Below are 54,366 nucleotides of genomic sequence, written 5' to 3'. Positions count from 1 at the left end.
GTGGCTCTGACACAGTAGAAAATGCTATCGCTTTATGCCCAAATTGCCACCGAGAAATGCACTACGGAATTAATAAATCTACATTGGTTAGTTCAATGTATAACAAGCTAACCAGACTTGTGGTTGAGTAAAATTATAACGAGTCAATCAACTTCGCGCCTACTGCGTCGGACGCAGCGGAGCAGCGCTAGTTATTGATGCGTTAAATAGAAGGAGGTAACCATGGATGACAAGTGGAAGCGCGGTTAAGTAATTTTTTTAAATTGATTTTATTCTGTCGCGCATCCGGCGTGCTCATACTGGCGAACATATAATTTGAGTTCTTCCCGGTTGAAGGAATTCTAACCGGGGAACTCTGCCGACACTGGCTGTCCGTAATATTCCATGCTCTTTAATTCGACTGGCATTTGACTCCTGTCATCAGGCCTGCGAGATCTTTGCGCAGGGCAGTCCGCCTCAGTAATGACCGAACGAACACAGCCTTTTCGACGCCCAAGCAGCCAGCTTGCCCGCAGCATCACCCGTCAGCTTGGTGATGTCGTAGCCTTTGACGTTCTCGGGCGTGTCACTTAGGCCGTAGCCGAGCAAATCGCAGACACGATGACGCGATAGTGGTGGTAAAACACGATAAAGTTACTTCTGACGCTGACCCAGGTGCTACTGAAGATAGGCTGATGTCGTAACTTCAGAGCTAGTGGCTAAACTTCCACGTTAATACTGCCGCTGGCGACACTGACGCTATTCGCGGTAGCGGGCAACATCTGGCCGAGCGCAGAGTAAAGCGCTTTGGATGTTGATTGGGCAAGCGAGCGGTCTAGCTTGGTCATATCCTCCTCGGCTTTTTTGAGTTCGCGACGCGGTTCTTTGTCTTCTTCACGTAGACGAATCTTCAACTCATTGATGGTTTCCTGAAGCTCTTTTCTTGCATCGGTCAGAATACTACGCAAAGCATGTTCGCTGGCGCTGATGGGCTGTGAGTGGCTGTCATCACGCTGTGAAGAGGTCGAGAGCGCCAAGGTCTCATCTGCCGTTTTCTCAATAGTGTCACCTGATTCCAGGGTCTGCTCTTTCTTCAGCTCATCACCCCTCTCAACGGAGATCGAGGCTTCAGCGCTGGCAAGTGCCGTTTCAGCGACTTGGGTGTCTGCGCTTGCGCCTTCATTTTGCGCGCTATCTGGAGAAGACGCCTCGGAAACGGTACTTGCAGGCTGGGCGGCGTTAACTGTGGCAGAAACAAGGGGACCAGCACCTGTATTACTGCCTGAGCCGCTTAATTGCCGAGCCGCCACACCTAGCTCGCGCGCGATACTCTTAAGCTCACTGGCCATGGATTTAAGCTGTTCTGGCGAAGCAAAGCGCATCATTGCTTTAAGCGTTTCCAACCGCTGTTTTAAAAAACCGACCTTTTGCGAAGCATTCTGCATCGCAGGCTCTTTGGGGCTTGGCAATGATGCCAGCGCTTCAAACGCTTCTTTCTGTTTTTTGAGCTGTTTTGTCTCCTGGTCGTCAGCACGGGTTGCTGCTGCCGACAAAGGCTGGCCCGCTACACGCACTGCTGTCGGCCCTGACGCAGGGGCGCGGCGAGTATTTAGCATGGTAAAATTGGAAAATCCGATCTTCATGGGCGGTTCCTGCTTATTGTTAATTTTAATTATCGGCCTTGTTGCGGTTATCTTTAGTTAATGTGCATGCCCGTTTTATCCATATAGCAAGGGGGAATGCAAATGCTTAGGCGCAAGGCTCGGAAAGACGATGGTGCCGTTGTCTGGCACATTTATCGCAGTGCCTATCGGGAAGTTGTCGAGCGTCAGTTTGGTGTCTGGGAAGATAAGCTTCAAAAGTCAGCTTTTGATGAAAAATGGTGCCAGGGTGGTTTTGAAGTGCTTACGCTGAATGGTGAGACTATCGGTGCTGTATGGATAACGTGGGAAGAAAATTTGATTCAACTGCGGGAAGTGTTTCTGGCCCCCGATCATCAGGGGCAGCGGGTGGGTTTCCAGGTTTTGAGCGAGATATTGGCTAAGGCGCGATATGAGGGGCTTATGCTGCGGCTTAGAGTTCTCAAGCAGAGCCGGGCCGTTAGGTTTTACGAACGACTGGGTTTTAAGCACTGCGGCGAAACAGTAACGCAGTACTGGATGGAAGCCGTTTGAAGGGGGCTGAATGAAGCTGAATGAAGCGCCAGATTGTTGTGTGCAAGACAATATTGCTTCATCTAAAGGGAGGCGCTAAGTTAAATTATTTTTTAATAAAGCGAGGTTCGTATGGCCAGACCGGATAAATCGAGAAAAATGACCGTGCTGAATAGCGTGGGTAGCCTGTCTTTACTGAGTGCCGTGATATACATGCTTTTCGCAGGGTTTAATTTATTGGGTCTGGTGGTTTGCGGTATCGCGCTTTCAGTCGTTGCTACGCCAGTTGTAATGCATGGCGATGGTATTTTCGAGATGCTAGTGGGGCTTTTCGAAGCTCTTTTCGAGGGGGTAATGGCCGTTTTAGAGGGCATATTCAGTATTATATCTGCATTATTCAGCTGGTGAATATTTATGAACAAGTATCCGTCGCGGTGTGCAGCTGGTTCTACGTGAAGATACTGAAAAGAATATAAGAGTTCGATGCCCTGAGGCTGGATTAACGCTGCAGTTGGCTCAGGCCAATGATACTGATTGAGAAAAACGCCCTGAAATTAGTCAAGGCGTTTCAGTAGTGGACCCAGCGATGTCAGCTCAGCTTATCCCCCTTTCTTGGCCGGTTTCTCGGCGCTTTTGCACTGACCACTCTTTACCGTGTCGCCACCCGGAAAATGCGCCCGCACCAACTCCAACAACCCTTGCGTAGAAGCATCAAAATCCGCCGCATTGGTATCAATACGTTCACTGATTTCACCGGCGATGCGCTTGCCGAGCTGTACGCCCCATTGATCGAACGAGTTGATGTTCCAGATCACGCCCTGTACGAATACCTTGTGCTCATAAAGCGCAATAAGCGCGCCGAGGTTTCGGGGGGTGAGTTCGTCCAGTAGCAAGGTGCTTGACGGGCGGTTGCCGGGGCAGCTGTAGGGGTCGTGCTGGCTGAGTTCATTGCTCTTGCCCTGGCTGCCTTCCATAAAGGCGTTGGCCTGGGCGAGCATATTGGTCAGTAGCGCGAAGTGATGGTCTTCCACGCCCGGCTCGGGTTTGAGCGAGGCAATAAAGTCGATGGGCACGTAGCGCGTGCCCTGGTGCAGCAGCTGGAAAAACGCGTGCTGACCGTTGGAGCCGGTTTGGCCCCATACAATCGGGCCGGTCTTGTAATTGACCGGGTGGCCGAAGATATCTACCGATTTGCCGTTGGACTCCATATCCAGCTGCTGCAGGAAGGAGGGGAGCTGATTCAGTGCCTGGTCGTAAGGCACGATGGCCTGGGTTTCGGCGCCGATAAAGTTGATATACCAGATACCGATCAGTGCCATCAGTACTGGCATGTTCTGGGAGAAGGGCGCCTCGATAAAGTGGCGGTCCATCTCGTGGGCGCCTTCCAGCAGCTCGATAAAGCCCTCAAAGCCGATAGAGAGTGCAATCGGCAGGCCGATGGACGACCACATGGAGTAGCGACCGCCCACCCAGGCCCAGAACTCGAACACGTTCTCTTCGCGAATACCGAATTCCATCGCCGCTTTGCGGTTGGTGGAAGCCGCCACGAAGTGGGCGCCTACATCGGCATCCTCACCGGCGTTCTCCAGAAACCAGCGCCGTGCCGTTTTGGCATTGAGCAGCGTTTCCTGGGTAGAAAATGTCTTGGTCGAGACGATAAACAGTGTGGTGGCCGGGTCCAGGCGCGAAAGCACCTTCTGGATATGCGTGCCGTCCACGTTGGAGACAAAGTGGAAATGCATCTCCGGGTGGCGATATTTAAGCAGCGCGCGCACCGCCATGTTTGGGCCTAGGTCCGAGCCGCCAATCCCGATATTGACCACGTCCTTGATCGCTTTGCCGCTGTAACCTTTCCATTCACCGCTGCGCACCGTTTCCGAGAACTGCTTGATCTGCTCGCGGGTGCGTGTGATCTCCGGCATGACGTCTTCGCCATCCACATACACCGGTTCATCACTTAGGTTACGCAGTGCGGTATGCAGTACCGGGCGATTTTCGGTGACGTTGATAATATCGCCAGAGAACATCTGTGCCCGGCGCTGTACCAAGGCGGAATGGTTAGCTAGTTCAATCAGCTTATCCAGCACGTCTTCTGAAATATGGTGCTTGGAGTAGTCCAGAAACAGGCCGCCTACCCGCAGGCTCATTTTGTCAAAGCGCTGTGGGTCTTGACGAAAATAGTCACGAATACGGTCGTTGGCGGTTTTATCGCGCAGGCGTTCAAGCGCCTGCCAAGTGACACTGCGGGTAAGTTGGAACATAGGGCGGTCCGTGGTTGTGTATCAGCCAATGGCCGTGATGTTATTTGTGTAAAAATACTACATAAAAAGCGCAATGGGGCAAATAGATGCCCATAATTCATGTTTAGGAAGTAATAAAACAAGTAGGGAAGATAAGTAGATATTGAGAAAGGCAGGAACATCCTGCCTTTCTACGGCTAAACGATGTTTAGCTTGCCACCGCAACCTGCGCCGCGCCACGCTTGAGCATTGCGTAGCTTAAACCGGTCACCAGCGAGCCCGCCACAATCGCGCCCAGGTACAGCAGGGCGGGGGTAATGGCGTTGGGAATTAGCAGCACGAAGATACCGCCATGAGGCGCCATGAGTTTGGCACCCACCAGCATGGAAAGCGCACCGGTGATGGCTCCACCCGCGATGCAGCAGGGAATGACCCGCAGCGGATCCTTGGCGGCAAACGGAATGGCGCCTTCACTGATAAAGCACAGGCCTAATACAAACGATGCTTTGCCCGCTTCACGCTCCGGTACAGAGTACTTGTAGCGCGCCACAAAGCTTGCGATACCCATTCCAATAGCCGGTACCATGCCCGCTGCCATAATCGCCGCCATCGGGCCGTAGGTTTCTGACGCCAGCAGGCCCACGCCAAAGGTATAGGCCGCTTTGTTGATCGGGCCGCCCAGGTCAAAGCACATCATGGCGCCCAGCAGAATGCCCAAGAGCACAGCGTTGGTGGAATCCAGCGATGCAAGGAAGCTGGTTAAAGCGTTCAATAACGCCGCGACCGGCTCGCCGACTACGTAAATCATCACCAGACCGGTCACCAGGCTCGCGACCAGCGGGATAATCAAAATAGGCTTGAGCGACTCAACGCTTGAAGGCAGTTTCACATAGCGAGTGATCGCCAGGGCGACGTAACCGGCCAGAAAGCCTGCCAGAATACCGCCGATAAACCCCGACCCAATGTTGGCCGCCAGCATGCCGCCAATCATGCCCGGTGCAATACCCGGGCGGTCGGCAATCGAGTAGGCAATATAGCCCGCCAGTACCGGGATCATCAGCGCGAACGCGGTACCGCCACCAATCTGCATAAGCGCCGCGGCCAGCGTGCCTTCCTGCTCAAAGGCCTCGATACCGAACATGAACGACAGGGCGATCAGCAGGCCACCCGCGACGACCATGGGCAACATGAACGATACGCCGGTAAGCAGGTGCTTATACACGCCTTTCTCTTTCAGGCTTTTGCCTTCAGTTGAGGACGCATTAGATGCGCCTGCACTTTCCAGCGTGGCCTGGGCCAGGGCGTTTTCAATCGTTGCCTGGGATTTTTTCAGCGCCGTGCCGGTAGACGTACGGTAAACGCGCTTGCCCGCAAAGCGGGTAGGATCCACTTCAATATCGCAGGCCAGAATCACCACGTCAGCGGCGGCAATTTCGTCATCGGTGAGTTTATCCTGAGCACCCACCGAGCCTTGAGTTTCTACACGAATAGCGTGTCCCATGGCTTTGCCCGCTTCAGCCAGCGCTTCAGCCGCCATAAAGGTGTGGGCAACGCCAGTCGGGCAGGCAGTGACGGCCACGATGCGCTTTTCACCTGGTGTGGTAATGGCTTCGCTAACCGGAGCAACTTCTGGCGGCGTGTAAAGCGGCGCCTCGCGCTTGGCGGTGGCTAGAAAGGCTTCCGGGTTGGGCAGTGCCTGGGCTATAGGCGCCTGGTATAAACGCTTACCTGCAAAGCGTTCGGGGGCCGGTACGTGATCCGCCGCGACCACGATTAAATCAGCGTGGGCAATTTGGTCGGCGTTAGCTGCGTCTACCGGGGCCAGCTCACCATGCATTTCTACATGGACTTTCCAACCTTGGCGTTGGGCGGCCTGTTCCAGGCGCCGAGCTGCCAAAAAGGTCGTGGCCATGCCGCTGGGGCAGGCGGTAATTAGGATGATATTCATGAAGTTCCCTCGGTGCTGCAGGCAGGCAGGCGCTGGACCTGAGTACGTTGTAGAAGTAAGGCAAAGTCGTTGGCATGGGCATTACCCACGCCTACATGGCGAACCGATTCGGCAGAAAGCGCGGTGGCAAACCGTAAGGTTTCTTCACTACTGTGCTGGCTAAACAGGCCATGCAGCATGCCAGCCACAAAGGTGTCGCCTGCGCCCACGGTATTGGCCGCCTGAACGTGGGGCGGCGTTGATTGCCAGGCACCGCTCGCATTCACCCAGATAACCCCTTCAGCCCCGGCAGAAAGCAGCGCCTGGCCGACGCCTGCTTGATGAAGGTGCGTTGTAGCGCTTACCCGCTTGGCGTGATTATCCAATGCTTCACCGGCCCAATCGGCAAGCTCAACCTCGTTGGGTTTAACGGCCTCCGGGGCTATCTCAATGGCATGCAATAGGGCTTCGCCGCTGGTATCGACCCATAGCGGCACGCCGGTGGCTTTCAGGTGAGTGAGAAACTCACTAAACGCCGCGAGGCTTAATCCCGGCGGCAGGCTGCCGGCTACCAGAATGGCATCAACCGAGGCATTGTTTAGCTGCTGTTCAATGGTGCTCAGTAGGGCGGTAATTTGAGCCGCGTCTACGCCAATGCCTGGGCCGTTGATGTCCGTTACTCGCCCGCTTTTTTCGGCCAGCTTGGCGTTAATGCGGGTTTCTCCCGGCACGCGGACAAATGCATCCGTCACGCCCATGTGCTGAAACGCCAGCTGGAAAGGGCCATCGTTATCGCGGCCTAAAAAGCCGCTGACCACTACGTCATGGCCCAGTGAAGCCAGCACGCGTGCGACGTTAACGCCTTTGCCTGCGGCTTCCAGCTGTGCGTGTCTGGAGCGGTTAACCGCGCCTAGTGCTAGCTCTTCAAGATCAAATGCCAAATCCAGCGCCGGATTAAGCGTGATGGTCATTACCCGCGCCATTAGCGTGCCTCCAGCGCATCGCGCACGGCAATGCTGGTGGCCTGGCTAAGCGCTAGCTGGGCGCAGGCCTGGGCATCGGCCAGATCAAACTCGCGCAGGCGGGCTTTCACCAGCGGGATTTGTCGGGCGCTAACCGAAAGCTCATCCACCCCAAGCCCGACCAGAACCGGGATAGCCGCGGTATCAGAGGCCAGTTCACCACACACGCCGACCCATTTGCCTTGAGCGTGGGCGGCTTCAACGGTCATCTGGATCAAGCGCAGTACCGCCGGATGCAGTCCATCGGCCTGAGCGGAAAGCTCCGGGTGGCCGCGATCGATCGCCAGGGTGTACTGGGTGAGATCGTTGGTACCAACTGAGAAGAAGTCCACCTCGGCGGCAAGCGTGGGTGCGAGCAGGGCGCTGGAAGGAATCTCGATCATCACGCCCAGCTGCACGTCGCTTGCCCGCTCGGCTGCAGGGATCTCGGCTAGCAGGCGATCAAAAATCGCCTTGGCGGCGCGGAACTCGGCGATGTCCTTGACCATCGGCAACATGATGCGCAAGCGTCGCGGTGCATCTTCAGAACCCGCTACCGGCGCTGCCGCCATCAGCAGGGCGCGCAGCTGGGTTTCGAGTACGTCGGGCTCGGTCAGGGCCAGACGAATACCGCGCAGACCCAAGAACGGGTTGTCCTCCTGGGGTACTGGCCAGTAGGGCAGAGGCTTGTCGCCGCCGACATCCAAGGTACGTGCCACCAACGGGCGGCCGTTTAATGCATCGATAGCCTGGCGGTACTCGGCGGTTTGCGTGGCAAGGTCCGGCGCGCTTGAGTGGGCCATAAACAGGAACTCGGTACGCAGCAGGCCAACGCCTTCTGCACCGCGCGCCACAGCGTCTTCCGCGTGGGCGGTGTTGCCCAGGTTAGCGGCAACCTCAATAAGGTGGCCGTCGCGGGTCTGGGCAGTTTCAAAACGCCGCTCCCAGGCGTCGGCTTCACGCGCCTGTAAATCAAGCAGGTGCTGCTCGGCGCGGCTTAAACGCTGCTCAGAAGGTGAGGGGATAACCCGGCCTCGTTCGCCATCCAGAATCATCATGCTGGCGTTGGTTAGGGCCATCACCGCTTTGCCTGCGCCAACCACTGCCGGTATGCCCAGCGCACGGGCCAGAATAGCGCTGTGGGCTGTGGCGCCACCGCGCTCGGTTAAAAGACCCCGCACGCGCGAGGTATCCAGGCGGGCAACATCTGAGGGGCCGATATCGTCCATTACCAAAATGTAGGGATGGTCAGGCGGCTCGGGCAGTTGAACGTCGCACAGAATACTCAGCACCCGCCGACCCACATCGCGAAGGTCAGTGGCCCGCTCGGCAAGCAGGCGGTCCGCGAGCATTTCCTGGGCGTGGGCGGCGGTTTCAATGGCATCCCACCAAGCGGCTTCTGCCGAGCGGCCTTCGCGAATAGCGTCTTCGGCGGCGCGGTGAAGCTCGGGGTCGTCCAGCATCTCTTCGTGCATGGATAAAATATCGGCGACTTCGCCGCCAGCGGCGTTACGCACCAGGGCTTCCAGCTGGGCAATGCCTTCCTGAATAGCATTATGCAGCCGGGTCAACTCGCGGTCAGGGTGGTCGGCCTGCTCGGCGTAATCAAAGTGCTGAGGACGAATAACAAATACCGGTGCAATCGCAAGCCCGGGTGACGCGGCAATCGCCGTATGTGGCGTATCGGCTGCCAAGGGCTCGACGATGGCTTCCTGGCTGGTGGGGCGGGGCGCCAGGCGCTCACGGCCGCTGTCAAAGGGCGTTACTTTTTCACCCAGACCGCCTTCGATGGCTTCCGCCACGTTGGTCAGCGCCTGCTGGGCGTCGGCGCCTTCGGCTGACAGTACCAGCCACTGACCGCGGCGTGCGCCCAAGCCAATCACTTTGGTCAGGCTTGCCGCCGAAACGCTCGCAGGGCTGCCTTCCTCCAGACGGACGTTAATCGCCACCGCCTGTGCACGGGCCGTTTGCACCAACTGTTTGGCTGGGCGGGCATGCAGCCCGTGAGGATTTAAAACACGCACCCGCTGGGTATGCGTATTGGCCGTTTCACCCGCTAGCAGGGCCAGCACTTGGGATGCATCGGCCTTCAGCAGCGCCTTGCTATCAGCGTTTTCAAGTACGGCCTGGAGTTGCTCCAGTAGGGGGCGGTGGGCGTTGCCCTGCGCGGCCAGACAAAACAGCCCGTGCACAGCATGGCTGTTTTCTTCCAGGTTCGTTTCAACCGGGGTTGCCACGCCTAGCGCGGGGTTTTGCACGCCGCTGGCGCTGCTGGCAAGCCAGAAACCTTCACCCAGCCAAATCGGTGGTTTCGCGGCGATATCAGCAATAAAACGGTTATCCACGCAGCCGCTTTGGCGCAAACGGGCGGCGGCTGCCAGGGCCAGTTCCTGAACGCTTTGTGCCGGAAACTGTAGGCACAGGGTGTCGCTATCAAGCTTCGGTGCGGGCACTGATTTAGACAGCAGGCGGGCGACGTCCTCGGCGGAGCTGGCAGCGGCAAGCTCTTCAGCAACGCCGTCACGGTCCAGCACATGGGTCAGGGCGCGCAAGATATCCAGGTGTTCGTCATTTTGTGCCGCAATGGTTACCAGCACATACACCCGATGCCCATCGTGCCATTTTATACCTTCAGGAAACTGCAGCACCCGAACGCCGGTACGCTTAACGTGCTGACGGCTTTCGGGCGTGCCGTGGGGAATGGCAATCGCGCTACCCAAGTAAGTAGACGACTGCGCTTCACGGGCATGCAGGCCGTCACGGTAAGCTGAGCCAACCAGCCCTGCGTCGGCCAGCACCCGGGCGGCCTCATCCAGTGCCGCTTGCCAGCTATCGGCATGGCGATTCAGCAAGATGTCATTAGGGCCGAGTGTAAGCATGCATTTCTCCTGTAAAGACGAGTCCGGTAGCGACTCGACCGCGACGCAAGCGTGCGTTGGCGCATCGAGTTTTCGGATTGAACGATGCCTGTGGTTTATGATGATATGCTGAAACGATTCAGCAAAAGGTACAAGGGGTGTGTTTTTAGACTTTGGTGGGGGTGTAGTCAAGGCGCTGTTACACTTCACAGGCTTATAAGGAGAAAAAACATGACATTAGCCGATATTGCCCGGCTTGCCGGTGTTTCGCGCACCACGGCCAGCTATGTCATCAACGGGCAGGCGGAACAGCGTCGTATCAGTGCGGCCACGATTGAAAAGGTGATGGCCGTTGTCCGTCAGCATCAATACCAGATCGACCCCCAGGCAGCGGCGCTGCGCCGTGGGGCGAGTCGCTTGTTGGGGTTGATTGTTCCTGATCTGGAAAATATCAGCTACGCCCGCTTGGCTAAACGCCTGGAGCGTGGCGCGCGCGAGCAGGGCTATCGGCTGCTGATTGTAAGCTCTGATGACTGCGCACAAAGCGAGCGCGCCCTGGCGCTGGCCCTACGTGCCCAGCGCTGCGAGGTGCTGATTACCGCCAGCTGTCTGGCCGATGACGACCCGTTTTACATGGATTTAGCCAACGACGGCTGGGCCGTGGTAGGCGTGGACCGGGGGCTTGATCGCCAGCATTTTGTCAGTGTGGTCAGCGATGATTATGACGCCGCCGAAAAGCTAACCCGCTCGGTGCTTAACGAAAATACCCGGCGAGTCGCCTGGCTGGATGCCATGCCGGGGCTTTCAATTAGTCGTGAACGCCGGGCCGGTTTTAAGGCCGCCTTAAAAGAGCAGGGCATAGAAGCAGTCTGTTTGAGCGCAGAGCGTTACGAGCGCAGTGAGGCAATGGTGCTTGCGCAGCAGTTGCTTAATCAACCCGAGGGTGTGGATGCGCTGGTAACGGCTTCGTATACCTTGATGGAAGGTGTCTTCGATGCGTTTTTAGAGCGCGGCGGGCTTTCCAAGCACATCCGGCTAGCCACCTTTGGCGATCATCGCCTGCTGGATTTTTTGCCCGAGCCGGTCAATTCGGTGCTTCAGGATTATGACCGCATTGCGACGTTAACGCTGAATAGCGCTTTAGAGGCTGCCCAAGGCGGTCGTCGCGTTGGGCAGCAGGTTGTCAAACGGCATCTTTTCAAGCGGGCTTAAAGCTCGCTGAAGCAAGAAACGTTAAGCGCGGGCACTGGCCCAAGCGTTGGCGTCGGGTATCGACATATCGTAGCTTTCGCTTAAATAGGGCGAAGACAGCATAAAATCGGCGCTTGCGGCGTTGCAGGCCACCGGTACGTTCCATAGTGCTGCAAGGCGCAACAGCGCTTTGACATCGGGGTCGTGAGGCTGCGGGGCGAACGGGTCCCAGAAGAATACCAGCACGTCGAGCCTCTGCTCGGCGATGCGCGCACCAATCTGCTGGTCGCCGCCGAGTGGCCCGCTCATCAATCCTTCAACCGTTAGGCCTAATTGATCGGTTAAGCGTGCAGCCGTAGTGCCCGTACCCATCAGCTGATGCTGACGCAGCGTATCCTGCCAGCGTGTGGCCCACTCCAGAAGCTCCCCTTTTTTACCGTCATGGGCAATCAGTGCAATACGCTTTTGAGCGGGTAGGGTACGCAGCGCCTGGCGAGGCGGTCGGGCATCGTTCATTGATTACTCTCCTGTTTCAGGCTCGATGGCGATAATCTTCATGGTATTGGTGCCGCCATGGGCATTCATATGATCGCCGCGAGTAAGAATGATATGTCCACCGGGGCGCGCCAATCCATAAGCTTTAAGCAATTTTAGCGCTTCCTGGTTAACCTCGGTGGGTTCCATCTGCGTGGTATCGAAGGGAAGCGAAACCACGCCGCGATAAAGTGCCATGCGCCGCTGGGCAATAGGGCTATGGGCCAGGCCGACGATGGGCAAACCCGAACGAATGCGCGAGGCGATCAGCGGCGTGTAACCGGTTGAGGTCATGCAGGCAATCGCGCTGACGCCGGTTAAATGGTTGGCGGCGTACATGGCCGAAAGGGCGATGGTTTCATCCATGCGCTCAAAGCCTTCATGCATGCGGTGACCGGAAGACTGCGCCAGCCGCTCGCGCTCGGCGCCCAGGCAAACTCGGTCCATGGCTTCAACGGTTTCTACCGGAAATTCACCAGCGGCGGTTTCGGCGGAAAGCATGACCGCGTCGGTGGCATCCAGCACGGCGTTGGCCACATCGAACACCTCGGCCCGGGTTGGCAGCGGCGATTCAATCATCGACTCCATCATTTGGGTCGCGGTAATCACCGCTCGATTAAGCGTACGGGCATGCTTGATGATGCGCTTTTGGGTACCAATCAGCGCTTCATCGCCAATCTCCACGCCCAGGTCGCCGCGGGCCACCATGACGGCTTCTGAGGCGATGATGATGCCATCCAGCGTTTCGTCATCCGCAACCGCTTCGGCGCGCTCCAGCTTGGCGACCAGGCCGATCTCTTTGCCTTCTTCGCCCAGCAGTGCGCGGGCTTCCTGCATGTCGGCTGCCGAGCGCGGAAAGGAAACCGCCAGATAATCCACACCGATTTCCATGGCGGTTTTTAAATCGGCTCGGTCTTTATCGGTCAAGGCCGGGGCGGAAAGGCCGCCACCCTGTTTGTTGATGCCTTTGTTATTGGAGAGCTTACCGCCCACATGCACGTTGGTGTGTATTTCCTGGCCAACAATGGAGGCTACGTCCAGCACCACGCGGCCATCATCCAGCAGCAAACGGTCGCCGGGGGAAACATCATCAATCAGCGCCGGGTAATCACAGCCCACACGCTCACCGTTACCGGCATGGGTATCGAGCGCCATGTCTATAATAAACGATTGCCCTGCTTCCAAATGAATAGGCCCTTCAGCAAAGCGGGCGATACGGATCTTCGGGCCCTGTAAATCGCCCAGCGCGGCAACGCATTTACCTAAGCGCTGCGCGATATCGCGAACGTCCTGCAGCCGGCGGCGATGATCGTCAGGTGAGCCGTGAGAAAAGTTAAGGCGAACCACGTCGACCCCTGCCTTGATCATCGCTTCGAGCACGCCTGGGCGGTCGCTGGCAGGGCCTAAGGTGGCAACAATCTTGGTACGACGAAGCGGCAGAGGTGAGTTCGATGAATTCATGGCGGGTTCTCCTTAAGTATTGCTAATAAATCGTAAAAACCAGCGTAGCCAGGGATCAGAATATTGATGCAATTGTCATCATGAAGGTATAGACGGCCCTGGTGATATTATAGTAATTTTACTACATATAAATTGAAGATTAGCTAAAAAATAACTGGTTTCAGCCATTTTAAGCTTTTTAGGCGCTATTAAAGTGTCTTTTTGGTAATTTTTTTACCGAAATGAAGCCGTTCACCACTAAGCGTGAGGTGTCAGTATGACTATCAGAGTTGCTATTAACGGGTTTGGCCGGATCGGTCGTAACGTACTTCGAGCGCTTTATGAAAACCGCTACCGCGAGCAAATTCAGGTGGTAGCGATTAATGATTTGGGCGACCCGTCGCTAAATTCACATTTACTGCGCCACGACACTGTGCATGGGCATTTCCCTTTCACTGTAGAGCACGATGCGGAAAGTATCAGTGTCGATGGGGATCGCATTGCTATCTCGTCAGAGCGCGACCCTGCCAAGCTTCCCTGGGCCTCCCTGAATATCGATTTGGTCATGGAGTGCACGGGGCTATTTACCAAGCGTGACGCGGCTGCCAAACACTTGGAGGCGGGCGCCAAGCGGGTGCTGATCTCAGCGCCCAGCCCCGATGCTGACGCGACAATTGTTTACGGTGTGAATGACACTATTTTGACTGCTGAACACAAGGTGGTGTCTAACGCGTCCTGCACAACCAACTGTCTGGCGCCAGTGGCCAAGGCGTTAAACGATGCGGTGGGTATCGAGAACGGTCTAATGACCACGGTTCATGCCTACACCAATGACCAGAATCTGTCAGACGTCTATCACTCTGACCCATACCGCGCACGTAGCGCGACGCACTCCATGATTCCGACTAAAACTGGGGCCGCCGCCGCGGTTGGATTGGTGCTGCCCGAGCTTGAAGGCAAGCTGGATGGGTTGGCGGTACGTGTGCCGGTAATTAACGTGTCGTTGGTGGATCTGACCTTTACCGCAGGCCGTGACACCAGTAAGGAAGAGATCAACCAAATTGTTGAAAAAGCCGCCGCCAATTCGAGTGTGCTGGCGGTGAACGCTCAGCCACTGGTGTCTATCGATTTCAACCATGACGCGCATTCATCGACATTTGATGCTAACCACACGCGTGTGAACGGACGTTTGGTTAAGGTGATGGCGTGGTACGACAACGAGTGGGGTTTCTCCAACCGCATGCTGGATACGGCGATCGCCATGCAGGCAACCGCTGTGTAAGCGTTTAGCGTTCGATTAGCTGTATTCTCAGCGCTGTTAGAAGGGCCGTTTTACCAAACGGCCCTTTTGTTTTTTTAGCGTATTTAAAAAAGTATTAAAAAAATTTAAAAAGACTGCATCCAAAACGTCTCCTCGCGTGTATTCCCTATACAGCCGCTATTTACGGTGGTTGATAATAATCCTTTAGGAGACTGAATATGACCATTAATCATCTAACGCGTACTGCTCTGGCCGCCGCTGTGATCGCATCCTTCAGTCATGCCGCTCTGGCCGAAACGCCAGCGGATGTCCAGGTACCGGACGGCAACACCGTTGCGCTTGAAACCGTAGGTGTTGGCGCAATTACCTATATGTGTGAAACCAATGATTCTGGCGAGATGGCGTGGGTTTTTAAAAGCCCTCATGCCGCGCTAAACGATAACGATGGCAGCCAGGTAGGCAGCTACTACGGTCCCCCGGCTACTTGGGAAGCGCTGGACGGTTCTAAAATTACCGGCACCCAGTTAGCCACCGCACCTAACGGTGACGGCAACATTCCTCTTCAACTGGTAGAAGCCAATCCTGCTGAAGGTGAAGGCGCAATGACCGGCGTTAGCTACATTCAACGCTTGAATACCGAAGGCGGTGTAGCGCCAGACGTTGCTTGCGATAGCGACCATGACGGTGCTACTGCGGTAGTTACCTATCAAGCTGACTATATTTTCTGGGCAGCTGAATAAGCAGTAAAAGTTAATTTAAGTTACGCTAGGGGCTCGTGCGTCGTGCCCCTAGCGGCTATGCTAACTGGATGTGCGGCAAGCGATATTGGCGCGCCACCAGGGAGCTAGGTTGTGACAAACATAGGTATTAAAAAAGTCGATGTGAAAAACGTCGATGTGACTGACGTAACCAGCGAATTTGACTATGTTGCCGTGCTTGCACGCTGTGCACGCGGTGATCATGACGCCCTTCACCAACTCTATGCAAAAGAGGGCGCTGCACTGTTAGGTGTTGTGCTTCGAATCGTTAAAGACCGAGGTATGGCGGAAGATATCGTGCATGATGCCTGCCTGAATATCTGGCAGCGTGCCGATAGCTTTGATCCTGCAAAGGGATCAGCGCGAACCTGGATTTTTAGTATCGCGCGCCATCTTGCGCTTAATGCGATTCGCTACCGGGACCGTGAAGTCAATGTCGACCACAACGATCCTTCCGAATTTGATCATGATGAAACATTCCAGCATGCCTCGCGCGTTGAGGAAGCCTATGATTGGCAAACCGGCCAACGTATTGATGAGTGCTTGGAACAACTTGAAACAGAACGGCGTAACTGCGTGCTTCACGCCTATGTAGACGGCTTGAGCCATGCGGAAATTGCCGCTCATACGGGCGCACCGCTAGGCACCGTTAAAGCCTGGATTAAGCGTAGTTTGCTGCGCCTACGGGAGTGTATGGCATGACCCGTCTCAGTCAGCACGAACATGAATACGATGATGACCATACCTTGGCGGGCGAATACGTACTCGGCACCTTGCCGCTTAATAAGCGCCAGGAAGTGGAAGCGCGTCTGATACACGATGAGGCATTACAAAAAGCCGTTGCCGCCTGGGAAGACCGTTTCCAACCTTACACGGCCCTTACTCAACCGGTGACACCTTCGGACTACCTGTGGCCGCGCATCAAGCGTAGCTTGAACAGCTCGTCAGTTCAAACGCCTGTGCCGGACGTTGTGCCCGTAAGGTTACCGCGTCGGCGTTTCATCAACAGTCTGCCGGTATGGCGTGGCGCTGCAGGTCTTGGCATTGCTGCCGCTCTGGTTATGGGAATTATGCTCGCTAATAACTCGCCGATGCCCGCCACGCCTGAATATGTGGTAGTGCTTTTAGCGCCGCAAACGCAGTCGGCAGGTTGGGTGGTGCAGGCCTCAACGCGCCAGAGCGTTCAGTTGATACCGCTGGGCACCTTTGAAGTGCCGGAAGGCAAGGCGCTTGAGTTCTGGACAAAAGCAGACGACTGGCAGGCGCCCGTATCCCTGGGGTTGGTAGAGCCGGGTGAGCCTATCAATGTCAACCTTAACGAGCTGCCGCCGCTGCAAGATAACCAGCTGTTTGAGCTGACGCTTGAAGAGGAAACCGGCTCGGCAACCGGCTTGCCCACCGGCCCCATTGAGTTTATCGGCAGGGCGGTGGAGATCTAAGCGGTTAGGGGGCTTGGTTTAAAGAACCTGTTTACAAGAACCTGGTTAAAAGAACGTCAAGCCCACCTGAAACAAGCGCTCGACATCACGGATGCGGCGCTTGTCGATCACAAACAGAATCACGTGGTCACCGCTTTCCACCAGCACATCGCCGTGGGCGATAATGACTTCCTTGCCGCGCACAATCGCGCCGATAGTGGTGCCGTCCGGCAGATTAATCTCGCGGATGGTACGGCCCACCACCTTGGAGGACTGCTTGTCGCCGTGGGCGATAGCCTCAATGGCTTCCGCCGCCCCACGGCGCAGCGAGTGCACGTTGACGATATCGCCGCGGCGCACGTGGGTTAAGAGGCTGCCGATAGTCGCCTGCTGGGGAGAAATCGCGATATCGATATCGCCGCCCTGCACCAGGTCCACATAGGCAGCGTTATTGATCAGCGTCAGAACCTTTTTGGCCCCCAGGCGCTTGGCGAGCAGCGACGACATGATGTTGACCTCGTCGTCGTTGGTCAGCGCGCAGAAGATATCGCAGTCTTCAATGTTCTCTTCTTCAAGCAGCCGCTTGCTGGTGGCGCTGCCGTGGAGCACCACGGTGCGGTTCAGCCGCTCGGACAGCGTGGTGCAGCGCTCAAGGCTGTGTTCAATGATCTTGACCTGGTGGCTATGCTCCAGGTGTTCGGCCAAGCGCTCGCCGATATTCCCGCCCCCGGCAATCACTACCCGGCGAAAGCCACGTTCGATACGCCTAAGCTCGCTCATCACCGCGCGAATATCGCGCCGGGCGGCGAGGAAGAACACCTCGTCATCGGCTTCAATGACCGTATCGCCGCGCGGGATAATCGGCCGGTTGCGCCGATAAATCGCCGCCACGCGGGTATCCACGTTGGGCATATGATGGCGCAAAAACGCGAGATCCTGGCCCACCAGCGGGCCACCAAACACCGCTTTTACTGCTACCAGCTGTACCAGCCCCCCGGCAAAATCCAGCACCTGCAGGGCACCCGGATGCTCGATCAAACGGCGTACGTGATCCGTGACCACCTGCTCGGGGCTGATCAACACATCAATCGGGATCGCTTCGTGGGCGAATAGCCCCTTGCGGGTGAGATACGGCGTGGCGCGTACCCGAGCAATCTTGGTGGGCGTACGAAACAAAGTATGCGCAACCTGGCAGGCGATCATATTGACTTCATCGGAGTTGGTGACCGCAATCAACATATCGGCATCTTCACAGCCGGCTTGGCGCAGAACGTTGGGGTAGGAAGCCGCGCCGGTCACGGTGCGAATATCGAGCTTGGTATGCAGCTCGCGCAGTTTATTGGTGTCGGTATCGACCACGGTGATGTCGTTTTCCTCGCGGGCGAGGTGCTCCGCCAGGGTACCGCCGACCTGGCCGGCGCCGAGAATGATGATTTTCATAGAGTTGTATCCTCATGGCCAGGCTCGATGTAGAGCCGATAACCAATGCCGGGTTCGGTTTGAATAAGCGTAGGGAATTGCGAGTCATCGCTTAGCTTTTGGCGCAGTTTGCTGACCACAATCCGCAGGTAATGAGTGTCTTCCCTGTGGCTGGGGCCCCAAATATCGCGTAATAGCTGGGTTTGGGTGACAATTCTTCCAGCATTGGCCATCAACTGAGCAAGCACGGCAAACTCTTTAGGCGTCAGGTGAATGTCACGGCCGTTGAGCGTGATTTGATAAGCCGCCGTATCAAGGATTAGGCCAGCCTGCTGATAGCGCTGCGGATGACGTTGTGGCACCTGGCGGCGCAACAGCGCGCGGATGCGTGCCAGGAGCTCCTGGATACCAAAGGGCTTGGTAACATAGTCATTGGCGCCGTTATCCAGGGCATGGACTTTCTCTGCCTCGTGACCGCGTACCGACACGACAATAACCGGAATAGCGCTGCGCTTTCGAAGAGTCGCCAGCACTTGTTGACCATCCATATCGGGCAGCCCCAAGTCCAGCAGAACAAGCGCAAAAGCCGTCGGCTGGGCGTTGAGTAACGCCAGTCCCTGTTGGCCGGTGCTGGCCTCGGCTACCTCAAAACCTTGCGAACTCAGGCTGATGCGCAGGAAGTGACGAATTTGTGGCTCATCATCAATAACCAGAACTTTTCCATGATCACTCATCCACAGCTTCCTCGTCAGTAGCAGCCTTGTGCGGCGCCGTAAGGGGAAGCGACATGACAATGCGGGTGCCAAGGCCATTAGATCCTTCATCAACGTAAACGCTCCCACCATGAGCGCCCAGCATGCCCCGGCATATGGCTAACCCCAGGCCGCTACCGTGTAGGCTGCGATCACCGCTGCTGCCGATAAAGAACATTTCAAACACCTGCTGACGCATTTCAAACGGAATACCTGGCCCCTGGTCGGTTACGGAAAACTGCAGCGTCTGAGCATCCACGTTGTGCTGGGCCGCAATCACAATAAGGCCGTTAGGTGGTGAAAAACGCGCCGCGTTTTCCAATACATTGATGAGTGCTTGTTCGATCAGCGCGGGATGGGCATACAGCAGCGGAAGTTCCGGGCTCCACGCTTGCTCGACCCGGCAGTGATCAAGTGCTGTGCCCAGGCGTTTGCACGCCGAGGCCACAATATCGTCAAACGCAATCCAGTCACGCTCGATTTTTAACTCGCCATGGCCCAGGCGCGTCATATCCAGCAGATTCTGGATATAGCGGTTAAGGCGTTCGCTTTCACTGAGCACGCCGTCTAAAAGCTCGATCCGGTCCTGCGGGGTCAGCTGGGCATCCAGGGTGCGCAGTGAGCTGGCGGCACCAATGATTGACGCAAGTGGCGTACGCAGATCATGCGAAACGGACGCCAGCAGTGCCGAGCGCAGCCGCTCTTGCTCTTCAGCCAGACGGGAGGCATTGAGTGCCAGCATACGTTGGCGGCTATCGCCTGCCACCTTGCCCACCACAACGGCAATCAGCAGGAAAAAAAGCAGGGTCAAAAGCTGTTCACGGTCGGCAACGGCCAGGGAAAAGTGGGGCGCCGTAAAACAGAAGTTAAAGGTTAAAAAGCCCACTACTGCACTTAATAGGGCGGCATAGCTGCTGGCCAAAATGGCGCAGGCCAGTACGGCGGTTAAAAAAAGCAGCGAAAGGTCGGCTAATGCAAGCCAGGTATACAGTCCCCAGGCGACCAGCAAGGCAGCCAGATTGCTTATTACTACGCTAAGGAATTCCTGCCTATTGGGCAGGCGAGGCGTTACGGGCAGTATCATTGTTCACCTTCGTTCAATAAGCTATTGCTCATAAGCTATTAATCACAAATTATCGACGCCAGAACATGGGCGTCAGCAGCACGATGACGGTCAGAATTTCCAGGCGCCCCATTAACATGCCGATGCATAAAAACCACTTGGCGGCGCTAGGCAACGGGGCGAAGTTGCCCGCCGGGCCAATCACATCGCCAAGCCCAGGCCCTACGTTGGTAACCGCGGTGGCCGCACCTGAAAGCGCAGTGATTAAATCCAGCCCCAGTGCGGCAAGGCTTAAAGCCAGTAGCGCAATGGTGATAAAGAAGAAAAATGAAAAGGCCATCACGCCCCGCGAAATATCGCTGGTGACCGGCTGCTGGTTATAGCGCGTGGTAAATACTCCGCTGGAATGAATCAGATAATGAAGCTGGTTACGCAACATCAGCATGGCAATTTGCAGACGAAAAATTTTCATGCCGCCACTCGTCGAGCCGCTGCAGCCACCTACAAACGTCAGGTAGAAAAACGCCATGATCGGCAATGCTCCCCATAGGGTGTAGTCATCTGAGGCGTAGCCAGTAGTGGTCACCACCGAGATCACGTTAAACGTAACGTGGGTAAAGGCTTCAAATGCCGGCGTACCCTGGGTGATGCGCCATACGCTTAGAACCATGATCGCGATCGACAGAAGTTTTAATAGCCCACGTACCTGCTGGTCTTGCCATAGCGCCGTTTTAAAACCCCGCAAAAACCGGATATAGAGCACGAAGGGAAGAGCGCCGCTTAGCATAAACAGGCTACCCATCCAGAGTAGCCAGGGCTGGTCGGCGTAGGCACCAAACGAGGCGTCGGAGTTGGCAAAGCCGCCGGTCGCAAGCGATGTCATTCCATGCACTACGGCGTCAATGGGCGTCATGCCGCCTAACCAGTAGCTCACCATGGCCAGCAGTGTCAGGCTGACATAAACCCCGAGCGTAGCCTTCGCAATGCCGCCGGTGCGCGGCATGACCTTATCCGACCAATCGGAGGATTCAGTATGGAACAGCCGCATGCCGCCCACTTTCAAAAACGGCAGAATCGCGATGCCCATCACAATAATGCCGATGCCGCCCATCCACTGCATTAGCCCGCGCCATAGCTTTAAACCGTCTGACAGCGTGTCGATACCTACCATCACCGTCGAACCGGTCGTGGTGATCGCTGATACGGACTCGAATACCGCATTGGTAAAGCTTAATTGCGGTGCGCCAAGCACCAGCGGCAGGCTGGCAAAGCCGCTGATACTGGTCCAACTGGCGACCGTCAAAATGAACATTTGCCAGGGCTTGAGTTCAAGCGGCGCGCGAAAGGTTATTAACCAGGTGCAGGCGACGCTCGTCAGCACGGCCAGTATGGCGATACCAAATGCCCGCGCGTCCTGCTCATGCTCCATCACCAGCACTCCCCAAGGCATCAGCATAAACAGGGCAAGCACCAGCCAAAGCACTGAAAGAATTTTAAATATCGGTGCCCAATGCCGATATAACTCCCGACTACGGTAGAACGTGGGGACTAAGAGGTACATGCGTTACCTGCTGTGTAAATGCCTTGTCGGGAGTATCACACCATAGCGAGGTATAAAAAGTACGTAAAAATAAGGCCGGTTAACGCGTGTTCGTAAAACGTCGGCAGAGCCTGAGCAAAAGTGCTATTAGTTGGCTACTGTGGCAAAGGGTGGTTTGTGCGCGGTTCAAAACGTAAAGTGAGTATGAGAGCGGTTTATAAAACGTCACGCTTAATTAAGGTCTTTTTGTAGTAAAATTACATTTAATATTGCTTTTGTTACCGCTTATTAGGTAGTTTTTAGGTAATCTAACCACCAAAGTGGTTCAGCAATCATAGGAGCAGAGATGAGCAAGTCATATGCCTCCCCAGGTGCCCCGTTAGGTGACCGTGATCATGCCATTGATTTGGCGCTTTTTGGGGCGCTGGGCGACCTTGCCATGCGCAAGCTGTTTCCTGCTTTATACCACCTTGATCGTGAAGGATTGATGCCGGAAGCCACGCGCATCATGGGGCTGGCCCGCCAGGAGCACGATCTGGCGGAATTTCGTGAGCTTGTTAGTGGCGCACTGCGTAAGCGGCTGAAAAGCAGTGAGCTGGATGAAGAGAGCTTTGAGCGTTTTTTAAATCGCCTGGATTACCGGCAGCTCGACTTTACGACGCTGGAGGGTTTTGAGGCCATTCGCCAATGGCGTGAAGGCGCAAACCATCCCATGGTGGTTTACCTTTCAGTTGCCGCGCGTATTTATGGCGATATTTGCCACAACCTTCAAGAAAGCGGCAGCGTGGATGACAATACACGCGTAGTGGTTGAAAAGCCGATTGGTTACGACCTTCGCTCATCGGAAGAAATTAACGATGCCATTGGCGCTGCCTTCCCCGAGTCCCGGGTGTATCGCATCGATCACTATCTAGGTAAAGAGACGGTTCAAAACCTGATTGCGCTGCGCTTTGCCAATCCGCTGTTTGGTACCCAGTGGAACCAGAACCATATTTCTCACGTTGAAATTACCGTGGCGGAAAAGGTCGGTATAGAGGGCCGCTGGGGCTATTTTGATGATGCAGGCCAGCTGCGCGACATGGTGCAAAATCACCTTCTGCAACTGCTCTGCCTGATTGCCATGGACCCGCCCTCCAACCTGGATGCGGATGCTATTCGTGATGAAAAAGTAAAAGTGCTAAAAGCGCTGAAGCCGTTTGCCGGTGAGGCGTTGGGTCGCGATGTGGTACGCGGCCAATATATTGCAGGCACAAGCGATGGCCAGACGGTCCCCGGCTATCTGGATGAAGAGGGCGCCAATACGCAAAGCCAGACAGAAACCTTTGTGGCCATGAAAACGGAGGTCTCCAACTGGCGCTGGGCGGGCGTGCCTTTCTATCTGCGTACCGGCAAGCGCATGCCTGAAAAGCTTTCTCAAATTGTGATTCACTTTCGCCAGCAGCCGCACTATATCTTTGACCCGGACCAGCGCGATATTGCTTCCAACAAGCTGATCATCCGTCTGCAGCCGGAAGAGGGCATCGCCCTACAGGTGCTGACCAAAGACAGCGGCCTGGACAAAGGAATGCGCCTGCGCCCTGGCCCGCTGCATCTCGATTTTAATAGCGCTTTTCCTAAATCGCGTATTCCGGATGCCTACGAGCGCCTGCTGCTTGAAGTAATGAAGGGTCAGCAGTATCTGTTCGTACGCCGCGACGAGGTAGAACATGCCTGGCGCTGGTGTGATCAGCTGATCGCTGGTTGGCAGACCCGTGAAACCCCGCCGCGGCGTTACCCTGCAGGCTCCTGGGGCCCGGTGGCCTCAATTGCGATGATTACCCAGGATGGCCGCAGCTGGTACGAGGATTATTAATATGAGCCAATCACGTCAAAAGCTTGCCGAACAGCTCGCTGAAGCGGTCTTCCAGGCATTAAGCGAAGACCTCGAGCGCCAGGAGCGTGTGCTTTTAATTGTCTCCGGTGGCTCGACCCCGATTGCCTTTTTTAAAGCGTTGGCTGCCAAGCCGCTGCCCTGGTCACGCATCGACGTTACCTTGGCCGATGAGCGCTGGGTGGACGAGCAGAGCAGTGACAGCAATGCCAAGCTGGTGCGCGAGAACTTGCTGCAGGGCGAGGCGGCGACTGCGAATTTTGTGCCTCTGACATCAAATGCCTCCACGCCTGAAGAGGGCGTGGCGGAAGTCGCCGAACGAACAGCATCCCTTGCCTGGCCTGCCAGCGTGGTCATCTTGGGGATGGGAGGCGATGGGCATACGGCGTCGCTGTTTCCGGATAGTCAGGAGCTGGGGCTTGCGCTGTCAACCAATGAACCGCTGGTGGCCGTGCGCACTCCCAGCCAGCCTCAGCCGCGGATTACTTTTTCTGCTGGCCACCTGCATCAGGCCCATCGGCATATCCTGCATATCACCGGTGACGATAAGCGCACCGTATTGGCAAATGCCCTAAACGGCGACGACGTAAGGCAACTGCCGATACGCGCATTTTTATCCTGCTCACTGGCTATTTACTGGGCACCTTAATAGTCAATTAATAACAAATTGTTTGGAGACTCACTATGTCAATTGATAAACAGCTACCTTCAACCCGTACCGCCGAACTCGACAGCATTTGCCACAAGGCAGAAGTCATTCCAGTGATTACCATTGAGCGTCTTGAAGACGCCGTGCCGCTGGGCCGAGCCTTAGTCGAAGGTGGCTTAAGCGTACTGGAAATTACCCTGCGTACCGACTGTGCTCTTGAAGCGATCAAGCGTATGAAGAAAGAGCTGACCGGTGCCAGCATTGGCGTAGGCACCGTGTTGACTCCTGCTCAATACCGCCAGGCTGAAGAAGTGGGTGCGGATTTTGTGGTATCGCCCGGCACGACCGAAGCGCTTTATCGCTATGGCATCGAAAGCCCGGTGCCCATGCTGCCCGGCGTTTCAACCGTGTCCGAATTAATGACCGGCTGGCAGTACGGCTACCGGCGTTTTAAATTCTTCCCGGCGGAGTCCAGCGGCGGTGTCAAAGCATTGAAAGCCTTCGGCGCGCCTATTCCGGGTGCAAGATTTTGCCCAACGGGCGGTATCACGGTTGATAATGCTGCCTCTTACCTGGCGCTGCCCAACGTTATGTGTGTGGGCGGCTCGTGGTTGACACCCAGCAAGCTGGTTGAAGCAGAGGACTGGGACGCTATTCGCAAGCTGGCGCAAGAGGCTGCCGAGCGTTTCCACCACTAATCCTTTTTAATTCGAATGCAAATACCCGCCGGGCAGGTTTATCCTGCCCGGTTTTTTTTACGTGTAAATCAATGAGGTTAGCTACGACCAAAGGCGGATAACACGTAAATCCTCAGGTCAACTAAACTCCGGATTATATCATATGTCAGACATTTTTTTGCGTGCTTGGCATACGAGCGTGAACCACTTACCAACATGGAGTAAGTTAGTATGCATATGCTGACCTTGGCGTCTTTCCTGTTTTTTACAGGGTTAGTCGCTTTTGTTACGTGGCGTATTACGCACCGTGATGACCATTCCAGTACCAGCGGCTACTTTCTGGCTGGTCGTTCGCTTACCTTCCCGCTGATTGCGGGTTCGCTCTTGATGACCAACCTTTCCACCGAGCAGATGGTGGGGCTTAACGGAGCAGCGTTTGCCGATGGTCTAAGCGTTATGGCCTGGGAAGTGGTCGCGGTGATTGCGCTAGTTGCCCTGGCGCTGTTTTTCCTGCCGCGTTTTTTGAAAAGCGGTATTGCCACATTGCCTCAGCTGCTTGAGATTCGGTTTGATAAAGACACCCAGCTGATTACCAATATTATTTTCCTGATTGCCTACGCGGTTATTCTGCTGCCAATCATTCTCTACTCGGGCGCTATTGGCCTGCAGGGGATGCTTGATCTGCAGGGGCTAACCGGTATCGAGTCTTCTACCACGCTGCTTTGGTTAACGGTTTGGATCGTCGGTATTATCGGCGCGGTGTACGCGCTGTTTGGTGGCCTGAGAACGGTTGCGGTTTCCGATACCTTGAACGGCATCGGGCTGTTAATCGGCGGCTTTGTAATCGTCTACTTCGGCTTACAAGCGGTAAGTGGCGGTACGGGTATTATGGAAGGCTGGAGCATCCTCAAAGAGAGCGACCCGGAAAAGCTGAACTCAATTGGTGGCTCGGAACAGCAGGTGCCATTTTTCACTCTGTTCACCGGGGTATTTCTGATCAACCTGTTCTACTGGAGCACTAACCAGCAGATCATTCAGCGCACCTTTGCCGCCAAAAACCTGGCGGAAGGCCAAAAGGGCGTGCTGTTGACTGGGCTCTTCAAGCTGTTGGGGCCGCTTTATCTGGTGCTGCCGGGCATCATTGCCTATCACCTTTACGCCGACCAGGGCGTGCGCGCCGATGAAGCCTATGGCCATCTGGTGTTTAACGTGTTGCCGCCTTACTTAACCGGCTTCTTCGCAGCCGTCATGGTTGGGGCCATTCTGTCTTCGTTTAACTCAGCGCTTAACAGCACCACGACGATTTTCAGTCTGGGTATTTATAAGGGCGTGTTAAATAAAGATGCCACCGAGCAGCAGGTCGTTAAATCGGGCAAGGTCTTTGGCTGGATCATGGCGGTGATTACCATGATTATTGCACCGCTTCTGGCCGGGCAGGATAGCCTGTTTGGTTATCTGCAGAAGATGAATGCGATCTACTTTATTCCGATTCTCGCGGTCGTTCTGGTAGGTCTGCTGACCAAGCGGGTACCTCCCATGGCGGCTAAAATTGCTCTGGTGGGTGGCTGTTTGCTGATCGCGGCAGGCTACTTCGTACCACCCTTTACCCTCCTGCCAGAGATTATGCACGAGTTCCATTTTGTGGCACTGGTGTTTGCGCTGTTAGTAGCGGTAATGCTGATTATTGGCAAGTTGCGCCCGCGCGAAACTGACTGGGTGCAAGAACACACCGGCGATGTTGACCTGACCCCTTGGAAAGGCGCGGTACCCGCAGGCATTGTGCTGGTGGTGCTGGTGATCGTGATGTATATAAGCTTTGCGGGTTAATTGCCCAACGGGCTATTAAAAGCTCAAGCATCGCTGTTAACCCCCAAAAATAAGGCCCCGCTAGCATTCGCTAGCGGGGCCTTTTGGTTTAGCGGCCGTGTTATTTAGGTAAGCCGAAGCGGCGGCTCGGCAAGCCCGGCTATATCGAGTTGCACTGAAAAGAGCGCGCCAGCGTCAGGCTCTTGGGCAAGCTGATCTGGGGTAAAGCCTTCTTGGGCGGTGGTGATAAACAGCGTTTTAAGGTCAGCGCCGGCAAACGCCGGGCAGGAGGGCTGGCTGGTAGGCAGGTCAATACGGCCAATGACTTGACCTTGTGCATTTAAGCGCACTACTTGTCCGGCGCCCCAGAGGGCCAGCCATAGACAGCCTTGGCTATCCATCACGGCGCCGTCCGGGTTGCCGGTATGGTTGGAAAAATCAGCAAAAGGGACGGGGTCATCAATGGGCCAGCCCTGATCGTCCAGCGCCCAGCGCATCACCATGCCGGTCGGCGTATCGGTAAAGTAAGCGGCTGCACCATTGGGTGAAAAGCATAGCGCATTGGGAATGGTAAGCCCGGTGCGTAGCTTTTCAAGCTTGCCGCGATGCAGGCGGTAGAGGCTGCCCGCATTAGGCTCGGCCTGCTTGCCCATGCTGGAAAGCCACAGGCTGCCATGGCGATCAACCCGCGCATCATTGCTGCGCGTAACGGGGTTGTCGGCTTCAAAATCGGCAAAGTGGGTGGCTGTGCCGCTATCAGGCTCGAAGCGCGTCAATGAATGCTCACCGACCAGCAGCAGGCCACCATTGTCAAGCGGGGCGGCAAGCGAGACTTTTTGATCCAGCAGGTAATGACCGCTCTCCGCCGTGGCGGGGGAGTGCCAGTGCAGGCGTTTGCCCAGGATATCGCACCAGTAAAGCCGCCCGCTGCTGGCATGCCACTGCGGGCCTTCCCCTAGCTCGCAGCGTGAATCTACGCTAAGTTCGGCCTGCCAGGTGGAGATATTCATGCATTGGCTCCTGCTTTCCAGGCGGCGACCAGCGCCTGTGCCTGTTGGCTTACCTGAGACGCCGTTTGGCCTGGTTTGTATAGCGCGCTGCCTAGCCCGGCGCCATCCACGCCTGCCGCTTGCCAGGTAGCAAAGTTATCGATACCCACGCCGCCCACGGCATACAGCAGCGTGTCGCTGGGTAGCACGGCGCGCACCGCTTTCATGCCCTCAAGGCCTACCTGAACGGCCGGGAAAAGTTTTAGGCCCGTGGCACCAGCCTCCAGCGCATCGAACGCTTCTGAAGGTGTGACAATGCCCGGCCAGCTGGCCATACCCAGTCGATGGGTTTCTTCAATCACGCTGGGGCGGCAGTTGGGCGAGACAATCAGGCGCCCGCCAGCAGCATGCACATCGCGCACCTGCGCGGGCGTGAGTACGGTGCCCGCGCCAATCACCGCTTGCTCGCCAACGGCATCTACCAGGCGGCGAATGCTCTCTAACGGGTCTGGAGAGTTGAGGGGCACTTCAATCTGCGTAATGCCTGCGGCAAGCACCGCGCGAGCAATCTCAACGACTTCATCGGGTGTTACACCGCGTAAAATACCGATTAAAGGTAACGTCATAGCACAATCTCTCCATTATCCGTTAGCATCAAGAAGACGGCCTTAGTGTGGCAGCGCCTGATGGGCAAGCTTAAGGCCTGCCAATACGGCGGTGTCGCCATCCAAATAGTGTGTCTGATAGCCGATAGCATTGAGCGCCATGGTGTAGCGCTGGCAAAGGGCTTGATTGCCTATCAGGGTGATCGGCTCATCGCTTGGGCGTGATTGGCAGGCACCGGATAGCTCAAGGCCGATGGCGAGCCCCGAAAGCCTGGCCGCGAGCACCGCTCCCCGTGTTTTGCCCACAGGCAGCTCGCTGTCGAGTAAATCCTGTGCGCGAAGCCCGAAAAGGCGGCTACTAAACGTTTCGGGCGCAGCGTTGACTTCGCTCACCGCGTCAATAAATGCCGCGCGGCAGGCGGAATCATTTAGCGCATCGCTTCCAATCGAGTGCTTGAGAACCGACTGGGTAGCCAGCAGTTGATAGAGTTCACCCGTAAGGTAGGTGGTGAACTGAGTTATTGCACCCGAGTCCAGGGTCGCCCATTTGGAATGGGTGCCCGGCAGGCAAACAAGGCCGGAAAATTCAGGCGTATCGGCAACCAGGCCCGCAAGCTGGGTCTCTTCGCCGCGCATTACATCGAAATGCCGCGAATCGCTGCGGGTCTGGCTTAATCCGGGCAGCAGATAAACGCGTAGCTGGCTGCCTGTCAGGGTGGGCATGACGGCCCCTTGACTGAGCTGACCCAGCGGGGTGGGCACCGGTAGGTAGGCCGCTTCCTGCCAGCCTTGTCGGGCGCCCGCCATGCCGCAAACCATCACTTCTACCCGGCTGCTTGCAGGCAGCCAGGGGCTAATCAGGTGCAGCAATTCGGCTTCATACTCATCGGGTTTAAGCGAGAGCATGCCTTTATCGCTGCTGCTTTGGGCAATAACGTTGCCTTGCTGATCCATCCCCCAGGCGCGCAGATTGCTCGAGCCCCAGTCAACCGCCACCCAGGCAAGCGGACGGCTCTGCTCGTTAGTCATCTCCGCGGCGCTAGTTTCTATGGAGTTAGCTTTTGTGGAGTTAGCTTTTGTGGAGTTAGTTTCTGTGGATTGCATGGGCTACCACTCCGCAATTGAGCCATCTTCATGGGTCCATACCGGGTTGCGCCAGCGGTGGCCGGTTTTGGCACGCTCTTCCACAAAGGCTTCGTCAATTTCAACGCCCAGGCCCGGGCCTTGGGGAATGGCGCAGAAGCCGTCGGTGATACTCAAGGCCGTTTTATCCACCAGATAATCCAGTACGTCGTTGCCCTGATTGTAGTGAATGCCCATGCTTTGCTCTTGAATAAACGCGTTGTGACTCACGGCATCCAGCTGAAGCGAAGCGGCAAGTGTCAACGGCCCCAGCGGGCAGTGGGGGGCCAGTGCAACATCATAAGCGGAGGCGAGTGCGGCAATTTTCAGCCCCTCGCTGATACCGCCGCAGTGGGAAATATCGGGCTGGATAATATCAATCATACCGTCGGCCAGCAGGTCGCGGAACTGAAAGCGGGTATGCAAGCGCTCACCGGTCGCCAGGGGATAGCCCAGCCCGCCGGCAATATCTTTCAAGCACGGCAGGTGCTCCGGTGCGACGGGTTCCTCGACAAACATGGGATGAAACGGCTCAAGCTCACGCAGTAGCGCCTTGGCCATGGGGCGGTGAACGCGGCCGTGAAAATCGATGCCGATACCCACATCAGGCCCAACGGCATCGCGCGCCTCACGAACCCGGGCCACCGCTTCATCAACCTTGCGGTGCGAGTCGACGATTTGCATTTCAGGCGTGCCGTTCATCTTGAAGGCGGTAAAGCCTTTTTCGACCAGTGCCTTGGCGCCTGCGCCTACATCGCTTGGGCGGTCGCCGCCGGTCCAGGCGTACATACGCATTTTGTCGCGTACCGCGCCGCCTAGTAGCTGGTGGACGGGTACGCCCAGATCACGTCCTTTCAGATCCCAAAGCGCCTGGTCGATACCCGCTATGGCACTCATTAAAATAGGTCCGCCACGATAGAAACCGGCGCGGTAAAGCGTGTTCCAGAGATGTTCGATACGGTGCGGGTCCTGGCCGATCAGGTAGTCGGAAAGCTCATGCACTGCGGCTTCAACCGTGGCCGCGCGACCTTCTATTACCGGTTCGCCCCAGCCGTAGCAGCCTTCATCCGTTTCAATTTTAAGAAATAGCCAGCGTGGCGGTACTTGCCAGGTCTTCAAGCGGGTAATTTTCATGTTTAGCTGTCCTCTTAAAGCGTCATTAGCGAAATAGTTATTTATGAGTTGGTTATTGGCGAATAATTAAGTAATGGGATAGCCATCATTAACTGACAATGCCGAGATCAATAGCGGTACGCCGCAACACCTCGCGGGCGGCAGTCTCGGCGGCGTGAGCATCGCAGGCTTTAATGGCTTCCAGCACGTGGCGATGGCGCGTCAGGCTGTCGTCCAGCGTTTTGATATCGTGCTGTGAGCGGTGCACCAGCGCCATGATAGAAGGGCGCAGTAAATGCCCCATTTGTCGCCAGACCAGGTTGTGGGTGGCGCGGTAAGTGGCGTCATGGAAGGCAACGTCATATTCAGCATGTTGGGCACGGGCGTCAGGATTGCCTGCCGAGCGGCGCATGCCTTCAAAGGCCGCTTCAAGCCGGGCGATATCCTCCGCGCTTGCCGCTTGGGCCGCTAAGCCGGCAACGGTAGGCTCGGCTGAAAAGCGAAACGCGTAAATCGCACGTACCAGTTGAGGGTCAAGGTTTACCAGCCCCGTCATCCACTCACTCATCAGTGGATCAAGCAGGTGCCATTCACCCATCTCACGTACCAGCGTGCCGCGGCCTGCCGTGCGCTCTAAAAGGCCGGTAGCCGTTAAGCTGGCTAACGCATTACGCACCTGGTTGCGGCTAACAACAAAATGTTTGCCTATATCCAGCTCTTTGGGAAACAGGTCACCGGGCTGCCAGTGCCCGGCTAGCAGCGCTCTTGCAAGCAGGCGTGCCAGGTTTTCAGCCCCACCGGGGTGGGAGGGTAAGGCATCTAGCGTCATGGCATGTCTCAGTAAATGACGATCATGCCTAGAGCTTATTAAATGTCTGACATTTTAACAAGCAGACGAAAGTTGGTATGCACAGAGCTGCAAGTGGTTAGGAACAGTTAAGATGAACAGTTGTTATGAACAGCTGTTATGGACGGTTGTTATGAACGGTCGGTCTAGACAGGGCGCTTTAAAGCGCCCGCAGTGCGTCAATATCTGTTTGGGTAGGCAAGGCGGCATAGGCGCCCGGGCGGGTAACGGCGTGCGCGCCGCAGCGGCAGGCTAACGCCACCGCCGCGTTTAAGAAAGCATGATCTTCATGCCAGCCGTGTGCAATTCCATACCGGGAGAGCTCTGCCAGCAGGCCGCCAATAAAGGCATCGCCACCTGCTGTTGTATCGACGGCCTGTACGCTGGGCGGCGCAATGCGCTGTTCGAGGGCGGCGCTTTTGAGCACAACGTCATTCGCGCCGTCAGTAATAAGAATGACCTTTACGCCAGCATCCAGGCGCTTAGCAAGCCACGCATCCTGAGTCTGCTCGCCGCGCAGGTAGTCAAGCTCCTCAAGAGATACCTTAAGCAGCTCGGCAGTGTCTAAAAGCTGGGTCACCAAGCCCGTATCGGCGGCGGCCTCTGCCCATAAGTTATGCCGCAGGTTGGCATCCACGCTAACCAGGCAGCCCGACTGCTTGGCCATTTTTGCCAGAGCAAGAGTGGTTTCGGCAATTTCTGGGTCGGTGAGGCTATTGCTGCATAGGTGAACAATGGCCGGTTTTTCAAATACCCCTGGCGGCAAATGATGTAGGCGGTAGAGCAAGTCGGCAGCCGGTGGGCGGTAGAAATCAAAGGTGCGCTCGCCCTGAGCATCACGTGAGACAAACGCGAGCGCCGTACGGGCTGCTTTGGTCAGCACAACGCCGTGGGTATTGACGCCGTGACTATCAAGTTCGCGAATCAGAAAGTGGCCAAACGTGTCATCGCCCACCATGCCTAAAAAGCGGCTGGGTACTCCCAGGCGGGCACAGGCAACCGCCACATTAGCCGGTGCGCCGCCAGCGTAGGGGGTGAAGGTTTCCTGATGATCGTGTGTATCCCCCAGGCGGCTAGAGAGCATATCGACGAGCGCTTCGCCAAAGGTAATCACAGAAATCATGGGCGTTCCTTGTTGTTATATTAGTTATTAGACGTTTGATTTTAGGTGTTGGCCTGGGTGTTAAAACACTTCTTCGTTGTGCAGCGCTTCAGCCGCGCCCAATAAACCGGTCCAGGGAGCGGTGACGACCCATATGGGGATATCAACGTTATAGGAACCCATGCGACCTTTATCGATAAAAGCGCTGCAGAGTTCGCTTTTCGGCAGCCAGTCCAGCAGGCGGGGAATGATGCCGCCACAAAGATAAACCCCGCCGCGCGCGCCCATGGTTAGCGTTGCGTCGCCACATACATCGCCCAGGATTTTTAGAAACCGCAGCAGCGTCCGGCAAGCGATTTCATCACCCTGGTTGGCGGCCTGAGTGACTTCGGCCGCGGTGGTAAAACCTGACGCTACGCCATCAAGGGCACAGTGCGCGGCATAAAGATCCACGATTCCCTGACCGCACAGCATGCGTTCTACACTTACGCGTGAATAGTGCTTGTGCAGCTCATCAAGCAGCTTACGCTCGTAGGTGTCGGTGGGCGCAAACGTCACGTGGCCGCCTTCCGTAGGTAGCGGGATCCAGGCATGCACCCCTGGAAATACGCCCGCGACCCCCAATCCTGTGCCTGGGCCGATCACCAAACGCGAGGCATGCGCTTGGGTGGTGCCGGCCTTTACTTCCACTAGATCCTGTTCAGGCACGTGGGGAATGCCGAGCGCCTGTGCAGTAAAGTCATTAATGACCTTAAAAAGTGACAGGTTCAGCGCCTGCTGAACCTCGCTTTTTAAAAACTGCCAGTGGTTGTTGGTCATTTTGACCTGCTCGGCGTGTACCGGGCAGGCAAACGCCAAACAGGCCTCGGTGGGCGCGTTATTGCCGGTAGCGCCCACCTGATTTAAGTAGTCTTGAGCAGCTTCAACCACGCCTGGATAGTCGGCGCAGGGCAAATTGATAATCTGCTGGGGGGCCGTTTGCCCCGGGGTTACTAACGCGAAACGAGCGTTAGTTCCCCCGATATCGCCAATGAGAGCGGGTCGGCTCATTGATCCTCCTGCTCGATTTTTTCAAGCTCGCGCGACAGCACTTCGGCTTCGAAGCCGCCAAACACACCGGCGCCTTCTTCGGCTTTGGTCGCCAGGTGGCGGAAGCCGCCAAACAGTTCGCGGCCCATGCCGAAGTGACTGTGTTCAAGATTGACCTGTGCACAGGGGCGGGCATTGAACGTGGCGGCATCCACCAGCACGTTCAGCTCGCCGGTTTCGGCATCCAGGCGCACGATATCGCCATCCTGAAGCTTGGATAACGGCCCGCGATCAACCGCCTCCGGCGTTACATGAATGGCCGCAGGCACTTTGCCCGATGCGCCCGACATACGGCCATCGGTGACCAGGGCAACTTTAAAGCCCTTGTCCTGCAACACGCCCAGAAACGGCGTGAGCTTGTGAAGTTCGGGCATGCCGTTGGCTTTAGGGCCCTGGAAGCGCACCACGACGATCACATCGCGATCCAGCTGGCCGGATTCAAACGCCGCTTTGACCTGGTTTTGGTCATCAAACAGCTGAACCGGCGCTTCTACCACGCGGTGGGCCTGCTTGACGGCGGAAATCTTGATCACGCCCCGACCCAGGTTGCCGTCCAGCACGGTAAGCCCGCCGGTGGGTGAGAAGGGATTGCTGACCGGGCGGAGTACCTCTGAATCAAGGCTTGATTCAGGCCCTTCGCGCCAGGTGAGCTTGCCGTCTTCAAGGAAAGGCTCCTGGGTGTAGGCGCTCATGTCGGTGCCAAACACCGTAGGAATGTCGCCATGCATAAGCCCGGCTTGAAGCAGTTCGCGAATCAGCAGGCTCATGCCGCCGGCCGCCTGGAAGTGGTTCACATCCGCCTGGCCGTTGGGGTAGATACGCGTCATGCTGGGCACTACCGCTGAAAGCTCGGTGAAGTCATCCCAGTTGATGGTAATACCCGCCGCCGCCGCCATGGCGACCAGGTGCAACGTATGGTTGGTAGAGCCGCCGGAGGCCAGCAGGCCGACCATGGCATTGACGATGGCACGTTCGTCGATCTGCTTGTAGAACGGGCGATAGTTGCCGCTCTGCTCGGTATTGCGAATCGCCTGCTCGGTGGCGTAGCGGGTGAGTGCTTCACGCAAAGGTGTGCCGGGGTTAACAAACGACGCGCCGGGCAGGTGCAGGCCCATCATTTCCATCATCAGCTGGTTGGAGTTGGCGGTGCCGTAAAAGGTGCAGGTGCCAGGGCTGTGGTACGACTGGGATTCGGCCTCCAGCAGTTCGTCTCGGCCAACCTTGCCTTCCGCATAGAGCTGGCGCACCCGGGCTTTTTCATCGTTGGGCAGGCCGGTCGTCATCGGCCCGCCAGGCACAAAGATGGCCGGTAGGTGGCCAAAGCGCGCGGCACCAATAAACAGCCCAGGTACAATCTTGTCGCAGATCCCCAGATACAGCGTAGCATCGAACATGTTGTGGGAAAGCGCGACGGCCGTTGCCATGGCAATCACATCGCGCGAGAAAAGCGATAGCTCCATGCCGGGCTGGCCCTGGGTCACGCCGTCGCACATGGCGGGCACGCCGCCGGCAAACTGGGCGGTTGAACCCATGCCCCGGGCGGCTTCTTTAATAACCGCGGGGTAATCTTCAAAGGGCCGGTGGGCTGACAGCATATCGTTATACGACGATACGATCCCCACGTTGGCGCTATTGGTTAACTTGAGGCGGCCTTTATCGGTAGGTACGTCACAACCGGCAAAGCCGTGCGCCAGGTTTCCGCAGGAAAGCTCACCACGGTGCACGCCTTGCTTATGCTGGTCGGCCATATGCGCTTCGTAAAGCGCACGCCGCTGCCGGGAACGCTCGCGTATACGTTGAGTAACCTCGGCGACGGTGGTATTTAACGTAGCAGGTGTTGGGCTCGGCATAAGGACCTCTGCATGATAGAAACGGCACGATTTGTGTAGTTATTTTACATACTAATGCGCGAAATTAAGAGTTTTAAAAGCGTAACAGAACCAATTGCGTAGTTTTATTACTCTATGTTGGTAAAAAAAGTTGGTAAGACAGTTGATAAAAACAGCTGGTAAAGACAGTTGGTAAAAGAACATCTTGCTCAATAAAAGCTAACCACGTGTAGTGCACTTCACGTGATTAGCCCAGCGTAGGCCTCTGAATGAAACCTAGTATAGCGTATGCCGATGCTCTCTCAGGCAATGCCGCCCCATAAGGCTATCGGCTCTCCACTTCGTCGCGTTTGATCTTGAAGAACATCGCATAGAACGTGGGAACGGCGATCAAGGTCAATATAGAGGCAAACAGCAAACCGCCCATGATGGTTACGGCCATGCTGTTGAAGAATGCATCCCATAAAAGCGGAATCATCCCCAGTATCGTCGTGCCCGCGGCCAGAAAGACCGGCCTCAAACGGCTGATGCTGGCATCCACCAGAGCGGTAAAGCGCGCGGTGCCCGTGCGTATCTGTTCATCGATCTCGTCCACCAGGACGATGGCGTTTTTCATCAGCATGCCTGAAAGGCTCAGCATGCCGAGCAATGCGGTAAACGAGAAGGGCAGGCCGGTGATTAAAAGCCCAATCACCACCCCGCATACTGACATGGGCACCACCAGCCATACGATCAGCGGCTGCCTAAGCTTGCCAAACAGCAGAATCGAGGTGAGTACCATGATCAAGAAGCTTACCGGGAGCTGCTCGCCCAACGACGCCTGGGCATCGCCCGAGTTCTCGTGCTCGCCACCCCACTCAAGCGTGTAGCCGGGCGGCAGTTCGATAGCCTCGATTTCCGAGCGCACGGCATCAAATGCCTGGGCGGCGGTATAGCCCTTGTCGGGCTCGGCGCCGACCGTCAGGGTCCGCACGCGGTTGCGCCGCTCAATCAGCGCTTCCTCTGCGCGTATTTCAAAATCGTCGACCACCTGGGTAATCGGCACGAACTGCTGCTGTGCCTCGCTGTAGATCTGGCGGTCGCGTAAAAGCGCCACATCATCGCGCTCGGCCTGGGGGGCGCGTGCGATGATTGGAATCAAGTGCTCGCCCTCGCGGTAGGTGCCCGCGCGAATGCCGGAGGAGGCGAACTGCAGTGTCTGGGCGATATCTTCGCGGGTAACGCCGGCAATACGCGCGCGCTGCTCGTTGATGATCGGCGCCACGACCAACTCCTGCTGGCGCCAGTCGATACGTTCATCGATCAACAGCGGGTTGGCGGCCATGCGCCGGCGGGCCTCGTTACCCAGCTCACGCAACACCTCGGCCGAGGGGCCCTGAAAGCGTGCTTCAATATCCGCGCCGTCGCCGGGGCCAAACTGTAGCCGCTGAGTGCGTACCTGGGCGTTGGGATAGCGCTCGTTGAGCTCCTTGTAGAACTCCCGGTCGAGCGCGTCGATGGCATCCAGCTCGTTGGTGCGAATGATGAACTGCGCGTAGCCGGTATTGGGCTGCTCCGGGGAGTAGGTAAGCATGAAGCGCGTCGCTCCCCGGCCCACGAAGCTTGCCACGGACACCACATCCTCGTGTTCGAGAATATATGCCTCGATCTCGCCAACATCACGAATCGTCGCGCGGATATCCGTGCCCTGGGGCAACTCGTAATTGATAAAGAAAAGCGGCGTACTGGAGTCTGGAAAGAACGACTGCGGCACCAATGTGAATGCCCACATGCACACCCCGGTGAGTACCACCAGAGCCGTCACGGTGATAATGCGCAGTTTAAGCGCCGCCAGCAGCAGCATCCGGTAGGTGCGATAGACAATCCCGCCGTAGCCGCGGTCTTCGTTGTCTTCGTCGCGCTGTTCGCTGCTTTCCTCGCCTGGGTCTTTTTCTTGGTCTTGGTCTTGCTCTTCGTCTTGGTCTTGCTCTTCGTCTTCGTCTTCCTCTTCACCTTTCTTGCGCAGCAGAAAGTAGCCAAACAGTGGGGTCACGGTCAGTGCCAGCAGCCAGCTCAGCATTAATGAAACGAGAATGACGATAAACAGGGAGAACATGAATTCCCCGGTCACATCGCTTGAGAGGCCAATGCCGGCGAAAGCCATGATGCCGATCAGCGTGGCACCCAAGAGCGGTATCTGGGTGCGTTTGGCGGCAGCGCTTGCCGCGCGCTTGGCCTTCATGCCGCGCTTGATATTGGTGACCATGCCTTCGGCCACCACGATGGAGTTATCCACCAGCATGCCCATGGCGATGATCAGCGCGCCCAGCGATATGCGCTCCATCTCGATATTGAAAATACCCATCACAAACAGCGTGCCCAGCACGGTCAGCAGCAGCGTACTGCCGACCACTACGCCGACCTTCCAGCCCATGACCAGACACAACACCGCGATCACGATGGTCACCGACATGGCCAAGTTGATCAGAAAGTCGTTGATGGCGTCGTTGACCACGTTGTGCTGCTCGTAAAGCGGATGCAGCTCCACGCCGAGAGGAATCCGGCTTTGCAGCTGCTCCATGCGTGCTTCAACCGCCTCGCCGATTTCGATGATGTTTTCAGTGGCGATACCGGCGATGCCCAGCGTAAACGCGGGCTCGCCGTTGTAGTGCATGATGTGGTCGGGAATATCGGACGGCTGACGGTAGATCGTCGCGATATCGGCAAGCGCGACCTGCTCAGTGGTGCCGGGTCGGCCGATGCGGATGGATTCCAGAAGCGTCGTGCTATCGATATTGGAACGCGCCACCAGGCGCACCTGCCGATCGCCCGCTCTGAGCGTGCCGGCATCTTCCACGGCGTTCTCGGTCTGGATGGTGTTGATGACCTGATCGATGGGAATGCCCAGCGTCGTCAGCCGCTCATTGGAGATATCGATGTAGATGCTCTCTTCGCGCTCACCTGCGGTGGTCACCCGGGCTACTCCCGGTACGGCCAGTATTTCGCGCTGAAGAAAGGTCGAGATATCGCGTACTTCCCGGGCGGAGAACCCTTCGGCCGTGACGGCGTAAAACAGTCCGTATACCTCGCCAAAGTCGTCGTTCACCTGAGATGCAAGAGCCCCCTGTGGCAAGTCAGACTGGGCATCGTTGACCTTGCTGCGTAGCTCGTCCCAGATCTGGGGCAGCTGGTCGCTGCCGTAGTTGTCCTGGATCTCGACCTGAATCTCCGAGCGGCCCGGCAGCGATTTGGAGTCGAGCACGTCGAGCTGCTCCATCTCTTGAATCGCGCGCTCCAGGCGCTCGGTAACCTCTTCTTCCACCTCTTCGGCGGTTGCGCCGGGGTAGGGGGTATTGATGATGGCGTAAGGAATGGTAAAGGAGGGGTCTTCGAGTTTGCCAACGGTATTGAATCCCCAGATGCCACCCAGCAGGCAGATCACCACAATCAGCCACGTATTGATCGGTTTCTCGATCGAACGTTTTGCAATATCCATGCGGCCCCCTTAAAGCGCGGCGTCGAGCGGTTTGACCTGCATGCCATCGCGCAGCAGATGAACGCCGGTGGCCACCACTCTCGAGCCAGCCTCAAGGCCTGCGGTAATCATCACCTGATCATCGACCATTTCGCCCACGTTGACGCGCTGCGGGGCCACCGTGCCTTCGTCTGGATCAAACACCCATACCCGAAACTCGCCCTCAGCGTCGTTATCCAGGGCGCTGCTGGGCAGGGTGATCAAAGGGCTATCGATCTGTGCTTCCGGTTGGATGTAGACCGTGGCGGTAGTGCCGGGCAGGGCAATAATGCCATTACCCGCCGGAGCGAACGCGACCTCGAACGTCTGGGCAACGTCATCGGGCTCGGTGACGTGCTCGCGGTACTCAAGCGGAATGCGCTGGCCTGGGAGGGTGGCAATCTCCGCCTCGGCGCTGAAGTGTCGGCCGTTCTCCAGGTGCTGCATCAATGCCTGGGGCACATTGAAGCGAATGCGCAGTTCTGAAACGTCCTGAATGCGCACGACTTCGGTGTTGGGTGGGACAGTGGTGTATTTCTCGACCAGACGCCGGGCGATCAGCGCATCAAACGGGGCGTGAAGCGTGGTGTAGGCGAGTTCCTGGCGAGCGCTGTCGAGCTGGGTTTCGGCGCGTTCGGCCTCGGCAATGGCGGCATCGAGCGCTGCCTGGGAAACCGCCCCCTGAGCGCGTAGGTTGCGCTGGCGGTTCAGGTTGCGCCGGGCCTGCTCATACTCGGCTTCAGCGGCGCGCACCTGTAGTGCGTAGTCGGTCTGGTCCAATTGGGCGATCAGCTCACCCTGGGGTATTACCGCCCCCTGTACGGCGGGAAATTCGGTGATCCGTCCGCCGACCTGAAAGGCGTAGTTCACCGTGCTTCGTGCATCGACCCGGCCCACGAAACGGCGTCCAGGGTAAACCGCTTGCTGGCTTGCCTCTACTAGCTTGACTACCTGTGCGGGGCGCTCTTGCCGCTCTTCGTCGTCACCGCAGCCGGCCATTATCAACGGTGCAATAAGTAAAAAGATCCCTAAAAAAACCGGCTTCATGCGCTGCCTCCCTGCAAGCGGTTAACATGTCCCAATGGTGTTATTACGTCAGCCACCTACTATAGTTTGTGGCTGAAAATCCAGTTGGCGGCTAGAAAATCTAGTTAGTGGCTGGAAATATAGTAGGTGGCTGAAAAAAGGCGAACAGTCGTTTAAATTTTTAATTGAGAGTAACACTTAAGCGAAATCAATAAAGGCGCACAGGTAAGCCAATAAAAAGCAAGGAGAATTAATGAAGAAGGGATGCACAAAAAACCGTTGGACGGGCATCGCGCTGGCGCTACTTCTCAGTGGTTGTGCGGTGGGGCCGGACTACCAGGCGCCAGAACTCGAGCTACCTGAAACCTGGCCTGAGCATATCGAGCTTAGCCAAACCGAGCGCATGGATTGGCGCAACTGGTGGCGCCAATTCGATGACCCGGCGCTCACCGCGCTTGTGGAGCGCGCCACCCAGGATAATCTGGAGCTTGCCGTTCAACTGGCACGAATTCAGGAGGCGCGCGCCCAGCTCGGCTTTGCCGATGCCGAACGGTTTCCAAGCGTTGGGTATCAGTTGGAGGCCAACCGCGAGCGCACGCCCGGTGCCTCCATTCCGATCGACATCGAGCCGGTGCAGGATCTGATCACCTCGACCAGTAATCAGTTTTCTCTGGCGGGAAGCCTTGAGTACGAGTTTGACCTGTGGGGGCGGCTTGCCCGTCAGCGCGAAGCGGCGCTGGCCACGTTCAGCGAAAGTCTGTTTGCCCGGGACGCCGCCGAAATCGGGGTGATTGCCGATGTGGTCACCACCTATTTTGACCTCAAGAGCGCCCAGTACCAGCAGGATATTCTGGAGCAGACCGAAGCCACCTACGAAGAAACCTACCGCCTGCAGAAGCTGCGTTATGACGTGGGCGATATCAGCGAGCTTGCTTTTCGTCAGGCCGAGGCCGAGTGGCGAGGCGTGCGTACCGAGCTTCCCCAAGTGAAACAGCAGGTGGAAACCCTGAAAGGGGCGCTGGCGATTCTGGTGGGGCTCACCCCACGTGAACTGATGAGCGAGCTCGATTACGGCGATACGCATCTGGTGGAAATTGCCGAACCCCAGCGGCTACCGCGCCTTCTGCCCTCGGAACTGATTCAGCGCCGTCCGGACATTCGTGCTGCCGAGGCCACGCTGATCGCTGCCAATGCCGGGGTAGGCGTGGCTGAAGCCGCCCGGCTTCCCTCGATCAACCTCAACGCCTCCATTGCCAGCGTGGCCGCTGATACCAGCGACCTGTTCACCGACAACGCGAGCGCCTGGGGTTTGGGGGCATCGATTGTCGGCCCGCTACTGGATTTCGGCCGCAGCCGCGCCAATGTGGAGATTTCGCGATCCCAAGTGGAACAGGCCGATGCCCAGTACCGGCTGACCGTACTCACCGCTTTTAACGAAGTGCGCGATGCATTGAACAACTTCGAACTGACCGATCAGCGTGTCGAAGCCGTGGACGCGCAGCTTGCCGCGGTCTCGCGCGCCCGCGATCTGGCGGTGCTGATGCACGACCAGGGCCAGACCAGCATGCTCGAACGTCTGGATGCCGAACGCTCGCTGCTCTCAGCCAAGCTTGATCGCGCAGAGGTGCAAAGCGAGCGCTTGACCGCCGTGGCCACGCTGTTCAAGGCGCTGGGTGGGGGCTGGAAGGAAAGCACCTCAACCGCCGGAGAAGAGACGATCTAACCGCCCTTCGCATGGCTTGCCTCAGTGAAAGAGCCACCCGCCATGGCGCAAGTTTTGATACTATTTGCGCCTTTCGTCGCGGTTGACCTTTATCCTGCCCTGGAGCCTGCCATGCATTCCCTTATTGCCCAGATACAACCTGCTGATTGCGCTGCTGGCGACAGGGCGCGGGCTTATCTGGACACGCTTACCAAACCACCGGGAAGCTTGGGGATGCTGGAGCAATTGGCTATTCAACTTAGCGAAATCAGCGGTGAGCTTGCGCCTTCTATAACACCACCCGCCGTGATTGTATTTGCCGCTGACCATGGAGTCGCCGCTGAAGGCGTCTCGGCATTTCCTCAAGCCGTTACGGCGCAAATGGTAGCTAACTTTGCCAATGGTGGGGCAGCCATCAACGTGTTTGCGCGCCAGATCAATGCGCACTTGGAGGTGGTGGATGTGGGGGTGGTCAGCGATGTTGAGGCCCCTGGTGTGGTCGTTGATAAGATACGCCGCGCCTCGGGAAATATCGCGATCGAAAACGCCATGCTTCCCGAGCAAGCCGAGGCTGCGATTGAGGTGGGCATTAATGCCGTAGCGCGTGCGCAAAAAGCCGGCTGTCGCAGTGTGATTGTAGGCGAAATGGGCATTGCCAATACCACCGCCAGCAGCGCCATGCTGGCGGCCTTCACCGGCACGCCGGTCGCGCAGGTAGTGGGTGCGGGCACGGGGCTTGATAGCCAGCAGCAAACGCATAAAGTCGATGTCATTCAGCGCGCATTAGCAGCGCGCGTATACCAAGCTGATGAGCCGTTAAGCGTATTGGCCGCGTTGGGCGGGCTTGAAATTGCCGCCATGGCGGGCGCTTACCTGGCCGCTGCCGCGTACCGCCTACCTGCCGTGGTGGATGGCTTTATTGCCACGGTGGCGGCACTCACTGCTTGCCGTCTTTGCCCTGCGGTGCGTGGCTATCTGGTGTTCGGCCATCGTTCAGAAGAGCCGGGCCACGGGGTGGCGTTAGGCGCGCTTGAAGCAACCCCGCTGCTTGCTTTGGGCATGCGCCTGGGCGAGGGCAGTGGCGCTGCACTCGCCTTCCCGTTGCTTCAGGCCGCCACCGCCATGATGGCTGAGATGGCGACATTCACCTCAGCAGGTATCGCGGACAAAGCGCCGTGATCCTTATGCTGCTTATCACGCTCGCCATTGGCTTGGATTTACTCATAGGCGATCCACGCTCGTTACCGCATCCCGTCGTTGTCATCGGCAGCATGATCAGCTTTTTGGAAAAGCGCTGGAACCAGGGCACGCCCACCCAGCGAAAGCGGCGGGGCTTTCTACTCACCGCAACGGTAGTGATAAGCGTATGGGGAATAAGCTGTGTGGTGCTTGCGCTGTTGACAGCCATTCATCCCTGGCTTGGGTTGGCCGCAGAGCTTTGGCTGCTGGCCACTACCCTTGCCATTAAAGGGTTGGCGGATGCGGGGCGTGCCGTGGCAGCACCGCTTATGCGAGGCGATTTGCCAGGCGCGCGCCAGGCGCTTTCCATGATAGTGGGGCGCGACACGGCAAAGCTTGATGAATCGGAAATTACCCGCGGAACGGTGGAAACCGTAGCGGAAAACACGGTGGATGGCATCACCGCACCGCTGTTTTTTGCCATGCTGGGTGGCGCGCCTTTAGCGCTGGCTTATAAAGCGATTAATACGCTTGACTCAATGGTCGGGTATCGTAACGAGCGCTATGAAAACTTCGGCTTTGCTTCGGCCAAGCTAGACGACATCGCTAACTGGCTGCCCGCTCGATTAACGGCGGGTTGCCTTTGGGTGGCTGGCATTGTATTGACTGCGGTAACAAACAAGCCGCTGCATTGGCGGGGCGCGCTGCGTGCTACCTGCCATGAAGCGCCGCGCCATCCAAGCCCCAATGCCGGTTGGCCGGAAGCCATGGTGGCTCGGCTACTGGGTGTGCAGCTGGGCGGTATTAACACCTATCAGGGAATTGTCTCGCGCCGCGCGCCGCTCGGCGAACCTTTAGAGCCGCTTAACGTAACGCATATTAATATCACCATTGCGCTAATGCATATGGCTTGGCTGCTGTTCCTGGGGCTGATGTGGATATGGATATTGCTGATGCATGCAGTGTGAATATTATGTGTGAGTGATAAACCGCCGCGTATCACAAGCGCAGGGGGGCGGCGAAATCTCTTCATACCTATTGGCGACGCGTTATAGTGCACTTTTTTCGAGCAGAGCCTAATAATGCTTTGCGAAAGCGTGGGCTTGCCAGTAACGTATTTTTGAACGGCGGTTGCGCAACGGCATGCTTATTCGCCATCCCCATCGTGTTTCCGGTTTAAGCAGTGGCCGGGTGCGTATTGCGCTGTGTGATACAGGTGTAAACCATTGACTATTAACGGTGCTGAATGATTGTGTTTGTTAGTGGCGGTGCACGCTCCGGAAAAAGCGAGGTGGCCGAGCTGCACGTAAAACAGGCTGCCAGCGGGGGTAGCTGCTACTACATAGCCACCGCCGAGATTTATGATGCTGAAATGGCCGCCCGTGCAGTACGCCATCAATGCGCTCGGGATGCCCGCTGGATCACGCTTGAGGCACCACTGGCCATTGACCAGGCAATTGCGCAGGTACCTGACGGTGCCGCCGTATTGCTGGACTGCTTGACGCTCTGGGCAAGCCAGATTCTGTACGCCAGTGAGCTAACCGAATCCCAAGGCAAGATGCTTTTAGCAAAAAGCATACGTGATGCGCGGGCTCGTGGATTACAGCTGGTGGTGGTGTCCAATGACATTAACGAAGACTTACCCGCTCGTGACCCGGAAACCTGGCGCTATGTGGCCTTTTTGCAGTCGCTGCATTGTTGGCTTGCCGCTGAGGCTGACTCAGTGCTTGAAGTAGTCGCAGGCCGTGTCATCGAATGGAAGCCCAAGGCAACCGCATGCTGAAGAGTGCGCTTTATGGATGCGTTCTGGCGCTTCAGTTTTTAACCCGGTTGCCGCTACCCATTGCCTGCCCGTGGAACTCTGAAACCCGCCGTTGGGCCATCCGTGCCTATCCCCTTGTTGGACTTTTTCTGGGCTGCCTATTGGCGCTGCTGGCGCTATTAATGCATAACGCACCCGCGCCGATTACGGCGCTTGCGTTACTCAGCCTGTGGGTAGGCTTGAGCGGTGGCTTACACCTTGATGGGGTAATGGATTTAGCCGACGCGCTGGGCAGCAATCAGCCGCTGGCGCGCCGCTGGGAAATCATGAAAGACCCTCAGATTGGCAGCTTCGGCATATTAGCGCTGCTTTTCTTGTTAGCCTGGAAGGGCGTGTTGCTGTGGGCGCTACTGAGCTATAACGCGCCGCTGTGGTGGCTGATCGTTTTACCTGCCCTGGGCCGTTGGGGCGGCGCAGCGCTGTTGATATTAACGCCCTGTGCGCAGTCAAAGGGGCTGGCTTGGGCCTGGAAGCAATCGCTTGGCGTGCATGACGTATGGCTTTCGCTAGTGCCTTTGCTGGCACTGGCACTTTTTTACCCAGGCATCATTGCAATGCTGATCGCCACTGGCGTACTAGTGGGCGGCTGCCGGTGGGCGCTGGTAAAACTGTTTCAGGGTATTAACGGTGATATGGTGGGCGCTACGATTGAAGGAGTGGAACTATGGCTGATGGGATTAATGTGGAGCTGGTGGTGGTTCGCCATGGCATCACCGCCTGGAATGTAGAGCGCCGCTATCAGGGGCAGCGTGATATCCCGCTGCTCTTTCCCGAAGCCGAAGAAGGGCTTTTAGCACTACGTGCAGGGTTGGCCGATGAGCAGTTTGACGCGATCTACTCAAGCGATCTTCATCGCTGCCAGCAAACCCTTGAGTGGGTGCAAGCGGCCAAACCGGGCGTACCGCTAAGCTTGGAACCTCGCCTGCGTGAGCTGCACTTTGGCGAGTATGAAGGCAAAGTATACGACGAGTTAAAAGACCTGCCGCATTATCGCGCCTGGATCGATAGCGTAGGCGAGCTGCAGATCCCCGGCGGGGAGTCAGCGGCACAGTTACGTGAACGCCTGGATCTATGGCTTGCCGATGTGGCAGCGGATGCCCTGGCAAACGGATATCGCAAAGTTCTCGCCGTGACCCACGGTGGGGTTATTCGCGAGCTGCGCCGACGTTTTGAAACCATCGATTTTTGGGAGGGTACCGTACTTCAAGCCCAGGGACGACGCTGGGAGTTGACGTATCAACCGGACGTTAATGGGCAAGGAGAGTGGCTATGCAAGTGTTCATCGGTGGTGCCTGTTCCGGTAAGCGAAGTGTTGTAAAAAAGCGCTTTCCAAGTGCCGTATGGTGGCGGCTGTCACCCGGCCAGCGGTTACGCGAATGTGTAGGTATAATGCTACCCGGCACGCCGCTGGTAGTGCACGGCGTACTGGGTTGGCTAACGGCGACCATTGAATCGGATGTAGGTAGCGACGATTGGCGCGCGCAATGGTGCGATGATCTAAACGAGCTTCAGCAGTCCGCGCAAGCGAACCACGTTACCCTGGTGATGATCGTTAAAGAGGTCGGGCGCGGCATAGTGCCCATGGAGCGCCAGCAGCGCCGCTTACGCGATTTGAACGGCTGGTTTTGCCAGGACGCCGCTGAGCGTGCCGAACACGTTTGGTATGTGCGCCATGGCTTGGTGCAGGCGTTAGATAAGTAATGCTATGTATTTATAAATTCAAATCTTTTAGTTTTTTGTAAGAAATATCTTACTTGCTTGTAAGACATTGGCGCTTCGTGTCGTGAATGGGTTGCCCTTTAGACTAATGCCGTTACCCTGATTGTTTCTCATTTTTGAGTCTCGGTCCAAGGAGCGGCACGATGGCAGACGGCACTGGCCTACAATTCACCTTAAAGCTACCCGGCGTTGATGATGCCGCCGTCATCGATTTTGCCTACCGAGAAGCGCTTTCTCAACCGTTTGAGCTGGGGCTAAATTTTGCCAGTCGCGATAGCCGCTTAAGCGCAACCGAATTACTTGACCAACCCGCCACACTCACTATCTGGCAAGATAGCAAGCCGCTACGCTACGTAAACGGCATGATCAGTGAGTTTATTCTAGCCGACCGTGGTCACCGGCGCACATTCTACTCTGTCAGGCTTAGCCCTTCGCTATGGCGCCTTTCGCTACGCCAGAACTCGCGTATTTTTCAAAAAGTGGACCCACTCTCCATCATCAATACCCTGTGTAGTGAACGGGGCATTAATGACGTGGTTTTTAACGTGATCCGCGAACCGTTAGAGCGAGAGTACTGCGTACAGTATCGCGAAACAGACCTCGCTTTTATCGAGCGCCTGGCGGCGGAAGAAGGGCTGTTTTACTACCATACTTTTGAAGAAGGCGCCCATCGGCTGGTATTTGCCGACGACCCGCGCCTGCTTGGCCACGTAGGGCAGCGTACCTACCACAGCCGCGCCGGAGGCACCGCGCCGATTCGCCATGTGCGAAAGCTTCGCCAGACCGCTCGCGTAGCGGCGGCTTCCGCCACGTTGAAAGATTACACCTTCAAGAACCCGGCTTATGCCCAGTTGCACGAACACGTGGGCCGCGACGTTGAACAGCACGGCCAGCGCAGCGACTACGAACATTTCGATTACCCTGGCCGCTATAAAGAAGACGCCTCGGGCAAGCCGTTTACGCGCATACGTGTAGAACATCTGCGCCGTGAAGCGCTCACTGCCCAGGCAGAAAGCGACCTGCCAGAACTCGCGCCGGGGCTGCGTTTCACGCTGGCCGACCACGATACCGAAAGCCTCAACCGCGACTGGCAGCCCATCGAAATCCTCCACCACGGCGAACAGCCCCAGGCGCTTGAAGAGGATAGCGTCGGCCATTTCGACGCGAACGGCATGACGCGATATTTCAATCAGGTCACGCTCATTCCTGGCGACACACCCTGGCGAGCGACGCCCAACCCCAAGCCCCGCGTGGATGGCCCTCAGGTCGCCTTCGTGGTGGGGCCGGAAGGTGAAGAGATTCACTGCGACGAGCACGGCCGGGTGAAGGTGCAGTTCCCCTGGGACCGCTACGCCGATCCGGATGAAACCGCCAGCTGCTGGGTGCGGGTAGCCCAGGACTGGGCGGGCGGTGGCTACGGGGCCATGGCCATTCCGCGCATCGGCCACGAGGTGATCGTTTCATTTTTAGAAGCTGACCCGGACCAGCCGCTGGTGACCGGGCGCACCTATCACGCCGTCAACCAGCCGCCCTATGCGCTGCCGGAACACAAGACCCGCACGGTCATCCGCACCCAGAGCCACAAGGCAGAAGGTTTTAACGAACTGCGCTTCGAAGATGAAGCGGGTGAGGAGCAGATCTGGCTACACGCCCAGAAAGACCTGGAGCTTTTGACGCTGAATGATCGCACTGAAGAGATTAAGCGCGACAGCCACCTCAAGGTCCACAACGACCGTATCAGCGAGATCGACAACGACGATCATGAAACGGTGCACGGCAAGCGCCATACGCATATCAAAAACAATGACCACCACATCGTCGACACCACCCAGCACCAGAAACTCGGCCAGGCCCATCTGGTCGAAGCCGGGCAGGAGGTACACCACAAGGCGGGTATGAAAGTAGTCATCGACGCCGGTGCCGAGATCACCCTGAACGTCGGCGGCACTTTCATGAAACTCGACGCCAGCGGGGTCACCATCGTGGGGCCTCAGGTCAAGATCAACGCGGGGGGTAGTCCAGGAAACGGGACGGGGCAAGCGGCCCAGCCTCCTAAACGTCCGCCGATGTTGGAGGGCAAGGATCATGATCGGGTTGAGGCGATTGGGCATTCGCCGGTGTTGACGCCGATTCACCATGCCGCGCAGCTCAAGTCACTGCTGAAAGCCCCCGCCTACTGCGATATTTGTGAAGCGCCCAGCGATCAACAAGGGGAACGCTAAATGCGGACTTTCTCTACCGCGACGCACGCACTGATCGATGGCGTGCGGTATCCCGATGCCCTGAAACGCTTGTATCGCCGTGACGATGTCGAAGAGATCGAGCCGCTTTACCTCGCTACCCGCTGGAGCGATCTGGCCGAGCATGGCCCCATTGTGGTCAAACTCAAGCGACAAGGTTTGCTCAGTGAAGCCAATGATAGTCAAGACAACACGCTGTATCGGGCTCTCTCGTTTATCAATAGCCAAGCGGATACAGGGCAGCTTAGCCGCCATTTTCGCCGATTTATTACCTTCAAAGGCGCGGCTGGCCAGGAGCAACTGCTGCGTTTTGCTGATCCGCTGGTCACGCGCTTATGGTTGGAAAGTTACGCCGGGGCGCTGCTCCCTTCCCTGATGGGGCCTATCACTACCTGGTGGGTCGCCCACTGGTCCCCCAACTGGCGCGAGCAACGAACGTTCTCATGGCAGGCGTTTCAACGGAGCGACGATTCGTCTTCGGGAAATGCCCGTGTAGTCTCCAACAGCGCCCAGGCGCCCGATTTTCTACCCATGGCACACGCGCAATACGACGCATTGGAGGCAGTCGCTCACTGGCAGCTGAAAGAGCGCCTGACCGACTACTTTAATGAACATGCACGTACCGCCTGGCACGCCCTGCCTGCTCAGTACCGGGGGCAGTGGCTGGATGCACAATTGGCACAGGCCAAGGCCTGGGGCGCCAATACGCACCGCCAGCTGGCTATCTGGGTGGACCTCAGCTTGCACTGGGGGAATGACTTTAGTATCGCCAGTGATGGGCTTTACCAGCACTGGCGAGAACACGCCGCTGGCGGCGCCCATCTCTCGGCGCAAGAGCAGCTGTATGCCATGGATCGCTGGAGCCGCACGCCCGCCGCGGATAGTGTTCCCTCTACTTCCCATCACACCGTCGCGACCCAAACACCACCTATCAATAATGAGGCCGCTCATGGCTAACACGGATGCTCATGCGCAATCGCGCGATGCCGCCTTTGATGAAACGCCCATGGGAGGCGGTGTCTGCCCGCTGTTACTCGACATCGATATTTTTCCCGTACGCTATGCCATTGATGAGGCACCCGCCGAGGCAGGGGCACCCGCGCCGCATCCGATTGCGGAAGAGTGGCAGGGGCCTGGCTATCCCGAGATCGATACCCGTGATTACACACTGCGGCAATTGCGGGATGGCTGGCTGTACGTCTGGGTAAGCGAGGAAGGGGAGACGCGTATTGCTGAGTACCTTATAGAGGGTGCCACATTCAATGGTGATCCCCATCTCACCTACTCCACCGGTATCTCCATCGCCCTGGCGTACTCTTCTGTGAAGTGGACCGAGCGCATTCGCGAATATGTGCTGGAGAACGCGGATGTTCGTCAACGTATCATGCGCTCCGTCAATTTAAGTGCGGCGGTTAATACAACCACCAGCGCATCATTCTCCGCCCACGCCGCGCCGATCACGCAGCTTGCCGAACACGTGGCGGATATTACGACCGATGGCGCGGTGGATGGGTTTACCAGTACCACGGTCTCGACCGTGGAAAGGGAGGAGACTGTTTCGGATAGCCCGTCTGTTAATGGGGATGAAAGCGTATATCGTCATATGGAAGTCAAACCCGAGATTACGCAGGACAGCGTTCTCGCTGGTATCGCTAACCAAGATGAATCCATTTTCGTAGCAATCGATGATGACTTGGGAATTGTCAATGACCTGCACATGGCGCTAGCCGGGCGCGAGATGGAGTTGGAAGCGTTTCTGGATGAGCATGGGCATAAGCTACAGATTGCATCCGTTTTACAAACGCTTTGTGATTATCTGGATGACGACAATATTCCAGACGATGTCCGAGATGATCCCGCTAAAACAGCTCGGGCACGACAACTCACGGAAGATTTGAAGCAGGTTTTATCCGGTGATACTTATAGTACAGAAAGCCGTGAGCAGCGAGTCATAGACATTTATGATGAGTTAGAAGCATTAGGTATTGAACCGCCTGATCCTGATGTTTTGAACGCTACAAGCCTCTTGCGTGATGACGTGCATTATGAAGAAGCCATTGACTATATCCATCGTCATCAGCCACAGCTAGAGCGTTTGCAAACTCATATCGAAAACAGCCTGGCCGACCTGACTATCTGGTTGGAACGTTTGCCATTGTCTGCTCAAGAACTCTGTTTCGATACGGTTGATGCCAACCAGAACCAAGCCATTCATGAATGCGGTTGTATGGCAATGGAAGCTGTTGGGGCAACGCAGACCGGCCGGGAGTGGTTGAACACGACATACCAGGCACGTGATTCGTTAATTGGCTTCGCAATGGGTAATTTTGATCCTGCTCTGACTGATGCCCTTGAAACCATAGCACAACACTTTATTGAGCAGGGCACTGAAGATGGAGAGCCCGCCGACAATGGAGTTAGCGCTTCGAGCGTGGCGGAACGCACCGAGGCGTTCCGGGGTATTCTCAAGTATGAACAGGTGCAAAATCATGCCATCTACAAAGCCTTGGCGCCGCATGTACGAGAGGCTTTTGATACCTTACGCGAAGGGGTAAGAGGGCCTACGCAAAAAGTGTGGGAAAGTATTTCTTATCACTTTCTAGCGTCCTTGGGTGCCGGCGGGCAGGTGTCGTTAGAAAAAACAGCTAAAGCACTATGGCATCCTGTTATGGTCGTTCTTACTCACCCGGATTTAGCCTCATCAAGACTGGTGCTCGATCTTGAATACGAGATCAAACTTCGTGAATGGTATGACACCTCTTGGCGGATAACTGCACAAATTAATGACGCAAACAAACAAAAAAATACCAATCGAGCTAATCGATTAGAGCAACAACGCCACGTGCATGCCTTCGAAAAGCCTAACCGCGTCGCTGCTGCAGACAATTCCCTCGATCTTGATAAGTCTGGCAATCAGGTTCGCGCGAATAATCTTGCAACTGTTGGCTTATACGAACAGCGCACAATAGAGCGTTTAAGATTCACGGATGGTGCAAACGCGGCTCGACGTTATATGGTCGGTTTCATTGAGCGAATGGGGGGAGGAATGCCGCTTTTGATTGCCGGATTGAACCTCTATAACTTCAAGGAAGCGGCACGTACCGCCAATGTAGAGGGTGTCGATGCCGCGGAAGCGAGGAACCTGGTGGCTAACGCTGGTTTTGCCGCTGGCGCCACCATGAGCCTATGGGTCATGCCGTTTTGGAACAAGCATGCTACGCAGCAATTTAAGTTGTCAGGGGGTATGACAGCTGTAGCAAAGGCCGGTATTACTGAATGGGTAGGCGAAGGGCGGCATCAAGCGGCACGCCTGGCGGGTAAATTGGCCACGCGCGTAGCGGGCTTGTCGGCTATCGGGGCTATCTCCGCAGGGTTGGATACGTGGAGTAGCTATAGTGATTATGGAGACGCTACCAGTACTAGTGAGCGCGTAGCACTTGGATTTAAAATGGCTGCAAGCGGTGCTATGACCGTTACAGCCACTGCTCAAATTGTTGGCGCCACCATGGCTAGATCGTATGCTTTCGCATGGATATTGGGCGGATGGGTCTCTGGCATTCTGTTTGCGGCAGGGGTCATACACCTTGTCGCCTCGCATTTTGCTGCCCGGTTTCACCGTGAAGGGGCGCGCTTATGGCTCTATACCAGTGTTTGGGGAAGAGGTGAACATAAATGGGATGAGTCTGATGAGGGCCAGAATAACGAATGGCGCGCTTTGATGGAAACGCTGCTACGACCTTCTATCAAATTGACGCAAGTAAGTCGTACGACATTTGATCTGTCTCATGCGTCTAATAACAGTCCAGGCGAGATGAGTACTACTTATTATGGCTACTGGTTACAAATCTCCTTCCCTGCTTCTTTAGCGGGGGATACCGTCAGCATCTCAGAGATCGGCCGAGATGGATTTTGGGCGCCTGGCGATAGCTTCAAGCGCAGTCCTCATCAACCAGGCGAACAGGGAGTCGTGCTTACTACCGGCTCAGAATATAACACGGAAGATGTGCGAGTGTGGCAGGCCTGGATACCGGCCAGTGAACAAGAAAAAAGTGAGTCTTTTACCCTTACGGTAGAGTATAGCGAAACGCTGCTCTCACCAGGCGAAGATCGCTTACGTTTCACCTTTTACAAGCCTGATGCTGCCGCAGGCAAAAAAGAGATCGAACCCAATGGTGAGGAAACTCGGGGTATCCGCGCGCCTACCCGCTTTGCCCTGACGGTTCCCCTAACCCCAGAAGAGTAAGGATACTGATATGTGGTTTATTCAGCCCAAGCAGGACTTCATTGCCGAAATGCCCTGGAGGTATACGAATGAAAATGCCGTAATGAGTTGGCAGATTAAAGCCCGTAATTATAACACTTCTGGCATGAATTTTATTTTAATTCCAATGGTGCTGGTTAGTCTTGGAACGGGTTTTTTTGGTTTCAATATTGGTTCTATTGGTAGTGAAGGACTTTTACTCCCGCTATTGCTAGGAGCAGTGTTTTTTTTGTTTACAATATCACTTTCCCTATTTATTACTCATTATACGACCATCTTTGTCTATCGTTTTACTGAAACGTTAGTGGAGGTGCATTCATGGGAGCCGCGAGAGGTATCGGGCAAGGCATTTCTGAAGTGGTCCGCGATTATTTTGCTACCCGTGGTGGGCGTGTTGGCATTGTTTGAGCCAGCCTTGATAATTGCAGGTATCGGCCCCTTGGGAATGGGACTCATGGCTCTGCAGGCGGGATCGCAACAGGCAAAGCAGGATAGTAGTAATCATCGTTCGTTTTATTGGCCAGACACCAATAAAATCTATCTTTATCCTAAACGAGATGTTATTGGATTGAATATCCCATGGTATGACTCTGATGAGGGTGAAATAATGCCTAAAGGTATTATGAGGGTCTATTGCAAAAAGGGCGAGCGAGAAGAAGTTTTAAACTTCTTTAAAGCCAAATTGCCAGATGTTGAAGTAGTAGAAGAGAAGTTTCATTTGCGGTGATGCTGATTTGGTTGCTGATGCAACACGAACCTACCCTACCGGCCGTGCCGTTTTCGAAAACTACTTCATGGAGTCGCTGCAGCATTTTGGGCAATGTATTAGGAGCAGCAGGGCCAGCGTTGGCACTCTTATGGTTTTACCGTCCCAAGTGACGCAGGTAATGAGCTACCAATAACCGAGGCTCAACGTTTGGTAATCCAGTAATCCCCTCGACAGAAACTGGCCGCTGTGGCCTGAGCTCTACTTTTGAAGCCCTCTAAAATGAGGGGATTACAGAAGCTAACACTACAGTCAGCGCGTTCCATAACGCTATATCGATACACCAGTATTGGAGAGTAAAGAAGTGAGCGAAAAAGTAGTAAGTGATCAACAGGAAAAAGTCTTAATCGAAAATATTGATTTTAAGTGCCCCTCATGTGCTTCTTGCTTCAGTGAAGAATCGCAATGGATCACTAATCTTTTAGAATCCAAAACGACCACTTGCCCAAACTGTGGAAGCGAGCTGCTGATTGGAGCAGAAGAAGAGGGTCTTCTGGCAGCTTTAATGAAGAAGAAAGAGCGATTCGGTAAAGCAATGTTCGTTTTTATGGTGCCCTACGCTATAGGAGGGCTTATCGTATCCCTTTATTTCGGCGGGCTCGGTTTTATGCTTTATATGCCGGTCGGACTGGTTATTTTCTCTCTGTTGAAGATGCTGTTTGATAATCAGCCTGACCTGACGATTGGCTTGAATCAAGCCTCATAACAGACATGCCAACGATGCAATCAACAATGGGGACAACGTAACCTCAGTAATGAATGGCAGCATGGCTCCAGAAAAGGTATTGCTCCTAAAGTGATTGAATGTAAATCGAATGTTTAAAACCAGCCCCAACAAAGCGCTGCCCCCCATGCGCGCTGGCGAACGGGAAAGCCGTGCCGGGGGGGAGCAATACTGTTTAAGCCCCTTACCCCTGCCTACTGAT

The 54,366-nt window shown here is 56.1% G+C and carries 45 protein-coding genes; 24 read left to right on the top strand and 21 right to left on the bottom strand.

Annotated elements, in window-relative coordinates; translation table 11 throughout:
• Positions 1-131: HNH endonuclease (locus tag ACT3XD_RS14480; RefSeq protein WP_444280599.1), on the top strand; the 131-nt coding region annotated here is incomplete at its 5' end.
• Between the two features lie 567 nt (positions 132-698).
• On the opposite strand, the gene ACT3XD_RS14475 is transcribed toward ACT3XD_RS14480, so the two are convergent.
• Entirely contained in the window at positions 699-1,622 is a 924-nt protein-coding gene (locus ACT3XD_RS14475) for a hypothetical protein (RefSeq protein ID WP_192539631.1), read from the bottom strand.
• A 102-nt stretch (positions 1,623-1,724) separates the two neighbouring features.
• On the opposite strand from ACT3XD_RS14475, the gene ACT3XD_RS14470 reads away from it, so the two are divergent.
• The gene (locus tag ACT3XD_RS14470; RefSeq protein WP_192539630.1) at positions 1,725-2,153 is read left to right on the top strand and encodes a GNAT family N-acetyltransferase; all 429 of its coding nucleotides are present in this window, start codon (positions 1,725-1,727) and stop codon (positions 2,151-2,153) included.
• 111 nt (positions 2,154-2,264) lie between these two features.
• Positions 2,265-2,540 carry a hypothetical protein gene (locus tag ACT3XD_RS14465; RefSeq protein WP_192539629.1) on the top strand — a complete coding sequence of 92 codons (276 nt, stop codon included), beginning with the start codon at positions 2,265-2,267 and terminating at the stop codon, positions 2,538-2,540.
• 191 nt (positions 2,541-2,731) lie between these two features.
• On the opposite strand, the gene pgi is transcribed toward ACT3XD_RS14465, so the two are convergent.
• The 4 genes from pgi to ptsP form a co-directional block, all read right to left on the bottom strand.
• Entirely contained in the window at positions 2,732-4,393 is a 1,662-nt protein-coding gene (gene pgi, locus ACT3XD_RS14460) for a glucose-6-phosphate isomerase (RefSeq protein ID WP_192539628.1), read from the bottom strand.
• Positions 4,394-4,580: 187 nt separating this feature from the next.
• Positions 4,581-6,320: a PTS fructose-like transporter subunit IIB gene (locus ACT3XD_RS14455; protein WP_192539627.1), complete on the bottom strand. Its 1,740-nt coding sequence runs from the start codon at positions 6,318-6,320 to the stop codon at positions 4,581-4,583.
• Entirely contained in the window at positions 6,317-7,282 is a 966-nt protein-coding gene (gene pfkB / locus ACT3XD_RS14450; protein WP_192539626.1) for a 1-phosphofructokinase, read from the bottom strand. Before pfkB ends, ACT3XD_RS14455 begins: the two co-directional genes overlap by 4 nt.
• The gene (ptsP, locus tag ACT3XD_RS14445; RefSeq protein WP_192539625.1) at positions 7,282-10,179 is read right to left on the bottom strand and encodes a phosphoenolpyruvate--protein phosphotransferase; all 2,898 of its coding nucleotides are present in this window, start codon (positions 10,177-10,179) and stop codon (positions 7,282-7,284) included. Before ptsP ends, pfkB begins: the two co-directional genes overlap by 1 nt.
• 84 nt (positions 10,180-10,263) lie before the next feature.
• On the opposite strand from ptsP, the gene cra reads away from it, so the two are divergent.
• Entirely contained in the window at positions 10,264-11,370 is a 1,107-nt protein-coding gene (gene cra / locus ACT3XD_RS14440; protein ID WP_328515360.1) for a catabolite repressor/activator, read from the top strand.
• 21 nt (positions 11,371-11,391) lie between these two features.
• On the opposite strand, the gene ACT3XD_RS14435 is transcribed toward cra, so the two are convergent.
• Both ACT3XD_RS14435 and pyk read right to left on the bottom strand, forming a co-directional pair.
• Complete coding sequence (locus tag ACT3XD_RS14435) at positions 11,392-11,865, bottom strand: methylglyoxal synthase (protein WP_192539623.1); 474 nt, start codon at positions 11,863-11,865, stop codon at positions 11,392-11,394.
• Between the two features lie 3 nt (positions 11,866-11,868).
• Positions 11,869-13,344: a pyruvate kinase gene (pyk, locus tag ACT3XD_RS14430; protein ID WP_192539622.1), complete on the bottom strand. Its 1,476-nt coding sequence runs from the start codon at positions 13,342-13,344 to the stop codon at positions 11,869-11,871.
• Between the two features lie 256 nt (positions 13,345-13,600).
• Between pyk and gap the strand changes: the two genes are divergently transcribed.
• The 4 genes from gap to ACT3XD_RS14410 all read left to right on the top strand — a co-directional run bounded on the left by gap (position 13,601) and on the right by ACT3XD_RS14410 (position 16,781).
• Positions 13,601-14,605 (top strand): type I glyceraldehyde-3-phosphate dehydrogenase, encoded by a 1,005-nt coding sequence (gap, locus tag ACT3XD_RS14425; protein ID WP_192539621.1) that lies wholly within the window; start codon positions 13,601-13,603, stop codon positions 14,603-14,605.
• A 197-nt stretch (positions 14,606-14,802) separates the two neighbouring features.
• Positions 14,803-15,324 (top strand): DUF3455 domain-containing protein, encoded by a 522-nt coding sequence (locus ACT3XD_RS14420; RefSeq protein ID WP_192539620.1) that lies wholly within the window; start codon positions 14,803-14,805, stop codon positions 15,322-15,324.
• A 111-nt stretch (positions 15,325-15,435) separates the two neighbouring features.
• The gene (locus ACT3XD_RS14415) at positions 15,436-16,044 is read left to right on the top strand and encodes a sigma-70 family RNA polymerase sigma factor (protein ID WP_318782785.1); all 609 of its coding nucleotides are present in this window, start codon (positions 15,436-15,438) and stop codon (positions 16,042-16,044) included.
• Complete coding sequence (locus tag ACT3XD_RS14410; RefSeq protein ID WP_192539619.1) at positions 16,041-16,781, top strand: anti-sigma factor; 741 nt, start codon at positions 16,041-16,043, stop codon at positions 16,779-16,781. Before ACT3XD_RS14415 ends, ACT3XD_RS14410 begins: the two co-directional genes overlap by 4 nt.
• Positions 16,782-16,826: 45 nt before the next feature.
• Here ACT3XD_RS14410 and trkA read toward each other — a convergent pair whose 3' ends face one another.
• The 4 genes from trkA to ACT3XD_RS14390 are packed head-to-tail and all read right to left on the bottom strand — an operon-like array spanning position 16,827 to position 21,555.
• Positions 16,827-18,200 (bottom strand): Trk system potassium transporter TrkA, encoded by a 1,374-nt coding sequence (trkA, locus tag ACT3XD_RS14405; protein ID WP_444280598.1) that lies wholly within the window; start codon positions 18,198-18,200, stop codon positions 16,827-16,829.
• Positions 18,197-18,913, bottom strand: a complete 717-nt coding sequence (locus ACT3XD_RS14400) for a response regulator transcription factor (protein WP_192539105.1) — start codon at positions 18,911-18,913, stop codon at positions 18,197-18,199. Before ACT3XD_RS14400 ends, trkA begins: the two co-directional genes overlap by 4 nt.
• On the bottom strand, positions 18,906-20,015 hold the full coding sequence (locus ACT3XD_RS14395) for a sensor histidine kinase (protein ID WP_192539104.1): 1,110 nt from the start codon (positions 20,013-20,015) through the stop codon (positions 18,906-18,908). The genes ACT3XD_RS14400 and ACT3XD_RS14395 overlap by 8 nt, the downstream gene beginning before the upstream one ends.
• A gap of 49 nt (positions 20,016-20,064) precedes the next feature.
• Positions 20,065-21,555: a TrkH family potassium uptake protein gene (locus ACT3XD_RS14390; protein WP_192539103.1), complete on the bottom strand. Its 1,491-nt coding sequence runs from the start codon at positions 21,553-21,555 to the stop codon at positions 20,065-20,067.
• 325 nt (positions 21,556-21,880) lie between these two features.
• Here ACT3XD_RS14390 and zwf point away from each other — a divergent pair, with 325 nt between their 5' ends.
• The 4 genes from zwf to ACT3XD_RS14370 all read left to right on the top strand — a co-directional run bounded on the left by zwf (position 21,881) and on the right by ACT3XD_RS14370 (position 26,557).
• A complete protein-coding gene (zwf, locus tag ACT3XD_RS14385) occupies positions 21,881-23,386 on the top strand; it encodes a glucose-6-phosphate dehydrogenase (RefSeq protein WP_192539102.1) in 1,506 nt (501 codons plus the stop codon).
• Position 23,387: 1 nt separating this feature from the next.
• Positions 23,388-24,053: a 6-phosphogluconolactonase gene (pgl, locus tag ACT3XD_RS14380; protein WP_192539101.1), complete on the top strand. Its 666-nt coding sequence runs from the start codon at positions 23,388-23,390 to the stop codon at positions 24,051-24,053.
• 35 nt (positions 24,054-24,088) lie between these two features.
• Positions 24,089-24,751, top strand: a complete 663-nt coding sequence (locus tag ACT3XD_RS14375; RefSeq protein WP_018917427.1) for a bifunctional 4-hydroxy-2-oxoglutarate aldolase/2-dehydro-3-deoxy-phosphogluconate aldolase — start codon at positions 24,089-24,091, stop codon at positions 24,749-24,751.
• Between the two features lie 210 nt (positions 24,752-24,961).
• On the top strand, positions 24,962-26,557 hold the full coding sequence (locus ACT3XD_RS14370) for a solute:sodium symporter family transporter (protein ID WP_018917426.1): 1,596 nt from the start codon (positions 24,962-24,964) through the stop codon (positions 26,555-26,557).
• Positions 26,558-26,661: 104 nt separating this feature from the next.
• Here ACT3XD_RS14370 and ACT3XD_RS14365 read toward each other — a convergent pair whose 3' ends face one another.
• From ACT3XD_RS14365 to ACT3XD_RS14320, 10 genes are all read right to left on the bottom strand, one after another.
• Positions 26,662-27,546 carry an SMP-30/gluconolactonase/LRE family protein gene (locus ACT3XD_RS14365; RefSeq protein WP_192539100.1) on the bottom strand — a complete coding sequence of 295 codons (885 nt, stop codon included), beginning with the start codon at positions 27,544-27,546 and terminating at the stop codon, positions 26,662-26,664.
• Positions 27,543-28,151 (bottom strand): 2-dehydro-3-deoxy-6-phosphogalactonate aldolase, encoded by a 609-nt coding sequence (locus tag ACT3XD_RS14360; RefSeq protein ID WP_192539099.1) that lies wholly within the window; start codon positions 28,149-28,151, stop codon positions 27,543-27,545. The genes ACT3XD_RS14365 and ACT3XD_RS14360 overlap by 4 nt, the downstream gene beginning before the upstream one ends.
• A gap of 42 nt (positions 28,152-28,193) precedes the next feature.
• Positions 28,194-29,159, bottom strand: a complete 966-nt coding sequence (locus tag ACT3XD_RS14355) for a 2-dehydro-3-deoxygalactonokinase (protein ID WP_192539098.1) — start codon at positions 29,157-29,159, stop codon at positions 28,194-28,196.
• Between the two features lie 78 nt (positions 29,160-29,237).
• Complete coding sequence (dgoD, locus tag ACT3XD_RS14350) at positions 29,238-30,386, bottom strand: galactonate dehydratase (RefSeq protein ID WP_018917422.1); 1,149 nt, start codon at positions 30,384-30,386, stop codon at positions 29,238-29,240.
• Between the two features lie 88 nt (positions 30,387-30,474).
• On the bottom strand, positions 30,475-31,194 hold the full coding sequence (locus ACT3XD_RS14345; protein ID WP_192539097.1) for a FadR/GntR family transcriptional regulator: 720 nt from the start codon (positions 31,192-31,194) through the stop codon (positions 30,475-30,477).
• 178 nt (positions 31,195-31,372) lie between these two features.
• Complete coding sequence (locus tag ACT3XD_RS14340) at positions 31,373-32,335, bottom strand: carbohydrate kinase family protein (protein ID WP_192539096.1); 963 nt, start codon at positions 32,333-32,335, stop codon at positions 31,373-31,375.
• Between the two features lie 60 nt (positions 32,336-32,395).
• Positions 32,396-33,364, bottom strand: coding sequence for a glucokinase (gene glk / locus ACT3XD_RS14335; protein WP_192539095.1), 969 nt, complete (start codon positions 33,362-33,364; stop codon positions 32,396-32,398).
• Positions 33,361-35,253 (bottom strand): phosphogluconate dehydratase, encoded by a 1,893-nt coding sequence (gene edd / locus ACT3XD_RS14330; protein ID WP_192539094.1) that lies wholly within the window; start codon positions 35,251-35,253, stop codon positions 33,361-33,363. Before edd ends, glk begins: the two co-directional genes overlap by 4 nt.
• Positions 35,254-35,557: 304 nt before the next feature.
• Positions 35,558-38,707, bottom strand: a complete 3,150-nt coding sequence (locus tag ACT3XD_RS14325; protein ID WP_192539093.1) for an efflux RND transporter permease subunit — start codon at positions 38,705-38,707, stop codon at positions 35,558-35,560.
• 9 nt (positions 38,708-38,716) lie between these two features.
• The gene (locus tag ACT3XD_RS14320; RefSeq protein WP_192539092.1) at positions 38,717-39,772 is read right to left on the bottom strand and encodes an efflux RND transporter periplasmic adaptor subunit; all 1,056 of its coding nucleotides are present in this window, start codon (positions 39,770-39,772) and stop codon (positions 38,717-38,719) included.
• A 232-nt stretch (positions 39,773-40,004) separates the two neighbouring features.
• Between ACT3XD_RS14320 and ACT3XD_RS14315 the strand changes: the two genes are divergently transcribed.
• From ACT3XD_RS14315 to ACT3XD_RS14260, 12 genes are all read left to right on the top strand, one after another.
• Positions 40,005-41,474, top strand: a complete 1,470-nt coding sequence (locus tag ACT3XD_RS14315) for an efflux transporter outer membrane subunit (RefSeq protein WP_192539091.1) — start codon at positions 40,005-40,007, stop codon at positions 41,472-41,474.
• 111 nt (positions 41,475-41,585) lie between these two features.
• Entirely contained in the window at positions 41,586-42,632 is a 1,047-nt protein-coding gene (gene cobT / locus ACT3XD_RS14310; protein WP_192539107.1) for a nicotinate-nucleotide--dimethylbenzimidazole phosphoribosyltransferase, read from the top strand.
• Between the two features lie 5 nt (positions 42,633-42,637).
• Positions 42,638-43,600 (top strand): adenosylcobinamide-phosphate synthase CbiB, encoded by a 963-nt coding sequence (gene cbiB, locus ACT3XD_RS14305; protein ID WP_192539090.1) that lies wholly within the window; start codon positions 42,638-42,640, stop codon positions 43,598-43,600.
• A gap of 278 nt (positions 43,601-43,878) precedes the next feature.
• The gene (locus ACT3XD_RS14300; RefSeq protein ID WP_192539089.1) at positions 43,879-44,415 is read left to right on the top strand and encodes a bifunctional adenosylcobinamide kinase/adenosylcobinamide-phosphate guanylyltransferase; all 537 of its coding nucleotides are present in this window, start codon (positions 43,879-43,881) and stop codon (positions 44,413-44,415) included.
• Positions 44,412-45,182, top strand: a complete 771-nt coding sequence (locus tag ACT3XD_RS14295) for an adenosylcobinamide-GDP ribazoletransferase (RefSeq protein ID WP_192539106.1) — start codon at positions 44,412-44,414, stop codon at positions 45,180-45,182. Before ACT3XD_RS14300 ends, ACT3XD_RS14295 begins: the two co-directional genes overlap by 4 nt.
• Entirely contained in the window at positions 45,119-45,772 is a 654-nt protein-coding gene (locus tag ACT3XD_RS14290; RefSeq protein ID WP_192539088.1) for a histidine phosphatase family protein, read from the top strand. Before ACT3XD_RS14295 ends, ACT3XD_RS14290 begins: the two co-directional genes overlap by 64 nt.
• Entirely contained in the window at positions 45,724-46,155 is a 432-nt protein-coding gene (locus ACT3XD_RS14285) for a bifunctional adenosylcobinamide kinase/adenosylcobinamide-phosphate guanylyltransferase (RefSeq protein WP_192539087.1), read from the top strand. Before ACT3XD_RS14290 ends, ACT3XD_RS14285 begins: the two co-directional genes overlap by 49 nt.
• 161 nt (positions 46,156-46,316) lie before the next feature.
• The gene (locus tag ACT3XD_RS14280; RefSeq protein WP_192539086.1) at positions 46,317-48,395 is read left to right on the top strand and encodes a type VI secretion system Vgr family protein; all 2,079 of its coding nucleotides are present in this window, start codon (positions 46,317-46,319) and stop codon (positions 48,393-48,395) included.
• Entirely contained in the window at positions 48,396-49,370 is a 975-nt protein-coding gene (locus tag ACT3XD_RS14275; protein ID WP_192539085.1) for a DUF4123 domain-containing protein, read from the top strand.
• Positions 49,363-52,656, top strand: coding sequence for a T6SS effector BTH_I2691 family protein (locus ACT3XD_RS14270; RefSeq protein WP_192539084.1), 3,294 nt, complete (start codon positions 49,363-49,365; stop codon positions 52,654-52,656). Before ACT3XD_RS14275 ends, ACT3XD_RS14270 begins: the two co-directional genes overlap by 8 nt.
• A 10-nt stretch (positions 52,657-52,666) precedes the next feature.
• On the top strand, positions 52,667-53,401 hold the full coding sequence (locus ACT3XD_RS14265; RefSeq protein WP_192539083.1) for a hypothetical protein: 735 nt from the start codon (positions 52,667-52,669) through the stop codon (positions 53,399-53,401).
• Positions 53,402-53,744: 343 nt separating this feature from the next.
• On the top strand, positions 53,745-54,146 hold the full coding sequence (locus ACT3XD_RS14260) for a hypothetical protein (RefSeq protein WP_192539082.1): 402 nt from the start codon (positions 53,745-53,747) through the stop codon (positions 54,144-54,146).
• The last annotated feature ends 220 nt before the right edge of the window (positions 54,147-54,366 follow it).

It is taken from the genome of Halomonas sp. AOP7-B1-5 (assembly GCF_052353045.1).
Classification (GTDB): Bacteria; Pseudomonadota; Gammaproteobacteria; order Pseudomonadales; family Halomonadaceae; genus Vreelandella; species Vreelandella colorata.
Note: the sequence above shows the minus strand (reverse complement) of the source record. Positions and strands in the feature narration are given on the sequence as shown.

Excerpts from the sequence above, each read along its gene's own strand:
- ACT3XD_RS14475 (WP_192539631.1), bottom strand. The coding sequence starts at position 1,622 with ATGAAGATCGGATTTTCCAATTTTACCATGCTAAATACTCGCCGCGCC.
- ACT3XD_RS14470 (WP_192539630.1), top strand. The coding sequence starts at position 1,725 with ATGCTTAGGCGCAAGGCTCGGAAAGACGATGGTGCCGTTGTCTGGCAC.
- ACT3XD_RS14465 (WP_192539629.1), top strand. The coding sequence starts at position 2,265 with ATGGCCAGACCGGATAAATCGAGAAAAATGACCGTGCTGAATAGCGTG.
- pgi (WP_192539628.1), bottom strand. The coding sequence starts at position 4,393 with ATGTTCCAACTTACCCGCAGTGTCACTTGGCAGGCGCTTGAACGCCTG.
- ACT3XD_RS14455 (WP_192539627.1), bottom strand. The coding sequence starts at position 6,320 with ATGAATATCATCCTAATTACCGCCTGCCCCAGCGGCATGGCCACGACC.
- pfkB (WP_192539626.1), bottom strand. The coding sequence starts at position 7,282 with ATGGCGCGGGTAATGACCATCACGCTTAATCCGGCGCTGGATTTGGCA.
- ptsP (WP_192539625.1), bottom strand. The coding sequence starts at position 10,179 with ATGCTTACACTCGGCCCTAATGACATCTTGCTGAATCGCCATGCCGAT.
- cra (WP_328515360.1), top strand. The coding sequence starts at position 10,264 with ATGCCTGTGGTTTATGATGATATGCTGAAACGATTCAGCAAAAGGTAC.
- ACT3XD_RS14435 (WP_192539623.1), bottom strand. The coding sequence starts at position 11,865 with ATGAACGATGCCCGACCGCCTCGCCAGGCGCTGCGTACCCTACCCGCT.
- pyk (WP_192539622.1), bottom strand. The coding sequence starts at position 13,344 with ATGAATTCATCGAACTCACCTCTGCCGCTTCGTCGTACCAAGATTGTT.
- gap (WP_192539621.1), top strand. The coding sequence starts at position 13,601 with ATGACTATCAGAGTTGCTATTAACGGGTTTGGCCGGATCGGTCGTAAC.
- ACT3XD_RS14420 (WP_192539620.1), top strand. The coding sequence starts at position 14,803 with ATGACCATTAATCATCTAACGCGTACTGCTCTGGCCGCCGCTGTGATC.
- ACT3XD_RS14410 (WP_192539619.1), top strand. The coding sequence starts at position 16,041 with ATGACCCGTCTCAGTCAGCACGAACATGAATACGATGATGACCATACC.
- trkA (WP_444280598.1), bottom strand. The coding sequence starts at position 18,200 with ATGAAAATCATCATTCTCGGCGCCGGCCAGGTCGGCGGTACCCTGGCG.
- ACT3XD_RS14400 (WP_192539105.1), bottom strand. The coding sequence starts at position 18,913 with ATGAGTGATCATGGAAAAGTTCTGGTTATTGATGATGAGCCACAAATT.
- ACT3XD_RS14395 (WP_192539104.1), bottom strand. The coding sequence starts at position 20,015 with ATGATACTGCCCGTAACGCCTCGCCTGCCCAATAGGCAGGAATTCCTT.
- ACT3XD_RS14390 (WP_192539103.1), bottom strand. The coding sequence starts at position 21,555 with ATGTACCTCTTAGTCCCCACGTTCTACCGTAGTCGGGAGTTATATCGG.
- zwf (WP_192539102.1), top strand. The coding sequence starts at position 21,881 with ATGAGCAAGTCATATGCCTCCCCAGGTGCCCCGTTAGGTGACCGTGAT.
- pgl (WP_192539101.1), top strand. The coding sequence starts at position 23,388 with ATGAGCCAATCACGTCAAAAGCTTGCCGAACAGCTCGCTGAAGCGGTC.
- ACT3XD_RS14375 (WP_018917427.1), top strand. The coding sequence starts at position 24,089 with ATGTCAATTGATAAACAGCTACCTTCAACCCGTACCGCCGAACTCGAC.
- ACT3XD_RS14370 (WP_018917426.1), top strand. The coding sequence starts at position 24,962 with ATGCATATGCTGACCTTGGCGTCTTTCCTGTTTTTTACAGGGTTAGTC.
- ACT3XD_RS14365 (WP_192539100.1), bottom strand. The coding sequence starts at position 27,546 with ATGAATATCTCCACCTGGCAGGCCGAACTTAGCGTAGATTCACGCTGC.
- ACT3XD_RS14360 (WP_192539099.1), bottom strand. The coding sequence starts at position 28,151 with ATGACGTTACCTTTAATCGGTATTTTACGCGGTGTAACACCCGATGAA.
- ACT3XD_RS14355 (WP_192539098.1), bottom strand. The coding sequence starts at position 29,159 with ATGACTAACGAGCAGAGCCGTCCGCTTGCCTGGGTGGCGGTTGACTGG.
- dgoD (WP_018917422.1), bottom strand. The coding sequence starts at position 30,386 with ATGAAAATTACCCGCTTGAAGACCTGGCAAGTACCGCCACGCTGGCTA.
- ACT3XD_RS14345 (WP_192539097.1), bottom strand. The coding sequence starts at position 31,194 with ATGACGCTAGATGCCTTACCCTCCCACCCCGGTGGGGCTGAAAACCTG.
- ACT3XD_RS14340 (WP_192539096.1), bottom strand. The coding sequence starts at position 32,335 with ATGATTTCTGTGATTACCTTTGGCGAAGCGCTCGTCGATATGCTCTCT.
- glk (WP_192539095.1), bottom strand. The coding sequence starts at position 33,364 with ATGAGCCGACCCGCTCTCATTGGCGATATCGGGGGAACTAACGCTCGT.
- edd (WP_192539094.1), bottom strand. The coding sequence starts at position 35,253 with ATGCCGAGCCCAACACCTGCTACGTTAAATACCACCGTCGCCGAGGTT.
- ACT3XD_RS14325 (WP_192539093.1), bottom strand. The coding sequence starts at position 38,707 with ATGGATATTGCAAAACGTTCGATCGAGAAACCGATCAATACGTGGCTG.
- ACT3XD_RS14320 (WP_192539092.1), bottom strand. The coding sequence starts at position 39,772 with ATGAAGCCGGTTTTTTTAGGGATCTTTTTACTTATTGCACCGTTGATA.
- ACT3XD_RS14315 (WP_192539091.1), top strand. The coding sequence starts at position 40,005 with ATGAAGAAGGGATGCACAAAAAACCGTTGGACGGGCATCGCGCTGGCG.
- cobT (WP_192539107.1), top strand. The coding sequence starts at position 41,586 with ATGCATTCCCTTATTGCCCAGATACAACCTGCTGATTGCGCTGCTGGC.
- cbiB (WP_192539090.1), top strand. The coding sequence starts at position 42,638 with ATGCTGCTTATCACGCTCGCCATTGGCTTGGATTTACTCATAGGCGAT.
- ACT3XD_RS14300 (WP_192539089.1), top strand. The coding sequence starts at position 43,879 with ATGATTGTGTTTGTTAGTGGCGGTGCACGCTCCGGAAAAAGCGAGGTG.
- ACT3XD_RS14290 (WP_192539088.1), top strand. The coding sequence starts at position 45,119 with ATGGCTGATGGGATTAATGTGGAGCTGGTGGTGGTTCGCCATGGCATC.
- ACT3XD_RS14285 (WP_192539087.1), top strand. The coding sequence starts at position 45,724 with ATGCAAGTGTTCATCGGTGGTGCCTGTTCCGGTAAGCGAAGTGTTGTA.
- ACT3XD_RS14280 (WP_192539086.1), top strand. The coding sequence starts at position 46,317 with ATGGCAGACGGCACTGGCCTACAATTCACCTTAAAGCTACCCGGCGTT.
- ACT3XD_RS14275 (WP_192539085.1), top strand. The coding sequence starts at position 48,396 with ATGCGGACTTTCTCTACCGCGACGCACGCACTGATCGATGGCGTGCGG.
- ACT3XD_RS14270 (WP_192539084.1), top strand. The coding sequence starts at position 49,363 with ATGGCTAACACGGATGCTCATGCGCAATCGCGCGATGCCGCCTTTGAT.
- ACT3XD_RS14265 (WP_192539083.1), top strand. The coding sequence starts at position 52,667 with ATGTGGTTTATTCAGCCCAAGCAGGACTTCATTGCCGAAATGCCCTGG.